Source organism: Nioella nitratireducens (assembly GCF_001879715.1).
Classification (GTDB): Bacteria; Pseudomonadota; Alphaproteobacteria; order Rhodobacterales; family Rhodobacteraceae; genus Nioella; species Nioella nitratireducens.
In genome coordinates, this window is the sequence record NZ_MNBW01000013.1 from 1 (window position 1) to 56,947 (window position 56,947).

Sequence of the window (56,947 nt, forward strand, 5' to 3'; positions counted from 1 at the left end):
GCGTCAATCCCGATGAGGTCACCGCTGAAATCGGTGATCACATCCGCGCCGCCATTGTAGATGAACGTGTCGACGCCGGACCCGCCGGTCAGAACATCGTCTCCGGCCCCTCCGTCCAATGTATCGTTCCCGGGGCCACCGTCCAAAGTGTCATTTCCACTTATGATGGAAAGGATGGGTTTGCCCGCGAATCCAGCCAGGCTGTCCTCGCCGAGGAGGACAAACAGGTGTTTTTCCATTTCCGTGCCTCCACTGAAACCAGGGGCCGCGCCGGGTGGGTATCGAGACGCAGTCATAGGACACAAACCCGTTGCTTCGAGAACCGATGTTTCGCAACCGGCGCTTCTGGCGGCATCAGAACGGTCGGAGCGGCATTTCGACAGCCTATGTCCCAACGCCTATCCGATCAGCGTTCCCATGGGTGTAGATGTCTCTTCTACCACCCCAATTATTGACAAATGGTTGTCGGCGTGTCCGGTGCCGGACAACACCACATCCGAAAGTAACTGTAGCGGTGGCTGCGTGCTGGCCCGTCAAGGGCCCGGCTCTGACCGCTGCCGGCGGCGAGGTTGATCAATCCGGCGACCGGTGATTCACGCGGCGCTGTCCGGGCGGGTGCCCGAGAGGGCCGCCTTAGAACCTGTCATTGGGGGAGGGGAATGCCCGATACACCCCGGGCAAGACAAACGATAATCAGGGACCTCTTTCGCAAAAGGGCCGGGGTAGTCTGACATTGTTTATTGGTAATCTGGAGCGGGCGATGAGATTCGAACTCACGACCCTAACCTTGGCAAGGTTATGCTCTACCCCTGAGCTACGCCCGCTCTCTAGGCGCAGTGTTTAGTCAGATGGCCGGGGGCCTGCAAGAGGAAAATTGCCCCCGAGCGGGCGCACCCTGTGGATTTCGGTATGAGGCGCGCAGGGGCGATCCTGCCGCGCTCGGACAAGGGCAGCCTGTTCGGGCGTTAGGCGACACGCTAGGCCGACGGGCTGGCCAATCGTCGCCGTCGGGCCGCGCGCCACAGGTTTAACCCCTCCACTGCGCCCGCGAAGACCATCGCCGCGTAGATGAAACCACGTTCAACATGGACGTGAAAACCGTCGGCGACCAGGGCCATGCCGACCATGACGAGGAAGGCCAGCGCCAGCATCTTGGTCGAAGGGTGCGCTTCGACGAAATGGGCGATCGGAGCGGCGGCGACCATCATGACAAGGATCGCAAGAACCACGGCGGCGATCATCACCTCCAAGTGGTCGGCGATGCCCACGGCGGTGATCACCGAGTCGAGCGAAAAGACGAGGTCCAGCACCATGATCTGGAAGATCACCGACAGGAAAGCCGCCTGAACGACCGTGGCCTCGGCGCTCTCGACGCCGCCCTCGACCTCTTCGAAAATCTCGGTGGAGGCTTTGTAGATCAGGAAGAGCCCGCCCGCGATCAACAGAATATCGCGCCAGCTGACATCGAAGCCGCGGATTTGAAGGATCGGCGCGGACAGGCCGATGATCCACGAAATCGACAAAAGCAACGCGATGCGCAATACGAGCGCCCCGGTCAGACCAAGCACGCGTGCCCGGCGCCGCTGTGCCTCGGGCAATCTGGCCGCCGCGATCGAGATGAAGATCACGTTGTCCACGCCCAGAACGATTTCGAGCACGGTCAGGGTCAGGAACGAGGCCCAGACAGCAGGGTCGGTCAGAAGGTCCATCATTTGGGTGCATCTCCTTTAGGCTCTCGCGGCAGATAGGCATCGGGGGCGGTCCTGCAAGGGGCTCAGAGCCCCAGCCATGACAGCAGCAGGGTGATCGTCACAAAGGAGGTTGCCGTCGTCACCAGCAGCACGGCCGATGTCAGCAACTCGCGCCCGTAGCGCATTCCGAAGATCGGGTAGATCGACAGCATCGGGCAAGCGGCGTTGATGGTCGCCGCAAGGCGCAGTTCCGGCGGAACACCGGGCACAAGGGCCAGCGCGGCCAGCATGAACAGGGGGTGCAGCACCAGCTTGCCGATCAGGATGCCGGTGGCGGGCGCCACCATCTCGCGCACATTGGTGGCCATGGCAACGGTGCCGCCCACGGCGAAAAGGGCGACTGGCGACGCGATGGGGCGCAGCATTTCGATCGGGCGCAGGATCGGCTCGGGCAGGGTGATACCACTCGCGGAATAGGCCAGGGCCGCGACAAGGGACAGGATGATCGGGTTCCTCGGCAGGTTGGCAAGACCTTGCAGAAAACCCTGCATCGGCGTCTCGGCGCTGCTCTCGCCAGCATCGGAGATCGCTAGGGCGACCGGGATCAGGACCGTCAGTTCCACCAGCATGGCCGTGGCCAGAACGGTGACCGCGCGGTCGGGCAAGAGGATCGACATCAGCGGGAACCCGACGAAGGCCGAATTAGAGACGGTCAAGCCCATTGCCGTCAACCCGAGCGCCCCGAACCGCATCTTGAAGACCAGCCGCCCGACCACGAGGCAGGCCACGAAGAGAGCCACGGACCCACCCAGATAGGCCAGGAAGAACGGACCCTGAAGCACCTCGGACGGGCTGGCGCTGCCGACCGCGACGAAGATCAGCGCCGGAAGGGCGAACTTGACCACGAAACTGCCAATGGCCCGCACATCCGGGCCAGCGAAATACCCCGAGCGGACCGCGAAAAAGCCGAGCGCGATCAACAGGTAGATCGGCAAGGTAATGGACAGGATCGGGGGCATGGCGGCTCTGACAGGTCAATGAACCTGTCCAGTCTGGCAGATCGGACAGGCGCCGGCCAGTGCTGGCGACCGGCCTCAGGCCAGCCCGTAGCCGATATTGGCGATGGCCAGCACCAGAAGCGAGAGCATTGTCAGGATCATGCCCGCGGCGCGCGCGCGGAATATCTGCGGGGTCGATCCCATACCGATTGCGTGCAGAATGCGCCCGCCCAACAGCACGATCCCCATCGCGTGCAGCAACCAGCCAGGGGCGCCCTGAAGGTCGGCCAAGGTCAGCAGGATCAGGGCAAACGGCACGTATTCGGTGAAATTTGCCTGCACCCGGATGGCACGGGACATCTGGTCGTCATTGCCGTCGCCATGGGACAGTTTGCGCGCTTTGCGGTGACGGATGACCTTGGCGCTGAGGCCAAGAAACAGAAGGGCCAGAAGCCCGGCATAGACGGCGGAAATCATGGATGGGCTCCGATCGGAACAGGTGCGCTGGCAGGCAGGATAGTGGCGTGTTTCTTGGGAACCAACTCTTCTGGTCGGTGACGTTACAGCCCCCTGCCACGGTCCTCGCCCATCATGCGCCGCCCGACACGACGTTCGGTGTTGGCGGATCAGAAGCCTGGACTGCCCGTCGCGGAGGCGTCGAAGTTGTCGAGGCCCCAGAATTCGTCGCCGATGCCTTGGTTCGCGCCTGACAAGAGTTCGAACTGAATCGGTTCGGTGGGCTGGTCGACTGTGATCGTGACCTCCGCAGCCGAGTCGTTCCAGCCGCCGTTCCCGCCAAGTGGTCGTTCCGCCACAGAGACGGTTGCCTCGACCGTGGTTCCATCCAGTTGTGGGATGTCGAACGTCATCGAATTGCCGCTTGCCAAGGCGACCGCCACGGGCACACCGTTGAGCATCACGGTCGCCGTATCGGTGCCCCATTGGGCGCTATTGTCCAGACTGTCGCCTGCAATCAGGTCAAAGCCGATAACCGCCTGATCGGTGCCTTCTGGAATATCGACGAGATAGCCCGTGCCTTCACCCGGTCCCAGAACCATCAGCTCGCCCAGCTCGCCGCCCATGTCCATCACGCGCCCGCCCAGCCAGCCAAGGGCGTTGCCGCCGCTGAAATCGAAAGACGCGACAGACGATCTGCCGTTGCCAAACATGTTCCAGCTGTTCGAAGACAGCTGCGTGTTGACGTCCCCCGACAGGTCTTGCAGCCCGGTTGACACCACCCCGGCCGTGGCCAGCCCCAGGCCAACAACCCCAGCCGTCAGGACCGTCCAATCGACGGTTACGGCGCCGCTCTCGTCGGTCCAGAAGGTGATTTGTCCGGTCATCGGTGTGTCCTCTAAAAATACCAATTCAAGGAAATAGGCGGGAAAAAAGGGAAAATTTTGGCAAAGGCGGGCATTAATCAAGACAAAAGAAGGGGCGCGGACCCTGCTGGTTCCGCGCCCCGGTGTTCATGTCTGCGTGTTTGCCGGCGCTTATTCCAGCTCTACCAACAGATCCTTGGCGTCGATCTGGCCGCCGGGCTGGACGTGGACGGCCTTGACCACCGCGTCGCGCTCGGCATGGATGCCGGTTTCCATCTTCATCGCTTCGATGGTCAGCAGCATGTCGCCATGTTTGACCTTCTGGCCCGGCTGCACCGCGACGCTGGCGACCACGCCCGGCATCGGTGCGCCGATGTGGTTGGGATTGCCAAGCTCGGCCTTGGGGCGTTTGGCAGTTGCCGCCTGCACCTTGCGGTTGGGCACCCGGATCACGCGGGGCTGGCCGTTCAGTTCGAAGAAGACCTTGACCTCGCCATCCTCGTTGGTCTCGCCCACAGCCTGAAGCTGCACCACCAGCGTCTTGCCCGGGTCGATCTCGGCCTCGATTTCTTCGCCCGGCTCCATCCCGTAAAAGAAGGTCCGCGTCGGCAGGGTCCGCACCGGGCCGTATTCCGCGTGGCGCGCCCGGTAGTCGGTAAAGACCTTGGGATACATCAGGTAGCCATTGAGGTCCTCGTCATCGACCGGCTCGCCGACCTTGTCGACCACCTCTTTTCGCACGGCCTCCAGATCCACAGGGGGCAGGTGCTTGCCGGGACGCTCAAGGTTGGGTTTCTCGGATTTCAGCACCTTCTTGACAATGGCTTTGGGGAAGCCGCCCGGCGGCTGGCCCAGATTGCCGCGCATCATGTCGATGACGGAGTCGGGGAAGGAGACCTCGGATTTCGGGTCTTCGACCTGCGCGCGGGTCAAGCCTTGGCTGACCATCATCAGCGCCATGTCACCGACCACCTTCGATGACGGCGTAACCTTGACGATGTCGCCGAACATCTGGTTCACGTCGGCATACATCTGCGCCACCTCGTGCCAGCGTTCTTCCAGCCCGAGGGACCGCGCCTGCGCCTTGAGGTTGGTGAACTGGCCACCCGGCATTTCGTGCAGGTAGACCTCGGACGCCGGGGCCTGAAGGCCACTTTCGAACGCTGCATACTGGCCCCGCACCGCCTCGAAATAGTCGCTGATCTCGCGGATTGCCTTGATATCCAGCCCTGTATCGCGGTCGGTATGCTTCAACGCCTCGACAACGGTGCCAAGCGTCGCCTGAGACGTGTTGCCGCTGAAGCTGTCCATCGCACAATCGACCGCATCCACGCCCGCGTCGGACGCGGCAAGGATGGTGGCCGACGCGATGCCCGCCGTGTCATGGGTGTGGAAGTGGATGGGCAGGCCAACCTCTTCCTTCAGCGCCTTGATCAGCACCCGCGCGGCGGCGGGTTTCAACAGGCCCGCCATGTCCTTGAGGCCAAGGATATGCGCGCCGGCGGCTTTCAGATCCTGCCCCATGGCGACGTAATATTTCAGGTCATACTTGGCCCGCTCGGGGTTCAGGATGTCGCCGGTATAGCAGATCGTGCCTTCGCAGACCTTGCCGCTTTCGACGACAGCATCCATCGCCACGCGCATGTTCTCGACCCAGTTGAGGCTGTCGAAGACGCGGAACACGTCAACGCCGGTCTCGGCCGCGCGATGCACGAAGGACTGCACCACGTTGTCGGGATAGTTCGTGTAACCCACCCCGTTCGAGCCGCGCAGCAGCATCTGTGTCATGATGTTGGGCAGCCGTTCGCGCAGGTCACGCAAGCGCTGCCACGGGCATTCCTGCAAGAAGCGATAGGCCACGTCGAAGGTCGCGCCGCCCCAGCATTCGACACTGAACAGTTGCGGCAGGTTCGCGGCATAGGCGGGCGCGGCCTTGATCATGTCGATGGACCGCATCCGTGTGGCCAGCAGCGACTGGTGCCCGTCGCGCATGGTGGTGTCGGTGATCAGCAGGGTCTTCTGCGCCGCCAGCCAATCGGCCACCGCTTGCGGGCCTTTTTCGTCCAGCAGGGTCTTGGTGCCTGCCGCAGGCTCGGCCTTGGGCACGGGCGGCTTGGCGGGCTTGAGGTCGGCCTTGGGTTTGACCCGGCCTTCGGTTTCCGGATGCCCGTTGACGGTGATGTCCGCGACATAGGTCAGGATGCGCGTGGCACGGTCGCGTTTGGCGCGGAAGTCGAACAATTCCGGCGTCTCGTCGATGAACTTGGTGGTGTATTGATAATTCAGGAAGGTCGGGTGCTTGAGCAGATTTTCGACGAAGGCGATGTTGGTGCTGACGCCGCGAATGCGGAACTCGCGCAGCGCCCGGTCCATCCGGGCAATCGCCGCCTCGGGTGTCGGCGCCCATGCCGTGACCTTTTCCAACAGCGAGTCATAATAGCGGGTGATCACCGCGCCCGAATAGGCGGTGCCGCCGTCCAGCCGGATGCCCATGCCGGTCGCGCCGCGATAGGCGGTGATGCGTCCGTAGTCGGGGATAAAGTTGTTGGTCGGATCTTCGGTCGTCACCCGGCACTGGATGGCGTGACCATCCAGTTTCACGTCATACTGGCTGGCGACGCCAGTGGCCTCGACCAAGCTCTTGCCCTCGGCAATCAGGATCTGCGCGCGCACGATGTCGATGCCAGTCACTTCCTCGGTGACGGTGTGTTCGACCTGCACGCGGGGGTTGACCTCGATGAAGTAGAACGCGCCAGAGTCCATATCCATCAGGAACTCGACCGTGCCCGCGCATTCGTAATTCACATGCTCGCAAATTTTCTTGCCGAGCAGGCAGATTTCCTCGCGCTGTGCCTGGCTGAGATACGGGGCAGGGGCCCGCTCCACCACTTTCTGGTTACGCCGCTGGACCGAGCAATCGCGTTCGTAGAGGTGATAGATATGCCCGTGCTGGTCGCCAAGGATCTGCACCTCGACATGGCGGGCGCGGGTGATCATCTTTTCGAGATAGCCCTCGCCATTGCCGAACGCGGCCTCGGCCTCGCGTCGGCCCTCGCGGACCTTTTCTTCCAGTTCGTCTGCGTTCAGGATCGGCCGCATCCCGCGCCCGCCGCCGCCCCAGGACGCTTTCAGCATCAGGGGATAGCCCACGGTTTCCGCCTCAGTGCGGATCGCGTCCATATCGTCGCCCAGAACCTCGGTCGCGGGAATAACCGGCACCCCCGCCTCGATTGCCACACGCCGCGCACTGGCCTTGTCGCCAAGCGCGCGCATGGTCTCGGCCTTTGGCCCGATGAAGGTGATGTCATTCGCGGCGCAGGCATCCACGAAGTCGGGGTTTTCAGACAACAATCCATAGCCCGGATGGATCGCGTCGGCGCCGCAGCTCTTGGCAACGCGGATGATCTCGTCGATCGAGAGATACGCCGCGACCGGCCCCAGCCCGTCCCCGATCTTGTACGCCTCGTCAGCCTTGAACCGATGCAAGGACAGTTTGTCCTCCTCGGCGTAGATGGCCACCGTGCGCTTGCCAAGCTCGTTGGCCGCCCGCATCACGCGAATGGCAATCTCACCCCGATTGGCAATCAGGATCTTCTTGAAGTCAGCCATGAACATTCCCCTTGTTCCGGATGGCGCGGACGTTAGGCAGTTTTTTCTGCGCTGCCAACAGCTCTGTCACAATAATATTGCAATTGCAGCGTTAGCGCTAACAGAAAATCCTTCTGCTCCGACTCCCCCTTGGTTCGCGCGCAGCCTAGCGCCGTTGCGGCGGCCCCCCTCACTGGAAACGACGGAATAGGGCTCAGTCCCGCAATAGCAGCCGGGACGAGAGGTCCGACAGGCGTCGCGCCCCGAGCTGCCCCATGTTCGAAGCCATATCCTTGACGAGGATATCCTGCAAATGCGCCGGACCCGCCGCGCCAAGCGCCCCAAGCGCATAATGCCACGCGCGGCCCAGCATCACGAAATCGGCCCCAAGCGCGAGCGCGCGGAGGATATCCAGCCCGCCCTCGATGCCGCTGTCGAACAGGATCGGCAGGTCGGTCGCGGCCCGGATCTTCGGCAGTGCGTCGATCGTGGCCTCGGCCCCGTCGAATTGGCGTCCCGCATGGTTTGAGACCCAGACCGCATCCACACCCGCCGCTTCCAGCCGGGGCAGGGGGGCGGGGTCCATGATGCCTTTGACGATCAGGGCGCCATCCCACCCGTCGCGCAGCCGTGCGAGGTAGTCCCAATCCGGTGCGGTGCGCAGCAAATACCCGATATGCGCGGTCGAGGGCAGGGCGCCACTGCCACTGACGGGCGAGTCATAGGCATCCAGCGTTCGCATGCGCGGCATGCCCCGCCGCAGCGTGCCAAGCGACCATGCCGGGCACCGGGCCGATTGCAGCGCCAGGCGCGGGGTCAGCTTGGGCGGGTTTGTCATCCCGCCCCGTGTCTGCCGTTCCCGGCGCGAGGCGACAGGTACGTCCACCGTCAGGATCAATGTCTCGAACCCGGCCTTGCGCCCGCGTTCCAGCATGTCCGCCAGAATATCGGGGTCACGCGGCGGATAGAGCTGGAACCAGCCCCGATCGCCCGCCAGCCGCCCGATCGTTTCGGGCGTTTCAGTCGCCACCGTGGACAAGCCATAGGGAATCCCTGCCTCGGCGGAAAACCGGGCCAGCATCCGTTCCGCACCGGGCCAAACCGCGCCCGACATGCCGACAGGCGCGATGCCGAAGGGCACCGGATACTCCCGCCCCAGCAGAGGGCAGCCCAGATCCGGCGTGAACTCGCCTTCCAGCACGCGCGGCGCAAACAGCACCCGGTTCAGCCCCTCACGGTTTCGGCGCTGCGTTGCCTCGCTGCCGGTGGCCGAGTCGAGATATTCCCATATGAAATGCGGAATCCGCCGCCGGGCGCGCGTCTTGAGGTCACTCAACGCGGGATATCTCTGGTGCAGGTCCATGCCGCCAAAGAACCGCGCCCGATGTCGCCTGTCCAGCCCCACCCCTTCTTCTGTGCAAAAATACCTCGGGTTTGGGGCTGGCCCCAAGCGTCTGGCGAGACCGCCCCTTGCGGGCGGACTTCGCGGCCGCCCCGATCACGACGCGGCACCGCGGCGCACCAAATATTCGGCGAACAGAGCATGAACAATACTTTAACTTGCCCGCCCCATCGGCTAGGTTTCCCGGCATGGATATTTTCGACGACGAAGAGGCCTTCGCGGCCGCCTCGCTATCGCAACGCGCCATGGCGGCGCGGCCGTCCCTCAATGCGGGGTATCTCGACGGTCTGAACCCGCCACAGCGTGAGGCGGTGGAAACGTTGGACGGCCCCGTGCTGATGCTGGCGGGCGCGGGTACCGGCAAGACTCGGGCGCTGACCGCGCGCATCGCGCATCTGCTCTCGACCGGCAAGGCGCGCCCGAACGAGATCCTGGCCGTCACCTTCACCAACAAGGCCGCGCGCGAGATGAAGGGCCGCGTGGCCAACCTGCTCGATCAGCCGCTCGAAGGGGTGCCTTGGCTCGGCACCTTCCACGCGATCTGCGTCAAGCTCTTGCGCCGCCATGCGGAACTGGCAGGGCTGAAGTCGAATTTCACCATTCTGGACACCGACGATCAGGTCCGGTTGATGAAGCAACTCATCATCGCCGAAGGCATAGATGAGAAACGCTGGCCCGCCCGCGGCCTTGCGGCGATCATCGACAAGTGGAAGAACCGTGCGTGGACGCCCACCAAGGTTCCGGCGGGCGAGGCCGGGGCCTTCAACAACAAGGCGGTGGATCTCTACGCCGCCTATCAGGACCGACTGAAAGCGCTCAACGCCTGCGATTTCGGCGACCTGCTGTTGCACATGGTCACGATCTTTCAGGCCTACCCAGACGTGCTGGGACAATACCAGCGGTGGTTCAAATACATCCTCGTCGATGAATACCAGGACACCAACGTCGCGCAATATCTGTGGTTGCGGCTTCTGGCGCAGTCTCACAAGAATATCTGCTGCGTGGGCGACGACGACCAGTCGATCTATGGCTGGCGCGGGGCGGAAGTGGGCAATATCCTGAAATTCGACAAGGATTTCCCCGGTGCCAAGGTGATCCGGCTGGAGCAGAACTACCGTTCCACGCCGCATATCCTTGCCGCCGCCTCGGGCGTCATTTCCGGCAACAAGGGTCGGCTGGGGAAAGAGCTTTGGACAGAGGCCGTGGAGGGCGAGAAAGTTCGCCTGATCGGCCATTGGGACGGTGATGAAGAGGCCCGTTGGGTCGGCGAGGAAATCGAGTCGATGGAACGTGGCACACGCGGGCAGGCACCGGTGTCGCCCGATGACATCGCGATTCTCGTGCGCGCCTCGCACCAGATGCGGGCCTTCGAGGACCGGTTCCTGACCATCGGCCTGCCCTACCGCGTGATCGGCGGGCCGCGGTTCTACGAGCGGTTGGAGATCCGCGACGCGATGGCCTATTTTCGGCTGGTGGTCTTGACCGAGGATGATCTGGCCTTCGAGCGGATCGTGAACACGCCCAAGCGTGGCCTTGGCGACAAGGCGCAGCAGAAAATCCAGATGGCGGCGCGCAGCAACGGCGTCTCGCTTCTGGAAGGGGCCAGGGTCTTGCTGGCGGCGAAGGGGCTGACCGGCAAGGGTGCCAGGGAATTACAGCGTTTCGTCGACGGGGTCGAACGCTGGCGCGGCCTGATGATGGGACCGATGCGATCGGCCACTCCGGTCGATGACCTGATCGAAGAGGACGTCCTGCAAGGCACGCTGTCGCATATAGAACTGGCCGAGATGATCCTCGATGAGTCCGGCTACACAGAGATGTGGCAGAACGACAAGACGCCCGAGGCGCCGGGACGGTTGGAAAACCTCAAGGAACTGGTCAAGGCGCTGGAAGGATTCGAGAACCTGCAAGGCTTCCTTGAGCATGTCAGCCTGATCATGGACAACGAAAGCGACGATCAGGAGCCGAAGGTCACGCTGATGACGTTGCACGCCGCCAAGGGGCTGGAATTTCCCGCCGTCTTCCTGCCGGGCTGGGAGGATGGCCTGTTTCCGTCGCAACGCTCGATGGATGAAAGCGGGCTGAAGGGCCTCGAAGAAGAACGGCGGCTGGCCTATGTCGGCATCACGCGGGCCGAACAGGTCTGCACGATTTCCTTTGCGGGCAACCGCCGCGTCTATGGCCAATGGCAAAGCCAGTTGCCGAGCCGCTTCATCGACGAACTTCCCGAAGAGCATGTGGAGGTTCTGACGCCACCGGGGCTCTATGGGCATCAAGGTGGCGGCGCAGCGCAGGAGTATGGCCGCTCGGGGTTGGAGGATCGCGCCGTCCGGGCCGATGTCTACAACTCGCCCGGCTGGAAACGCCTTCACGCCAACCAGGGCGCGCGCGGCACCAGCCAGCCGCGTGAGTCGCGCAACTTCACCATCGATGCGGCGGCGGACTCGGCCTTCACCATCGGCGCCCGCGTCTTCCACCAGAAATTCGGCTATGGCCGGGTCGAGGGCGTCGAGGGCGACAAGCTGGAGATTGCCTTCGACAAGGCCGGGATCAAGCGGGTCGTCGGTCGGTTTCTGGTCGCGGCGGATGAAGCGGGCGACGTGCCGTTCTGAGCCGAGGGTCAGTGCAGCAGGATCGGCACGAGCGTTCCCACCAAAAGCAGGGCCATGGCCCCGTTGAAGATGCGCAAGCGTCGTCCTTGTCCAAGAAACCGCTTCATCTGCACCCCCATCCACGCCCACAGGCTGACAGAGGGCAGGTTCACGCAGATGAAGGGAATCGCGACCATCGCGGCCCCCCACCAGCCCGATTCGGGCGGCGCATAGTAGGTCTGCGCCGTAATCGCCATATAGATCGCCTTGGGGTTCACCCACTGAAATGCAGCGGCCTGAAGGAAGGTCAGTGGGCGGCCTGCGGTGTCGGCCTCTTTCGGCGGGGCGGCGTTGGCGATTTTCCACGCCAGAAAGAGCAAATAGATCGTGCAAATCCCTGTCAGCGCGAATCGTACGCGCGGAAATTGCTCGAACACCCGCACCAGACCCAGCCCTAACAGAAACACCATCAGCCCGTGTCCAAGGCTCACCCCCAGCATATGCGGCAGGGTGCGGCGCAGGCCGAAATTGGCCCCCGACGCCATCAGCATCAGGTTGTTTGGCCCCGGTGTGATCGACGAGGCGAGGGCGAATCCCATCAGGGCAAGGAGAAGATCCTGTGTCATACGCGGCAAATTATTCGAGCAGGTCCGAAATGAAATTGCAAACTTGCGGAAATTCTAACAAAATACGCAAGAAATGACGAAGATTGATGAAAAAGATAAGCAAATATTGCGCATTTTGGTTCGTGATGGGCGGATCAGCAATCTCGATCTTGCGGCCACGGTCGCCCTTTCGCCCTCGGCCTGTCTGCGTCGGGTGCAGGCGCTGGAAGCGGCGGGGGTCATCTCTGGCTACCGGGCGGTGACAGATCCGGTCAAACTGGGGATAGGCTTTACAGCTTACCTGACCGTTGGCCTCAACGAGCATTCCAAGGCCGCGCAAGAGGCGTTCGAGGCGGCCATCGCCCGCGCCCCGGAAGTGCGCGAGTGCCACAACATCACCGGCAATGTGGAATACCTGCTGCGCGTCGAGGCCGCCGATCTGGTGGCCTACAAGCGGTTCCATACCGATGTGCTGGGGGACATCCCACAGGTGGCGACGATCACGACGCATGTGGTCATGGCTTCGCCCAAGGACGAGCGCGCCTGAAACTTTCCAGAACCTGAAAATGAAAAAGCGGTGGCTCCAAGGGAGGAGGAGGAGCCACCGCCAGATCTCAGCGTCCCAAATTGGGAGGAGGAGGACGCCGATGGATGGGACATGCCGGGGCGGGAATGGGAGGAAAGCCCCGGCAAGCCCTTCGTTGGTGATGCGGCGGCGCCAAGGGAGGAGGAGGCGCCGCCGCGTCCACACGGATCTCCAAGGGAGGAGGAGAGAGACCCGCGATCACGCTGCCCCGTCTGGGGGCGAATTTCGTGGCGGCAGCCCCAAGGGAGGAGGAGGGGCTGCCGCCGAAACACGGACCAAGGGAGGAGGAGAGGCCCGTATGTCTGGCCCGATCAGCGGGCCGGTATGGTTTTGCGGCAGCCCCAAGGGAGGAGGAGAGGCTGCCGCTTAAACACGAGCCCAAGGGAGGAGGAGGGTCGTATCTCTGCCCCGGAGGGCGGTGTATTTGGCGGCGACGCCAAGGGAGGAGGAAGGGCGTCGCCGCAGATCTGCCGGAATATGGGAGGAGGAACCGGCAGATATTCCGTTGGTCCGTTAGGCCGCTTTTCCGTAGGCCGCTTCCAGCGCGATCCCGCGGATTTCGCAACGGCCGATGCCGAGGTCTGCGAGGTCGCGGTTGCTGAGCTGGGCCAGCTCGTTCAGCGTGCGCCGATAAACGCGGCGGGCCTCCATGGCCTCTTGGAACTGTGCGCGGATTTCGGCAAAGCGGGCGCCGAGCGAGATGGAAGCGGCGCGGGTGTCGGTTGCAAAGGCCATGGCCTATATCCTTTCGTCGGTCGGGGTGGCGGCTCGGTCGCGCTATTTGTCGGCGTCGGCCAGCGTCAGCCCCGTGTTTGTTTCGATGGGTAAAAAATATCGCAATGCTGCGCGTGCACAATCCCCCAGAGGCTCAATGCTGCTATGCAGAAAGTGCATGACAGTCCTCAAAACGGTCAAAATTTTGGCTGCCCCAGCGTCACTTAGCCCGGATTGTGAAAGTCCCGTGGCGGTTTTCGGATGCGCAGCGGTCTTGCGCGGCCTATGTCTGATGGACCGACCAGCCACAGGGACGAGAAAGGACCGCCATGCCCCAAACTCGCGACTCAATCCTCGACGCGCTCAAGCGACTTTCCCTGCCCGATGGCGGCACACTGGTCGAGCGCGACATGGTGCGCGCCCTGCGGGTTGACGGTGCGCAGGTCTCTTTCGTGATCGAGGCGGGCTCGGAGGAAGAGGGGCGCCGCCTTGGCCCGGTGCGTCAGGCGGCCGAGGCGCTGGTCAAGGCCTTGCCGGGGGTCGATACGGTGACCGTGGCCCTGACGGCCCCCACCAAAGAGCGCCCGCAGCCAGCGCAGGGCGAGCCACCAAGCCTAAAGATCGGCGGGCATCCCAAGCCGCAGGCGGGCTCCATGAAACCTGCATCCGTGGCCCGCATCCTGACCGTCGGGTCTGGCAAGGGCGGGGTCGGTAAATCGACAGTCTCGTCGAACCTTGCTGTCGCGCTTGCGCGGGCGGGGCGCAAGGTCGGCCTGCTGGATGCAGATATTTACGGGCCCTCTCAGCCCCGCATGATGGGGGTGACCCAACGCCCGGCCTCGCCCGATGGCAAAACGATCCTGCCGCTGCACAACCACGGCGTGACGCTGATGTCGCTCGGGCTGATGTTGCCAGAGGATCAGGCGGTGGTCTGGCGCGGGCCGATGCTGATGGGGGCATTGCAGCAAATGCTGACCCAGGTCGCATGGGGTGAACTTGATGTCCTGATTGTCGATCTGCCGCCGGGCACCGGCGATGTGGCAATGACACTGTGCCAAAAAGCCGAGGTGACCGGGGCGATCGTCGTTTCGACGCCACAGGATGTGGCGCTGCTCGACGCCAAGAAGGCGATCAACATGTTCCAGTCGCTCAAGACGCCCATTCTGGGCCTGATCGAGAACATGTCTGTCTATCACTGCCCCAACTGTGGCCATGAAGAGCATATCTTCGGGCATGGCGGCGTGCGGGACGAGGCAGAGCGTCTCGGCATTCCATTTCTCGGGGCGCTGCCGATATCGCTCGACACCCGGTTGGCCGGCGATGGCGGCACGCCGATTGCGGCGGGCGAGGGCGCCATGGCCGAAGCCTATGCTACGCTGGCCGCGCAATTGGTCGAGGGTGGAATGGCCTGAGGCCGCCCGCCCCATCGCAGCCCGGTTCCCGTTTCATGGGAATTTCCCCCCGAAGTTCGGCCTTCGGGGGTTTTTCGTGGGAAAGTTGGAAAAAAATCCCACCCCCTGTGGCTTCATCGCAACGACTACATCTTGTGTTTCTGCTGGGCGGTCACCGCCCCATCTGCCCGATTTGTCCGTCTGACGCCCTCTAAATGCAGTATGTGAAAGGGGGTTTAGGCAAGATGTGGGGGAATTTCCCATAAAAAGGGATTGATTGGGAAAACATTCCGTGAGACAACAATTACACAGCAAACGAGATGCACCGGGATCAAGGCGCAAGACCAAGGACCGGAACGACAAAACGGCAGTTTCATACAGGCTATCTCATTCGCTGACATAAGAGATCCGGCGCGCGGGCAGTGCAGACATCCCCCCCCCAGGTAGCGCGCGCAGTCGGACATCCCAGAGATGGGACGAGGGCGGCGGATTGGGCAGTGGCAGCTTGCCCGATCCGCCGTTGTCCTTTCCGGGGCAGGCAGACCGAACAGAAAAGGGCCGGGGACAGTGGAGCGCAGGTTTCAGGGCGAAAGCCTGAACAAGGTGGATGGAAAGGGTCGGGTTTCGATTCCGGTCAAGTTCCGCCGTGTGCTTCAGAATTCCGACAAGGATTGCACCCCCGGAAACGCGCCGCGCCTCTATATCGCCTATGGCGACCCCAAGAAAAATTACCTCGAATGTCTCTCGGGCAATGCCTATGATGAGATCGACGAGATGATCCAGGGCGAGCGCCGCGGAACGCCGCTGCGCAAGGCGCTGGAATACCTCTATTATTCGAAATGCGACGAGACAACAGTGGATGATACCGGTCGTCTGGTGTTGCCGCCTGCCGCGCGCGACAAGATCGGGCTGGATGGCGAGGCGCTGTTTCAGGGCAAGGGCGACCAGTTCCACATCCTGCATCCCGATCAGGCCCGCGAAGCGGAGGACGACATCGAGAAACTTCTCGCCTCGCTCGGCGATGACGACGAATTCTTCGATCCCCTCAGTCTTGTCGGCAAACCAACACCGGGAGAGGCCTGATGGCCGGCCCGGCATCCGACACCCCGGCGGCCGAGCCTCATATCCCTGTCCTGCTGGAGGCGATCCTGAAGGCGGTCGCACCGGTGCAGGGGGTCTGGCTAGACGGCACGTTCGGCGCGGGTGGGTATTCCCGCGGCCTTCTGGCCGCAGGGGCCGCGCGGGTGATCGGCATCGACCGCGATCCGCTTGCCTTTGAAATGGCCACCCCTTGGGCGGGCGCGTTTGGCGACCGGCTGATCCTCGTCGAAGGCACGTTCTCGGACCTGGACCGTCACGCGGCGGAGGCGGGCTATCCGCAGCTTGATGGCGTGGTGCTGGACCTTGGTGTTTCCTCCATGCAACTCGATCTTTCCGAGCGCGGGTTTTCCTTCATGCGTGACGGGCCGCTCGACATGCGCATGGGGCGGGTGGGGCCGTCTGCCGAAGACCTTGTGAACGATGCCCCCGAGGGTGCCTTGGCCGATATACTCTTTCACTACGGCGAGGAACGCGCGTCCCGACGGATCGCCAAGGCCATCGTCAAGGCCCGGACGGAAGAGCGCATCTCCTCCACCCTGCACCTGGCCAAGATCGTTGAAAAATGCCTGCCGCGCCCGAAACCGGGCCAAAGCCACCCGGCGACCCGCAGCTTTCAGGCCATCCGCATCGCGGTGAACGATGAATTCGGGCAACTGGTCGAGGGGTTGATGGCCGCAGAACGCGCGCTGGCTCCCGGCGGGCAACTGGCCGTTGTGACCTTTCATTCACTGGAAGACCGCATCGCCAAGCGCTTCTTGCAGGACCGTGCCAGTTTCGGCGGTGGTGGGTCGCGCTACGCCCCGGCCGAGGCCGAGCGGGAACCGGGGTTCATCCTGACACCGCGCCGTGCCATCGCGCCCGATGCCGATGAAATCAAACGCAACCCGCGCGCGCGGTCGGCCAAGCTGCGGGTCGCCCGCCGCACCGATACGCCTGCCGCTGCCCCCCTGGCCGACGTGCTCGGCCTGCCACGCCTGTCGGAGATCCTGTAGCCATGCGCGGTTTCGTGACCATCCTCGCCGCCATTGCCGTGATTGCCCTTGGATACTGGGCCTATCACCAGAACATCCAGACCCAGCAAGCGCTCAGAGAGGTCGAGCGCTTGCAACGGGCGATCGGCGTTGAACGCGAGCGGCTCGTGGTTCTGCGCGCTGAATGGGCCTATCTCAATCGCCCCGACCGGCTGCGCGAACTGGTGGATCTGAATTTCGACCGGCTGAACCTGCTGCCGCTGCGCCCCGAACAATTCGCGGTGATGGACGAGGTCATCTGGCGTGAGGATATGCCCGCCGCCGCCGAAACCGAAGGCGAGGAAGACATCCTTTACAGCGCGTCCCAAGCGGAGGAGCGGCCATGACCCGTCGTATTGCCCTGCGGCCGCTGGCCCGCATTCTGGAAGCGCGTCGCACCGGCGAGAACCCGGACGAGATCGAACGCGAAAACCTGCGCCTGCGCCACGAACAGATGCGCGACAAGCTGCGGCTGCGCGCCGAAAGCCGCCTGTTGATGCTGGCCTGCTGTTTCTGCGCGGCGTTTCTGGCCGTGGGCGTCAAGATGACCGCGCTGGCCACATCGGTGCCGGAAGAGCCCAGCATCAACACCTCGCACAGCTCCATCACCTCGACCCGCGCCGATATCGTCGACCGCGAGGGGCGCGTGTTGGCAACAAACCTTGTGACCAACGCCCTTTACGTCCACCCGCACGAGTTGATCGACCCCGAGGCCGCCGCGGCGGGGCTGGCCGACATTTTCGACGATCTGGACGAAGAGACCCTGCTGCGCCGGTTTCGCTCCGGCTCTCGCTTCATGTGGGTTCGCGGTTCGATCTCGCCGGAACAACAGCAGCGCGTGCATGATCTTGGCGAGCCGGGCTTGCTGTTCGGCCCGCGCGAGATGCGGCTTTATCCCAACGGGGCGGTGGCGTCGCATGTTATGGGCGGCGCGCGCTTTGGCGAGCAGGCGGTGAACGCTGCGGAAATCCTGGGTGTTGCCGGTGTCGAGGCCGAATTCGACGAAGACTTGCGCGACCCGGCCCGCAATGGTGCCCCGCTGGAATTGTCGCTAGACCTGACCGTGCAGGCCGCGGTGGAAGAGGTGCTGGCGGGCGGAATGGGTCTGATGCAGGCCCAAGGTGCCTCGGCGGTGCTGATGGATGCTCATACCGGCGAAGTCATTTCGCTGGCCTCGCTGCCCGATTTCGATCCGAACGCCCGGCCTGCCGCGCTGACCGAGGGCGACCCGTCGCAAAGCCCGCTGTTCAACCGGGCGGTGCAAGGGGTCTATGAACTCGGCTCGACCTACAAGCTTTTTACCATCGCGCAGGCGCTGGAAGATGGGCTGGTGACGCCGACGACGATGATCGACACCCGCGGGCCGCTGCGTATGGCGGGGTTCGAGATCGGCGATTTTCACAACTATGGCAACAGCTTGTCCGTGCGTGACGTGATGGTGCGCTCGTCCAATATCGGCACCGCGCGGATTGCGCAGATGATCGGGCCCGAGCGTCAGCAGGAATTCCTTGGCGCGCTCGGATTGCTTGACCCGATTGACTTCGAAATGATCGAATCCCGGCAGGGACGGCCCATCGTGCCATCGAACTGGGGGCAGCTCTCGACCATGACCATCTCTTTCGGTCACGGAATTTCGGCCACGCAACTGCATTTGGCGTCGGCCTATGCCAGCCTGTTGAATGGCGGCACCCGGGTGCGCCCCACGCTGCTGCGCCGCGATGACCCGCAACAGGGCGAGCGGCTGATTTCCGAGGAAACATCGCGGATCTTGCGCGCGATGGTGCGCGACGTGGTGGCCGATCCTATCGGCACGGCCAACCTCGGCGAGGTTCCGGGGTACGAGGTCGGAGGCAAGACCGGATCGGCCGACAAGCCCAACCCACAGGGCGGTTACTACGATGACCGGGTGATTGCGACTTTTGCTTCAGTCTTCCCGGCGCATGACCCGCGCTACGTTCTGGTGGTCACGCTGGACGAGCCAAGCATTGATATCCTTGGCGAAACCCGGCGCACGGCAGGTTGGACGGCCGTGCCGGTGGCCGCCGAGGTGATCCGCCGGGTCGCGCCTCTTCTGGGTCTGCGTCCGCAAGACGTTGATCACGAGGCCACCTATCAGCTATCCAGCGCCTCACAATAGGTTGAGACTCGCGGGCGCGTGCGCCGCAGATGAGGGGGGCAGATGGCGTCCGACAAGAAACCGCTCTCGGCGCTTGGGCTGACCGCGACGCGTGGCGGCGATGTGGCGGTCACGGGCGTTTCGCTCGACAGCCGCGACGTAAAGCCGGGGCATCTGTTCGCGGCATTGCCCGGAACGCGGGTGCATGGCGGCGAATTCATTCAGTATGCCCTGCGGATGCGGGCGGGCGCCATCCTGACAGACCGCGTCGGCGCCGAGATCGCCGCACAGGAGTTGGCCGCCAGCGAGGCGGCCGTTGTCGTTGTCGAAGACCCCAAGGCCGCTTTCGCCCATGCCTGTGCGCTCTGGTTCGGCGCGCAACCCGAAACCGTCGTGGCCGTCACCGGCACCAATGGCAAGACCAGCGTGGCAAGCTTCACCCGCCAGATCTGGGCCGCCTTGGGCCATGAGGCCGCGAATATCGGCACCACCGGCGTCGAAGGAGCGTTTTCCGCCCCCGGCATCCACACCACCCCAGATCCGCTGACGCTGCACCGGTTGCTGTCGAACATGGCGGCGGCGGGGGTCAGCCATTGCGCGATGGAGGCGTCCTCCCACGGGCTGGATCAGCGGCGAATGGAGGCGGTGCACCTGGCCGCCGCCGCCTTCACCAATTTCACGCAGGATCACCTTGATTACCACGGCACCATGCAGGCCTATTTCGACGCCAAGGCGCGGCTCTTCACAGAATTGCTGCCCGAAGAGGCGGCCGCCGTCATCAACCTTGACGATCCCAAGGGCACAGAGTTGGTGCTGGTTTGCGAGCGGCGCGAGATCGAGGTTATCACCGTCGGCCAATATGCCGAAGACGCACGGCTCAAGATCACCGGGCGGCGGATGGATGAAGCCGGGCAGGATGTGCTCTTTCGCTGGCAGGGGCAAAGCTATCAGGCGCGGCTGGATCTGATCGGCGCGTTTCAGGCGATGAACGTGCTGACAGCGGCGGGGCTGGTCATTGGCGCGGGCGAGGATGCCGAAGCCGTGTTCTCGGTGCTGCCGCGCGTCACCGGCGTGCATGGGCGCATGGAACTGGCCGCGCGCCGCGAAAACGGCGCGCCGATCTACGTGGATTATTCGCACACGCCTGACAGTATCGAAACGGCGTTGAAGGCGCTGCGCCCGCATGTGCTCGGGCGTCTGATCATCGTTTTCGGGGCAGGGGGCGACCGCGACCGCGGCAAGCGGCCCCTGATGGGCAAGGCCGCGTTGGAACATGCCGATTTGCTGATCGTGACCGATGACAATCCCCGCAGTGAAGACCCTGCCGCCATTCGCAAGGAGGTGCTGGCCGGCTGTCCGGGGGCAATCGAAGTGGGGGATCGGGCCGAGGCGATCCTGCGCGCGGTGGATGCGCTTGCGCCCGGTGACGCGCTGCTGATCGCGGGCAAGGGGCACGAGACCGGGCAAACCGTGGGCGATGTCGTCTATCCTTTTGACGACGTTGAACAAGCGTCGGTCGCCGTCGCCGCACTGGAGGGCAAGATATGACCCCCCTCTGGACTGCTGCCGATGCCGCGGATGCCACTGGCGGACGGGTTCAGGGCGACTGGCAGGCGACCGGGGTTTCCATCGACACGCGGACGATCCAGCCGGGTGACCTGTTCGTGGCCCTCAGGGCCGCGCGGGACGGGCATGACTTCGTCGCGCAGGCGCTGGACAACGGCGCGGCGGCTGCACTTGTCAGCAATGTGCCCGATGGCGTGCCCCCGGACGCGCCCCTACTGATCGTGCCGGACGTGCTGCACGGGCTGGAGGCCCTTGGCCGGGCGGCGCGGTCCCGCACCGACGCCACCGTCATCGCCGTTACCGGCTCGGTCGGCAAGACCACCTCCAAGGACATGCTGCGCACGGCACTGTCGCAATTGGGCCGGACCCATGCCGCCGAGGCGAGCTATAACAACCATTGGGGCGTGCCGCTGACGCTGGCGCGGATGCCCGCCGAGACCGAGTTCGCGGTGATCGAGATCGGCATGAACCACCCCGGCGAAATCGCGCCGCTGTCGCGCCTTGCCCGCCCGCATGTCGCGGTGATCACCACCGTCGCCGCAGTCCATCTGGAGGCATTCGAGTCCGTTGATGGCATCGCCCGTGAAAAGGCGGCGATCTTCGACGGTTTGGAGCCGGGTGGTCTTGCCGTCATCAATGCCGATATCGACACCACGCCGATCCTGCGGGCCAAGGCCGAGGCCATGGGCGCGCGGATTCTTTCGGTGGGCGCGGCGCCCAAGGCCGATGCCCGGCTGGCGACCGTGACATTGAGCGATGAGGCAACCGTTGTTCAGGCCGACCTTGGCGGCGCCCCGCTGCTCTTCAAACTCGATGCGCCGGGGCGGCATCTGGCGCAGAACGCTCTGGCGGTGCTGGCGGTGGTCGATGCGCTCGGGCGCGATATGACCCGGCCCAAGATGGCGCTGGCCGCATGGCAACCAGTCGATGGGCGCGGCAAGCGCGAGCGGATCGTTCTGAACCCCACCGACGATCAGGCGGTGGACCTGATTGACGACGCCTTCAACGCCTCGCCTACCTCGGTCGCGGCCAGCCTTGACGTGCTCGCCGCAGCAACACCACCGGGCAAGGGGCGCCGGGTCGCTGTATTGGGCGATATGCTGGAACTTGGTCCGACGGCACCCGCCTTGCACGCCGGGCTGGCGAATCTGCCCGCGATGGCCGCGATTGACCTTGTCTGCACCTCTGGCCCGCTGATGGCGCATCTCGACGCGGCGCTGCCGTCCGCCATTCGGGGGCTGCACACGGACACGGCCGAGGACATGGCCAAACAGCTGCCCGCGCTGCTCTGGCCCGGCGATATCGTGCTGATCAAGAGCTCAAAAGGCTCAAAACTATCGCTAGTTGTTGACGGCTTGCGAAAATTGGGTCAAGCGGCCCGGCAAACCCAAGAGGATGCCCGCTAGATGCTATATTGGCTGAACGCGCTGTCGGATGGCGGCGACTTCTTCAATCTGTTTCGTTACATCACCTTTCGGGCTGGTGGCGCGTTCTTTACGTCACTGGTATTCGGTTTTGTCTTTGGCCGCCCCCTGATCAACCTGCTGCGCCGCAAATACAGCAACGGCCAGCCGATCCGGGAAGACGGCCCCGAGAGCCACCTCGCCACCAAGGCGGGGACGCCGACCATGGGGGGGCTGCTGATCCTGGCAGCGCTGACCCTGTCCACCCTTTTGTGGGCGCGGCTGGACAACGGATATGTCTGGCTGGTGCTGTTCGTGACCGTGGCCTTCGGGATCGTGGGCTTTCTCGACGATTACGCCAAGGTCAGCCGCAATTCGACGGCCGGGGTGCCGGGCAAGGTGCGGTTCGGGATCGGGTTGGCGATTGCCGCGATCGCGGGCGTAGCGGCGATGTATCTGCATCCTGACGAGTTGTCGGGGCAACTGGCTTTCCCTGTGTTCAAAGAGCTTTTGCTGAACATGAGCTGGCTGTTCGTGCCCTTTGCCATGATCGTCATCGTGGGCTCGGCCAACGCGGTGAACCTGACCGATGGGCTTGACGGGCTGGCGATCATGCCGGTGATGATTGCGGGCGGCACACTCGGGGTGATCGCCTATGCCGTGGGCCGGGTCGACTTTACCGATTATCTGGATGTTCACTACGTGCCGGGCACCGGAGAGCTGTTGATCTTCACCGCCGGGTTGATTGGCGGCGGGCTGGGGTTCTTGTGGTATAACGCGCCGCCCGCAGCGGTTTTCATGGGCGATACCGGCTCTCTCGCGCTTGGCGGCGCGCTTGGCGCGATTGCCGTCTGCACCAAGCACGAGATCGTGTTGGCGATCGTCGGCGGATTGTTCGTGGCCGAGGCGCTGAGCGTGATTATCCAGGTGCTCTACTTCAAACGCACTGGCAAACGCGTGTTCCTGATGGCGCCGATCCACCACCATTTCGAGAAACGGGGGTGGGCCGAGCCGCAGATCGTCATCCGCTTCTGGATCATCTCGCTGATCCTTGCCCTGATCGGTTTGGCGACGCTGAAATTGCGCTGAGCGGGCGCCTTGTCGCGCTCGGACCGCGTCGATCACGTCGCATTTTGCCCCGGTCGGTGCCCCCGTCCGGGGCTTTTCGCATCTGGCCTCTGGCGGGATGCCTCCGGCGGGAGTATTTCAGCCAAGAAGAAGATGAAGGAGGTCACATGATCCCGGTTCAGGGCGTCGAGGGAAAAACGGTTGCGGTTCTGGGCCTTGGGCGGTCGGGCCTGTCGGCTGCGCGGGCCTTGCGGGCCGGCGCGGCCAAGGTGCTGTGCTGGGACGATGGCATGGCCGGGCGCGAGGCGGCTGAGGCCGAAGGGTTCGACGTGCTGGACCTGGGCCGTGGCGGTGCGCTGGAGGGGGTGGACCTGCTGATCACCAGCCCCGGCATTCCGCATCTTTATCCGCAGCCGCACAAGGTATTGGCGGCGGCCTATGAGGCGGGGGTGCCGGTCGACAACGATATCGGGCTGTTTTTCCGCTCGCTCGGGCTGGATGGGTGGGAGGATCTGGACACGCCGCCGCGTGTCATCGCGGTGACGGGGTCGAACGGCAAATCGACCACCTCGGCGCTGATCGCGCATATTCTGGAGGAAAACGGCACTCCGGTGCAATTGGCGGGCAATATCGGGCGCGGGGTTCTGGATATCGAACCGCCCATGGATGGCGAAGTGATCGTGTTGGAACTGTCGAGTTACCAGACCGATCTGGCGCGGGCGCTGACCCCGGATGTGGCTGTTTTTACAAACCTTTCCCCGGATCATCTGGACCGGCATGGCGGTATTGGCGGCTATTTCGCGGCCAAGCGGCGGCTGTTTGCCGAAGGCGGGCCGGATCGGGCGGTGATCGGTGTGGATGAGCCGGAGGGGGCCTATCTGGCCGGGCAGATGAGCGAAAGCGCCGAGGATGGCCGGTTGATCCGGGTCTCTGCGACGCGAAAGCTGAGCGGACCGGGCTGGTATGTCTTTGCCCGCACAGGGTTTTTGACCGAGTGGCGTAAAGGGCGGCAGGTGGCGTCGATTGATCTGCGCGAGGTTGCGGGGCTGCCGGGGGCGCATAACCATCAGAACGCCTGCTGTGCCTATGCCGCCGTCCGGGCACTCGGGATCGCGCCGCGGGTGGTGGAGAAATCCTTTCATAGTTTCAAAGGCTTGCCACATCGCTCGCAGGTTGTCGGGGAAAAGGACGGGGTCCGCTTCGTCAATGATTCCAAGGCCACGAATGTCGATGCCGCCGCCAAGGCGCTGGCGGCCTTTCCCAAGGTCCGCTGGATCTGTGGCGGGCTGGAGAAAGACGGTGGGCTGGAGGGGCTGAAACCGGCCCTTGGATCAGTGGTGAAAGCCTATGTGATTGGCCGGGAAGCGAATGAATTTGCAATGAAAATCAATGACGTAGAGGCCGAGGTTTGCACCACCATGGCGCTGGCCGTGGAGCGCGCTGTCGCCGAGGCGCAGCCGGGGGAGGTGGTGCTTTTGGCGCCCGCTGCGGCGAGCTTCGATCAATATGACAACTTCGAAAAACGTGGCGAGGATTTCACCGCCGAGGTGCTGGCCCGGATCGGGTGATGTCGCCCGAAAAGAGGGTGTTGCCACGCGTACACCCCCTGTGCGCCCCCCGTACACCCCCTGTACACCGGTTTGGCAGTTTTGGGTGGGGCAGGTGGAAACCTTGCCCGTGCCAAATTCTCGACAAACTGCGGCGACAGGGTGGGGCGGTGACCGTTCAGGAGTGCCCATGCCCCGCGTCTCTGTCTTTGTCGATGGTGAGAATATCTCGTCGGTCCATGCGCTTGCGATTCTGGACGCGGCGCAGGGTCTTGGAGAGGTGGACTATCTGCGGGTCTATGGCGACGCGGGATTGGTTCAAGGGTGGGAAGACGTCCCCGGTTACCGGCTGATCCATTCCGGCCGGGGCAAGAACGCGGCTGACCTGTTGCTGACCGTCGATGCGATGGAGCGCGCCTTTTCCGGCCAATGCGACGGCGTCGTGATCGCAAGTTCCGACGGGGATTTCCGGCATCTCGCGGAACGGTTGCGGGAACGCGGCCTGAGCGTGCTTGGCATGGGGCAGGAGAAAGCCGGGCTGAGGTTCAAGGCGAGTTGCACCCGGTTCAAGGCGTTGCGCCCACCCACCAGCCAGCGTGCGGCGGTCGCTGTTGCAGACCCGTCGGTTGCAGCTTTGGTCAGCGAGGTACCGCAAACGCCGCCCAAGCCGGCGGGCAAGGTTGGCAAGCTGAACCAAAAGGTCGTTGCGGCGATCAACGACCATGGGTGCCCGGAGACGGGGATCGACCTTGCGACCCTGAACAGGGTGCTTTTGAAGGAGCATCGGGTCGCTATCGGGAGCTATCCCGAGAAGACGTGGCGCGGGTATTTGCAGGCGCGCGCGAACCTGTTCGATGTCGATCCGAAAGGTCCGAATGCGAAGGTGCGCCTGCGCAGGGTGGGCCCGGCTCTGGCGGCCGAGTAGTCCGCTGGTCAGTGCGCCATCGACATTCGAGTGCGGCTTTGCGGGATCCCCGCTTTCGCGGGGATGACACGGAAGGCAGGGACGACAGGACAGGTGGCGCGGGGGCTATCCGACTGCCACCAGCACCGAGCCAATAGCCACGAGGGCGACACCGCCCCAGCTGACGCCTGACATGCGCTCGCCCAGAAAGATCGCGGCGATGATGGCGACGAAGACGACCGAGAGCTTGTCGACCGGGGCGACGCGGCCCGCGTCGCCCAGTTGCAGGGCGCGGAAGTAGCACAGCCAAGATGCCCCGGTGGCCAGACCCGACAGCACAAGAAACAGCGCGGTGCGCGGGGTGATGTCGGTCAGGCCGTGGGTCTTGCCTGTGGCGAAGACCAATAGCCCGAGTGCGGCCACGACGACGATGGTGCGCAGAAAAGTGGCGAGGTCCGAGTCGATCCCCTCGACACCGATTTTGGCGAATATCGCGGTAAGGGCGGCGAAGATGGCAGCGAGCAGTGCCCAGATCTGCCAGCTTGTCGTCAAGTGTGCCATTGGCTTTTCCCTTGCTGCTGTGATGTGATGCGCGAAGCCTTGCACAGCGGGCGGTCTGACCCAAGCGGCAATCCGCGCAATCCCTGCGCAAGGGCCCGGCCCCGGCGTGGGCAATGGCTGATGCGGGCCGGTTATCAGAGGCGCCGCGCCGGGCCCTGTGCGGGGGCCTTGCAAGCACCGCGATGCCTTGGGCCACGCAGGGGCTGACCCGTGGGGGCCGTGAGAATCCCTAGCCCCAAGCGCCGTTTCGCGCTAGACTCGCCCACAGACCCGGAAAAACCGGGCGGGCAGAGGCAAAAATCAGGCGGTTCCCATGACGGAAATGGCGCATGGCACGGTACTCGTGCAGTCGGGCGAGGCGATTCTGCCCCGCTGGTGGCGGACGGTTGACCGGGGGACGCTGGCCGCGATTCTGGCCCTCTTCCTGATCGGGTTGCTACTGGGCTTCGCGGCCTCGCCGCCGCTGGCCGAACGCAACGGGCACGATCCCTTTTACTACGTTACGCGACAGGCGGTCTTTGGCAGCGTGGCGATGGTGGCGATGGTCCTGACCTCGATGCTGAGCCCGACGCAGGTGCGCCGACTTGGCGTGCTGGGGTTCTTCGGGGCCTTTGCTGCACTGGCGCTGCTGCCGGTTTTCGGCACCGATTTCGGGCAGGGCGCGTCGCGGTGGTTTTCGCTCGGCTTCGCCTCGGTGCAGCCGTCGGAGTTTCTGAAGCCTGTCTTCGTGATCTTCACCGCGTGGCTGGTGTCGGCCAGCCAGCAGATCAACGGCCCGCCGGGCAAGACGCTGTCGCTGGTGGTGACCATGATCATCATGGGGTTTCTGGTGATGCAGCCCGATTACGGGCAGGCGGCGCTGGTGCTGTTTGCGTGGGCGGTGATCTATTTCGTGGCGGGCGCGCCGATCTGGATTCTGGGGCTGGTGGCGGCCATGGTTTCGGGCGGCGGCATCCTGGCCTATTCCAGTTCCGAACATGTGGCGCGGCGGATCGACGGGTTCCTGTCGGCCGAGGTCGACCCCAACACGCAGCTGGCTTATGCGGCGAACGCGATCCGCGAGGGCGGGATTTTCGGCACCGGGCTTGGAGAGGGGTCGGTCAAGTGGACGCTGCCCGACGCGCATACCGATTTCATCATCGCGGTGGCGGCCGAGGAATACGGGGTTATCCTGGTCCTGCTGATCATCGCGCTGTTCAGCACCGTGGTGCTGCGCGGGCTGTTCCGGCTGATGAAGGAACGCGATCCGTTCACGCGGCTGGCGGGGACCGGTCTGGTCTCGCTGTTCGCGTTGCAGGCGATCATCAACATGGGCGTGGCCGTGCGGTTGTTGCCCGCGAAAGGGATGACGTTGCCCTTCGTGTCCTATGGCGGCTCGTCGCTGATTGCGACGGGGGTTGCAGTCGGGATGCTTCTGGCGTTTACGCGGTCGCGCCCGCAGGGCGAGATCGGCGACATCCTTCTTCATCGACACAGGTAAACGCATGGCGAAAGCCCCTCTCTTGATTATCGCGGCTGGCGGCACGGGTGGACATATGTTCCCGGCGCAGGCGCTGGCCGAGGCCATGATCCGCAAAGGCTGGCGGGTGCGCCTGTCGACGGATGCCCGCGGTGCGCGCTATGCGGGCGGTTTTCCGCATGTGGTCGAGATCCGGCAGGTTGCGTCGGCCACGTTTGCGCGTGGCGGGGTGCTGGCCAAGCTGGCCGCGCCGTTCCGCATTCTGGGCGGCATCGCGGCGGCCACTTGGGCGATGCTGCGCGACAAGCCCGACGTGGTCGTGGGCTTTGGCGGCTATCCCAGCATTCCGGCACTGGCGGCGGCGTGGATCACGCGGGTGCCGCGGATGATCCATGAGCAGAACGGGGTTCTGGGCCGGGTTAACAAGCTTTTTGCCAAGAAGGTCGACATCGTGGCCTGCGGCACCTGGCCGACCGCGCTGCCCGAGGGCGTGGCGCATGAGCATACCGGCAACCCGGTGCGCGGTGCGGTTCTGGATCGTGCGGGCGCGGCCTATATTCCGCCGGGCGACTACCCCATGAGCCTGCTGGTGATCGGCGGCAGCCAGGGCGCGCGCATCCTGTCGGATGTGGTGCCCGAGGCCGTGGGCCGCTTGCCCGAGCATCTGCGCCAACATTTGCGCGTGGCGCAGCAGGCGCGGCCCGAGGATCAGGACCGGGTGATCGCGGCCTATTACCAGATCGGGGTGAACAGCGAGGTCGAGCCATTTTTCCGCGACATTCCCCGGCGGCTGTCCGAGGCGCAACTGGTGATCAGCCGCTCGGGCGCGTCGTCGGTGGCCGATGTGTCGGTGATCGGGCGACCGTCGATCCTGATCCCCTATGCCGCCGCGACCGCCGACCACCAGACCGCCAATGCGCGCGGGCTGGTCGAGGTGGGGGGGGCGATCCGCATTCCCGAAAGCAAGTTCACGGCGCAGGCCTTGGCCGAGGCAATCGAGACCGTGCTGAGCCAGCCCGAGGCCGCCCTCCAGATGGCGCAGGCTGCGCTGTCGGTGGGGATGCCTGACGCGACCGGGCGGCTTGTTGCGCTGGTCGAAGGGCTGGCCGAGGGGGGCCGTAAATGAGCGCGCGGATCGGCCCCGACCTGAGCCGGGCCCTTGGCCCGGCCAGCGCCCGACCCGCCCCCCACGGGGCGAGCGCGTCACGCCCACCCCGGCAGGCCGGGCGCTGCCAGCTGGCACCCTGTCTCCGGGCTGAACTTACAAAGGACACCGCATGAACGCCGCCGTTACCAAGCTACCGACCCAACTTGGGGCCATCCATTTCATCGGCATCGGCGGCATCGGGATGTCGGGGATCGCCGAGGTTCTGCTGAACCATGGCTACACGGTGCAGGGATCTGACCTGAAGCCGTCGAAGATCACCGAGCGGCTGGATTCGTTGGGTGCGCGGATCTTTATCGGGCAAGCCGCCGAGAACCTTGAAGAGGCCGAGGTGGTGGTGATTTCATCCGCGATCAAACCCGGCAACCCCGAGCTTGACGCGGCGCGCGCCAAAGGCCTGCCGGTGGTGCGCCGGGCCGAGATGCTGGCGGAACTGATGCGCCTGCGGTCCAACATCGCCGTGGCGGGAACCCATGGCAAGACGACCACCACGACGATGGTGGCGACGCTGCTGGATGCGGGCGGGGTCGATCCGACCGTGATCAATGGCGGCATCATCCACGCCTATGGTTCGAACGCGCGGGTGGGGCAGGGGGAATGGATGGTGGTCGAGGCCGACGAGAGCGATGGCAGCTTCAATCGCCTTCCCGCGACCATCGCCATCATCACCAATATCGACCCCGAACATATGGAGCACTGGGGGAATTTCGACCAGTTGCGGCAGGGCTTTCTCGATTTCGCGTCGAACATTCCCTTTTATGGTCTGGCCGTGTGCTGCACCGATCACCCCGAGGTGCAAAGCCTTGTGGGCAAGATCACCGACCGCCGCGTGGTGACATATGGCTTTAACGCGCAGGCCGATGTGCGGGCGGTGAACCTGACCTACAAGGCGGGCGTGGCGCATTTCGACATCCGTCTTGGCACGGACGAGCCGGTGATCGAGGGCTGCACCCTGCCGATGCCGGGCGATCACAACGTGTCGAACGCGCTGGCGGCGGTTGCCGTGGCGCGGCACCTTGGCATGAAGGCCGCCGAGATTCGCGACGCGCTGGCCAATTTCAAGGGCGTGAACCGTCGCTTTACCAAGGTGGGCGAGGTGAACGGCATCACCATCATCGACGACTACGGCCACCATCCGGTGGAGATCACCGCCGTGCTGAAGGCCGCGCGGCAAGCCACGGAAGGCCGGGTTATCGCCGTGCATCAGCCGCATCGCTACAGCCGCCTGCATTCGCTGTTCGATGATTTCTGCACCTGTTTCAACGAGGCCGACGTGGTTGCCATCGCCGAGGTCTTTGCGGCAGGCGAAGAGCCGGTCGAGGGCGCGACGCGCGACGATCTGGTGGCTGGTCTGGTCGCCCACGGTCACCGTCACGCCCGCGCCATATTGAACGAGGATGATCTGGAACGACTGGTCCGCGAACAGGCGCGACCGGGCGACATGGTGGTCTGCCTCGGCGCTGGCACGATTTCAGCGTGGGCGCATGGGCTGCCTGCGCGGCTGGAGGGTTAGGGCGATGGCACAAGGGCTTGGAGGGTGTTTCAGACCGGGGCCTTTGTGCGCGATACGCCCGGTGTTCCGCATCCGACGCAAGATAGCCGCCCTGCACTTTGTGCCGCCATGCGCCCTGCACGAACCTGAGACCGCAGGCCGTCGCGCATCGCCGGGCCGTCGCCCGGCACGGCGATTTGGCCGCGCTTGGCGCGCCGCCCTGAGCATTTTCGGACAGGTCAGACGCAACGGGCTGCTGCACCAAGGTCGGATCGCGGCACCGCGGCCCGCCGATGCGTGGGCCCCATGCGTTGGGGGGGGAACTCATGGATACCCGGGGACAGAGGCCATGGCATGACCTTGTCCCTTACCCTCGCCTGCGTCTGGGTCGTCGTTGCCACCATCGTGGCCTTTCTGCCGATGCGCTACCAATATGCGCCGGGGCTGGCGCTGTTGATCGCGGCGGTGCCGCTGCTGGTCTTTATCGGCGTGCAGCATGGCGGCTGGATCGTGGTGCTGGCGCTCTTGGCCATCGTGTCGATGTTCCGCCGTCCGCTCTGGGCGCTGGCGCGTCATCTCACCCGGCGCACCGGAAAAGGAGACCCGTGATGCCCCTGTCCCTGACCCTTGCCAGCCTGTGGGGGCTGACCGCCTGTCTTCTCGGGCTTGCCCCCAGCCGCTATCACTGGCCCGCGGCCTTTGCCCTGATTGCGGCGGGCATCCCGTTACTGGGCTTCGTCACAATGCAGGTGGGGCCGTGGTGGGGGCTTGCGTTACTGGGCGCGGGCGTGTCTGTGCTGCGCTGGCCAGTCTACTACGCGGGGCGCTGGCTGCGGCAGAGGATTTTGCGGGGGTAACGAATGGATCCGGATGCGTTGACGATCATGCTTGGCGCGGGCGCGCTGGGCATTGCCATCGGATGGGGCTTTGGGCGCTTTGCCGGGGGCGGTTGGCTGCTGGTGGCCTGCTTGGTGGTGGCGGCGGTTGCGGCGGGGTTGATGAGCAACACCGTTCTGGCCGCGCTTGGCGTGTCCGGCGACCGGTGGGCCTATCTCGGCTATGCGGCGGTGGCGTTTGTGGGGCTTTTGCCGGGGCTGGCCGGAATGGTTCTGGGCGGTGGCTTTGGCCTGTGGTTCGCCAGCCGTGCCGCCCGGCGCACAGGGGAGGTCTGAAATGGGGATCGGACTCTGGGCGTTTGCGGGCGGCTGCGCGTTGTTCGGTCTGCTGGTCGGCTGGGCCATCGGGCGGTTCCTGTCGCGCACCCTGCTGCGGGCGGTCTGGCTGGGGTTGGCGATTACGTTGGTCTGGGGCCTGTTTCCGGCGGTCCAGAATTGGCTGGGCGTCGAGCATGACGGGTTCGATGGCGTGGCGCGGGTGGCGATGGCGGTGCTGTTCATCGGGCCGACATTCCTGGCCTCGCTGCTTGGCGGCTGGCTCGGATTGCGGCAAAAGATGCGCAAATTGGCGGAGTAGACGATGACGCTGACGCTTCCCGAGGTGCGCGGCACCCTGACCCAAGGCAAACCGCTGTCCGAACTGACCTGGCTGCGCGTCGGTGGTCCGGCGGATGCGGTGTTTCAACCGGCGGATCGGGATGATCTGGTGGCATTCCTGCGGGCGCTCGACCCGTCCGTCGCGGTGTTCCCCATTGGCGTTGGGTCGAACCTGATCGTGCGTGACGGCGGTTTGCGCGCCGTTGTGGTGCGCCTTGGCCGGGGCTTCAACGCGATTGAACCGGGCGACGGAACGGTGACGGCGGGGGCGGCGGCGCTGGATGCACATGTGGCGCGCAAGGCGGCGGCGGCGGGGCTGGACCTGACCTTTCTGCGCACCATCCCGGGCAGCATCGGCGGGGCGCTGCGGATGAACGCGGGATGCTATGGCAGCTATGTGGCCGACCATTTCCACAACGCCGAAGCGGTGCTGCGCGATGGCACGGTGGTGATGCTCGGGGCCGACGACATTCATTTCGAATACCGCCAGACCGATCTGCCGCCGGATGCCATCGTGACGCGGGTGACGTTCCGGGCCGAGCCGGGCGACCCGGAAGAGCTGGAGGCGCGGATGGCCGACCAACTGGCCAAGCGCGATGCCACCCAGCCCACCAAAGAACGCAGCGCTGGCAGCACCTTTCGCAACCCGGCCGGGTTTTCCAGCACGGGCCGGGCCAACGATGTGCATGACCTGAAGGCATGGAAGCTGATCGACGAGGCCGGGATGCGCGGTGCGCGGCGCGGTGGCGCGCAGATGTCGGAAAAACATAGCAATTTCCTGCTGAATGCCGGGGGGGCGACGGCGCAAGACCTCGAACAGCTTGGCGAGGAGGTCCGAAAAAGGGTTTTCCAAAACAGCGGAATAGAGCTAGTATGGGAAATCATGCGCGTCGGTGAACCGGCGGGTGACAAGCCGGAGTAACCGGCAAAAACGATAAGCCAGACGGGCGGAAAGCTCGCGGCAGGAATTGAGGCACAGGTGGCGGTGAGTTCGGGCAGAACATCCCCCACAGTTGCGGTTTTGATGGGCGGCCTTTCCTCGGAACGGGAAGTCAGCCTGTCGACGGGGCGTGAATGCGCAACCGCGCTGCGGGACGAAGGATTCCGGGTGATCGAGGTCGATGCGGGCCGCGATCTCGCCGAGCGTATTGTGCAGATCAATCCAGACATTGCTTTCAACGCGCTGCACGGTCGGTGGGGCGAAGATGGCTGCGTGCAGGGCATCCTTGAGTGGTTGAAAGTCCCCTATACGCATTCCGGCGTGCTGGCCTCGGCGTTGGCGATGGACAAGCAACGGTCGAAGGACGTGTTTCGCGCGGCGGGCATTCCCGTGGTCGAGAGCCTGATCCGCTGCAAACCCGAGATCATGGCAGGCCACGTGATGGAGCCGCCCTATGTGGTGAAGCCCAACAACGAAGGCTCTTCGGTCGGGGTCTATATCGTGCAAGAGGCCGCGAACGGCCCGCCACACCTGTCCGAAGACATGCCCGAGCACCTGATGGTCGAGACCTACGCGCCGGGGCGCGAGCTGACGACGACGGTGATGGGCGACCGGGCGTTGACGGTGACCGATATCATCACCGATGGCTGGTACGACTACCACGCAAAGTATTCCGTCGGCGGGTCGCGCCACGAGGTGCCCGCCGATGTGCCGAAAGAGATTTTCGACGCCTGCATGGACCTGTCGGTCGTCGCGCATCAGGCGCTTGGGTGTCGCGGGGTGAGCCGGGCTGATTTCCGGTGGGACGAGGCGAGGGGCCTCGATGGCCTGATCATGCTGGAGGTCAACACCCAGCCCGGCATGACGCCGACCTCGCTCAGCCCTGAACAGGGGCAGATATGCGGCATCGGCTTCGGCCAGATGTGCCGCTGGATGGTGGAGGACGCGTCATGCGACCGCTGATCATCCGCCGTGGCTCTGACATTCCGCGCGATCCGGCGCCGTCCCGGTGGGCGTATCGCGTGCAACGGCTGTGGCTGACGCCGGTCTTCCGCTCGCTTCTGCGGGTGGGACTGCCGGCCTTCGTGATCGTCGGGGCCCTCGGATTTTACGTCTCCGACCCCGCCAATATCCGGCATTTGCAGGACAGCGTGTCCGATCTGCGCCGCTCGATCGAGGACCGGCCCGAATTTCGTGTCAACCTGATGTCGGTCAACGGTGCTTCGCCGGTGCTGGCCGAAGAAATCCGCTCGACGCTGGCGATGGATTTCCCGGTCTCGTCTTTCGATATCGACATGCCTGCCCTGCGTCAGCGGATCGAAGACATCCGCGCCGTCGAGCGGGCCGAGGTGCGGGTGCGCTCGGGCGGGGAGTTGTCGATCAACATCACCGAACGCAGCCCGGCGATGATCTGGCAGGCGCGCGAGGGGCTGTGGGTGATCGACGCGGGTGGCGAGCGGGTGGCCCCGCTGATGGCGCGACCGCGCCTGACCTATCTGCCGGTGATTTCAGGCGACGGCGCGAATGAGGCCGCCGCCGAGGCGATGGCGCTGCTCGCCGTGGCCGAGCCGTTGGGCGAGCGGCTGCGCGGCCTTGTGCGCATGGGCGAACGCCGCTGGGACGTGGTGCTGGAAAACGGCCCGCGCATCCTGTTGCCCGCCGACAACCCGGTGCCCGCGCTGGAGCGGGTGCTGGCGCTGGATGATGCGCAGGAACTTCTGGAACGGGACGTGCTGCGCGTGGATATGCGCGACGGGGATCGCACGGTCCTGCAACTGTCCCCGCAAGCCTTGGCCGAACTGCGCCGGATGCGGGATCTCGATGCGACGATGGGAGAGCGGAACGGATGAGTATGCTGTATCACTCGCAGCGCGCCATGCGCGCCAAGCGCCAGGAGGCCATGCGCCGGGGCGTGATCGCCATTCTCGATATCGGCAGCTACAAGACCTCGTGCCTTGTGCTGCGCTTCGACAGCTCGGACGAGCTGCGCCCCACTGACGGGGTTGGCGCGATGGCGGGGCAGTCGAGTTTCCGCGTCGTGGGCGCGGCGACAACCCGGTCGCGCGGGGTGAAATTCGGCGAGATCGACACCGTTCAGGAAACCGAGCGCGCGATCCGAACCGCGGTGCAGGCGGCGCAGAAGATGGCCGACATGCGGGTCGATCATGTGATCGTCAGCTTCTCCGGTGCGCGGCCCCGGTCCTATGGGCTGGTGGGCGAGATCAGCTTGCAGACCGGCACCGTGACCGAGGCCGACGTGGCCCGTGCCATGGCGGCCTGCGACGTGCCCGATATCGGCGAGGGGCGGGAAGTGCTGCACGCGCAGCCGGTGAATTTCTCGCTCGACCACCGCACCGGGCTGAAAGATCCGCGCGGCCATGTGGGCAACCGGCTGACCGCCGACATGCACATGCTGACGATCGAGGCCCATGCCATCGAAACGCTGCTGCACTGCGTGAAGCGCTGCGATCTGGAACTGGCGGGCGTGGCCTCGTCGCCCTACGTGGCGGGCGTGTCCAGCCTGGTCGAGGACGAGCAGGAGCTTGGCGCGGCCTGCGTCGATATGGGCGGCGGCTCGACCGGGGTGTCGATCTTCATCAAGAAACACATGATCTATGCCGACACCGTGCGGATGGGTGGCGATCACGTCACTTCGGATATTTCGCAAGGATTGCAGATTCCTTTGCCCGATGCCGAGCGGATCAAGACGCGCTTTGGCGGGCTTGTGGCAACCGGCATGGATGACCGCGAGCGGATCGAGCTGGAGAGCGATACCGGCGATTGGGAACATGACCGGCGCTCGATCAGCCGGGCCGAACTGATTGGCGTGATGCGCCCGCGCGTCGAGGAAATCCTCGAAGAGGTGCGCGCCATTCTGGAGGATGCGGGCTTTGACCATCTGCCGTCGCAGCGGATCGTGCTGACCGGCGGCGCCAGCCAGGTGCCGGGGCTCGACCAACTGGCGTCGCGTATTCTGGGCAACCAGGTGCGCCTGGGGCGCCCGCTGCGGGTGCAGGGCCTGCCCCAATCGACCTGCGGCCCGGCCTTTTCGGCCTGCGTGGGGCTGGCTTTGTTCGCCGCCTATCCGCAAGACGAATGGTGGGATTTCGAAGTTCCCGCCGACAAGTATCCGGCCCGGTCCCTGCGCCGCGCGGTCAAGTGGTTCCGCGACAACTGGTAGTGCGCGGCACCGGTAGTTTGCACTGTCTGCGCCCTGCACGCTGGTGCGGGGCTACCTGTATGACCGCTATATGCGGGGGGAGTGGGCAAAATCCCGCCAAAAGGCGTGTGATCTGCCCCATATTTCGCGGTATTTGATGAATTTATGCGTGACGACAGCAAGCTAAGGCTGTAGCATTTATCCCAAATAAGGCAGAAACCGGCTATCCGACACCAAGAGCGGGGCCCTCACAAGAAACCACAGGCGGACGCAATCATGACCCTGAATCTGACCATGCCGGAGCAACCGGACCTGAAGCCGCGTATCACCGTGTTCGGTGTTGGCGGGGCCGGCGGCAATGCTGTGAACAACATGATCGACCAGGCGCTGGATGGCTGCGAATTCGTGGTGGCCAATACCGACGCGCAGGCGCTTCAGCAAGCCAAGGCCAATGCCCGCATCCAGATGGGCGCGAAAGTGACCGAGGGGCTTGGCGCAGGCGCTCGCCCGGCGGTTGGTGCCTCTGCCGCCGAGGAAAGCATCGAAACCATCGTCGACCATCTCGTGGGCGCGCATATGTGCTTTATCACCGCTGGAATGGGCGGCGGCACCGGCACCGGCGCGGCCCCGATCATCGCGCAGGCCGCGCGTGAGTTGGGGGTGCTGACCGTCGGCGTCGTGACCAAGCCCTTCCAGTTCGAAGGCGCCAAGCGGATGCGGCAGGCCGATGAGGGTATCGAGGCGCTGCAAAAGGTCGTCGACACGCTGATCATCATTCCCAACCAGAACCTGTTCCGGCTGGCCAATGAAAAGACCACCTTCACCGAGGCGTTCGCGCTGGCAGACGATGTTCTGTACCAGGGCGTCAAGGGTGTCACCGATCTGATGGTGCGTCCCGGCCTGATCAACCTCGACTTCGCTGACGTTCGCGCGGTGATGAACGAGATGGGCAAAGCCATGATGGGCACGGGCGAGGCCGAGGGCGAGGATCGCGCCGTGCAGGCCGCCGAGAAGGCAATTGCCAATCCGCTGCTCGACGAAATCAGCCTCAAGGGCGCGCGCGGCGTTCTGATCAACATCACCGGCGGCTACGACCTGACCCTGTTCGAACTGGATGAGGCCGCGAACCGCATCCGCGAAGAAGTGGACCCTGAGGCCAACATCATCGTCGGCTCGACGCTGGACACCGACATGGAAGGCAAGATGCGCGTGTCTGTCGTGGCGACCGGGATCGACGCCATCGACGTGCACCAGGACATTCCGGCCCCGATGCGCCGCCTGCACACCGACTCTGTCGCCTCGTCGCGGGGATCGGCTGCCGTTGCCGCCGCCCCGGTAATCGAGGAAGAGCCGGAATACGAAGAGCAGCCGGCCGCCGCTGCGGTACCCGAGCCGAGCCTGTTCACCCGTTTCGACGCCGAAACCGCCCATGAGCAGGCCGAAGATCTGTTCGAAGAAGACGTGCCGAGCCCGGCCTATCGCCCGCAGGTTGCCGAGGCTCCGGCCCCGCAGCAGCCGCAGGCCCGTCAGGCGACCGAGGAAGACTATGTCGCGCCGCGCGCCAATACCGGCCGCGCCTCGCCCGAGACGATGGATCGCCTGCGTGCCGCCATCGCCAAGGACAACCCCGGCGGGCGTGCGCCCGATCCGGAAACCGGCGATGCCACCCGCGGCGCGGGTCGCTTTGGCATCAATTCGCTGATCAACCGGATGACTGGTCATGGCGAGGAAGCCCCGGCGCAACAGCCCCGCCGCCAGCAGCCAAACCTTTCGAGCCACAGCTCGCACGAGGACGATCATGTTGATCCCGAGCAGGATCGGATTGAAATTCCGGCCTTCCTGCGGCGTCAGGCGAACTGATCCCCGTCACAATCAATCGGAAACGGCCAGCCAATCGCTGGCCGTTTTCTTTTTGGATGCAGGGGGTTAACGCCTGTCCGCCAAGCGGGTGGCGAGATTCTGCCGACCCGTCGCGGCTTTGTTGCAGGGAGTCACAATCGTTGAATTGTTAATGACGCGCGCGGAAGGTAAGCCCTTGGTCACACCATCAGGACGTGGTCCGCGACGGTGTTGGGGGACAAGATCAAGGCAGAGCCGGCGTCGCCGCGGCCATGATCGAACCGACAGCTTTGGAGCGCGATTTGCAAGCGACCATCAGATCGAACATACAGTTTACGGGGATCGGGCTACACTCTGGCCGCCCTGTCCGCATGACCATAAAGCCCGCGTCTGCCAATGTGGGCATCTGGTTCCGCCGGGTCGATGTCACCGACCGCGACAACCTGATCGCGGCACGCTACGACTCGGTTCCTCAAAGCCAGCTTTGTACCATCCTGCGCAATGAGGCGGGGGTCGAGGTCTCGACTGTCGAACACCTGATGGCGGCACTTGCGGGCTGCGGTGTGCATAATGCGCTGATCGAGATCGACGCTGGCGAAGTGCCGATCCTCGATGGCTCTGCCGCTCCGTTCGTTCGCGGTATTCTCTCACGCGGGGTGCAGGGGCAGGGAACGCCGATCACCGCGATCGAAGTTCTGAAGGAAATCACCGTCGAAAGTGGCGCCGCCCGTGCCACGTTGCGGCCTGCATCCGCGTTGAAGATGCGTTTCGATATCGACTTCGACGACGCCGCCATTGGCAAGCAATCCCGTGAAACGCTGCTGTGCAACGGCCATTTCGTGCGTGAGCTGTGCGACAGCCGCACCTTCTGCCGTCAGGCGGATGTCGAATTCATGCAAGCCAACGGCCTCGCGCTTGGCGGTGTGCCCGGCGAAAACGCGGTGGTGGTGGATGGCGAGTCCATCGTCAGCCCCGGCGGATTGCGCCACGCGGATGAACCTGTGCGTCACAAGATGCTGGACGCGCTTGGCGATCTGGCCCTTGCCGGGGCGCCGCTGTTTGCCGAGTACGAAGGGGTGCGCGCGGGTCACATGTTGACCAACCAGTTGTTGCGCACGCTGTTTGCCACGCCGGGGGCATGGCGCATGGTGGATTGCACGCCGCAACAGGCCGCAATGCTGCCCGGCGTCAATCTTCACCCCGAGGATCTGGCCGCCGTTGCGTGAAAGCGACCGGGGGTGAATTCAGGCGTTTTGCCCTCAGAATTAATGTGCTAGGACCAAGGTCAGTCAGGGCAGGCCAACGGGCCGCCGAAGGATGAGGCGTGAGGTTTCGAGCAATGGCACGGGGGCGGGGATTGCTGAGATCGGGATTAAAGGCGGGGCTGGCCGTTGTGCTGGTTCTTTCGCTGTCCGCCTGTGCGTCATGGCGCGAACGCAATCGTGAAGTTCCGCTGGAAGAACTTGACGCTCCGACGATCTTCCAGACGGCCGAAGCCCAGTTGGAACGCGACCGGCCCGACCGCGCCGCCGAGACCTTTTTGGAGGTCGAGCGCCTGCACCCCTATACGGATTGGGCACGCCGGGCGCTGATCATGGCCGCCTATTCCTATCATCAGGACCGCGATTACGAGAATGCCCGCGCTGCCGCGCAGCGGTTCCTCGATTTCTACCCGGCGGATGAGGATGCGGCCTACGCGCAGTATCTTCTGGCGCTGTCCTACTACGACCAGATTGACCAGGTCGGCCGCGACCAGGGCCTGACCTATCAGGCGTTGCAAGCGCTGCGTGTCGTCATCGAACGCTATCCGGACAGCGAATACGCGTCGTCCGCGATCCTGAAATTCGACCTTGCCTTCGACCACCTTGCCGCCAAGGAAATGGAAATCGGCCGCTATTACCTGCGGCGCGAGAACTACACCGCGGCGATCAACCGGTTCCGGGCGGTGGTCGAGCAATTCCAGACCACCAGCCACACGCCCGAGGCCCTGTTGCGCCTGACCGAAGCCTATCTTGCGCTCGGCCTACCGCAAGAGGCGCAGACGGCTGCCGCCATTCTCGGGCACAACTTCCAGTCTTCGCCGTTCTACGACGACGCCTTTCGCCTGCTGAACGATCAGGATCTGGCGCCGGAAGCGGCGGGGGAAAGCTGGCTGCGCGAGATCTGGCAACGGACCGTGCGCGGGCAGTGGCTCTGATCCCACGGGGCCATGAGGGCTGAGATGCTGCGCAGTCTCGACATTCGCGACATGTTGATCATCGACCGGCTGGATCTGAGTTTCCAGCCGGGTCTGAACGTGTTGACCGGCGAAACCGGCGCGGGCAAGTCGATCCTGCTCGATTCGCTCGGCTTTGTTCTGGGCTGGCGCGGGCGCGCAGATCTGGTGCGCTCGGGCGCTGAGCAGGGCGAGGTGGCGGCGGTCTTCGACCTGCCCGCGGGGCATGGCGCCCACGCGGTGTTGGAGGAGGCGGGCCTGCCCGCCGGAGACGAATTGATCCTGCGCCGTGTCAACACGGCGTCGGGGCGCAAGACGGCGTGGGTCAACGACCGGCGGGTGTCGGGCGAAGTGCTGCGGGCGTTGTCGGACACGCTGGTGGAATTGCACGGGCAACAGGATGACCGGGGCCTGCTGGACCCGCGCCGCCATCGTGACATGCTGGATGATTTCGGCGGGCTGGGGGAGGCGCGGGCCGAGGTGGCCAAGCTGTGGCGAGCCGTGTCCAGCGCGGGCAAAGCGTTGTCCAAGGCAGAAGGCGACCTGGCCGAATTGCAGGCCGAAGAGGATTTCCTGCGCCACGCGGTCGGTGAATTGGACGCGCTCGACCCGCAACCGGGTGAAGAAGAGACGCTCGATGCCCGCCGTCGCCTGATGCAAGGGGCGGAGAGGATGCGCACCGATGTCGCCCGCATTCTGGAAGTGTTGGGATCGCAGGGTGCCGATGGCGCGATGTCGGATGCCATGCGCTGGCTCGACAGCTTGACCGACAAGGCCGAGGGCGCGCTGGAGGCCCCGATGACGGCACTGGAACGCGCCATGGTCGATCTGGGTGAGGCGCAGGCGGGGGTTGAAAGCTTTGCCGATCAATTGAGCTTCAACCCCGCCGAACTGGACGAAACGGAAGAACGGCTGTTCGCGCTGCGCGGACTGGCGCGCAAGCACGGGGTGCTGCCCGATGACCTTGGCGATTTTGCCGAGACGCTGCGTACCCGGCTGGCGGCGCTGGACCGGTCAGAGGCGCATATGGGCGAACTGCGAGGCGCGTTGGACGCGGCCCGCGCGGCCTATGACCGGGCCGCCGAGGCCCTGAGCACGGCCCGCAAAGAGGCCGCGCACCGGCTGGATGCGCGGATCATGCAAGAGCTTGCACCGCTCAAGATGGAACGGGCGGTGTTCGAGACGCAGATCACCGAAGACTCGCCCGGTCCCACCGGCCGCGACGCGGTGGTTTTTGCCGCCCGCACCAATCCCGGAGCGCCGATCGGGGCGTTGAACAAGATCGCCTCGGGCGGGGAATTGTCGCGGTTCCTGTTGGCGATGAAGGTCTGCCTGAGCGAACGCGCCACCGGGCTGACAATGATCTTTGACGAGATCGACCGCGGTGTCGGCGGGGCCACGGCGGATGCCGTGGGGCGGCGGCTGTCGACGCTGGCGGATGGCGGGCAGGTGCTGGTCGTGACGCACTCGCCACAGGTGGCCGCGCTCGGGGCGCATCACTGGCGGGTCGAAAAGCAGGTCGAGAACGAGATCACGCTGAGCAGGGTCGTGCCGCTGGATGCGCAGGCACGGGTGGATGAAGTCGCGCGGATGTTGTCGGGCGATACGATCACGGAAGAGGCGCGCGCCGCAGCTCGGGCGCTGTTGCCGAACTGAGACGCCGGACGAAACGGTGTCCCCGTTCAGCGAGAGCAGATATAGGCGTAAACGCGGTTGGCCCGCCCCGGCGGCTGAAACTCGATATGGTCGAGCCTCGCACCGTAACTGATTAGATCTACGGGAAAAACGTCAATTCCGGGGGCGTTGAGAAGCACCCGCTGCTCTTCAATCGCGTAGTTGACGCGCAAGGCCAGATCGCTGCCGTCGAGCATCAGCAGGATGCCGTAGTCGAAGGTCACGGGATCGCTACAGGTCGATGGCACCGTGCCCGGCGTCAGGCGCAGCGGCTCTTCTCGCATGGTCCAGCGGCCCACGAGGAAATCGGGCGCGGCGGGATGAAACGTGTCATAGTCCTGCATGACCCGGTATTCATCGACATAGGCGGCGAAACTGCGGCTCTCGCGCAGTTGCGACAGGTAGAGGGCCGGGTCTTCTTCGCGCAGGGTTTCGAAATACGCTTCTGCACGCCCGTCCAGCACATTCAGCACCGTGAAATAGACCCCGATTGCAATGGCAATCGCCCCGTATGACAGCAGTTCGACGCGCGAGGGGCGGTACCGATGCCATTGTCTTGAGCTGCTCATTTCCGGGATCGTCCTTCGTGTCTTGCGTGGCTGTGCGGCGTTGGCCCCCACCCAAAGGTCTTTGCATTGTGCGCCGCAACGGCGTAGCTCAAAGCAATGATTCCCGAGAGGGGAGTCGGTCGGGCCGCGGGCAATCTATAGTCATGGCGGCTGCCAACTACAATTGCTGCAAGAGATCATGACCGAGAAGACTGCTTTTCCCGACCTCGCCAATCAACCCACCACCACCCGAAATGCGACGATCATCGCCCTGTCCTTGATCGCAGTCGCCATCGGAATCGTGACGGGGATCGGGGCCATCGTTCTGCGCTACCTGATCTCATTGATCCACAATTTCTTCTTTCTGGGCACGATTTCGCTGGATTACGACGCCAACGTGCCGACGCCGCCATCGCCCTACGGACCGCTGGTCATCCTTGCGCCGGTGGTGGGCGGGGCCATCGTGCTTTACCTCGTGCGCCGCTACGCGCCCGAGGCCAAAGGTCACGGCGTGCCCGAGGTGATGGATGCCATCTATTACCGCGACGGTCATATCCGGCCCGCGGTGGTTCTGATCAAGTCGCTCGCCTCGGCCCTGTCGATCGGGTCGGGTGCGTCGGTGGGTCGCGAAGGGCCGATCATCCAGATCGGGTCGGGCATCGGGTCGGTGCTGGGACGCGCGTTCAACCTGCGCAGCTGGCAGGTCATCACGCTGGTGGCCGCGGGCGCGGGCGCCGGGATCGCCGCCACCTTCAACACGCCGCTTGGTGCGGTGATGTTCGCGGTCGAACTGATGCTGCCGGAATTCAGCGCCCGCACCTTGCTGCCCGTCGTTCTGGCGACCGGCACCGCGACCTATGTAGGGCGGCTGGCCTTCGGGATGGAGCCAGCCTTCCTTGTCGCTGCACATAACCGGCCCGATGTGTTCGTGCCGCTGTCGGTTGATATGCTGCCGCTTTACGTGGTGTTTGGCCTTTTGGCCGGGGTCGCAGCGTGGTTGTTCGTCAAGGTGCTCTACAGGACGGAAGATTTCTTCGACGATTGGCAGGCAAACCCCTATCTCAAGAATGCCGCCGGGATGCTGTCGCTTGGCGTTCTGATGTATGTGCTGCTGCTGACCACGGGCCAGTATCATACCGAAAGCGTCGGCTACGCCACCATCGAGGCGGTGCTGACCGGGCAACTGGCCGCGCCCGCCTTTCTGATCCTGCTCTTCGTGCTCAAGATGATCGCAACCTCGGTCTCTCTCGGGGCAGGGGCGTCAGGCGGGGTGTTCTCGCCGTCGCTGTTTCTTGGTGCGACCCTTGGTGGCGCGTTCGGCGGTGTGCTCGACCTTATGTTCCCGCATCTGGGGTTCCACCCGGTGACCTTCGCCCTGATCGGCATGGCGGGGATCGTGGGGGCCTCGACCGGGGCGGCGCTGACGTCGATCATGATGCTGTTCGAGATGACCGGCGATTATACCATTACCGTGGCCGCGATTATCGCCGTGGTCTGTGCCGTGGGCATCCGCCGCAAGCTGTCGGATGATGACATCTACACCACCAAGCTCAGCCGCCGGGGCCACCACATCCCGCGCGAAAGCCGGTCGCACAGTTTCTCGATCCGTCGTATCGGAGAGTTGATGGCGCCAGCGGTGGCGGTGTTCGAACGGTCCGATCTGGGGTCGACCGGTGTGGTCGATACCGAGCTTGGCAAGGAAAGGGTCTACGCTGTCGTGATCGAAGGGCGGCATGTCGTCGGAATCGTGCGGGTGCATCCCGAAGACCCAACCAAGCGCCATGGGCCGCTGATCGCCCCGGTGGGCTACGCGGTCGAGTCGAACTTTCTGCAAGGGGCCATGACCCGCATGGCCGACCGGGATCACGCGGCGCTGCTGGTGGTGCCGGATGGCAAGATCGCCCGCCCTGAAAACGTCGTGGGTGTCCTGACCCGCGAGGCGATCGCCACCTCTGTCCTGCGCGACTATCGCAGCTGACCCGCCGCCCTTGAAACCGGTGGACAAGCCGGGGGGCCTTGGGTCTACTCGGGCGCGCCAGGGGGCGAAGTAACCGGGGGTAGCGGGGCGTGACGCAAGGCGGCAGGGCAGGAATGGAGCTTGGGATTTGGGGCCATTGGCCCCGGTCCCCGTCTGATGCGCGGGCCAAGCCATGAACCCGCCCAAATCCCCTTCATCCTCTGGCCCCGCCTTGGATGACCGTGCGGGCGCGCTGCGCGGTCTGTGGCGGGCGTTCAGGCAACACGGCCCCAAACAACTGCAACTCTGGCTGGTCGCGCTGTTCATCGGGACAGCGGCAGGCTTTGCGGCGCTGATCTTTCGCAAGGGGATCGACTGGCTGCAATCGGCGCTCTACCGCACCGAGGATGTGGCGCGGCTGCACAGCCATGCGCAGACGCTGCCGTGGTACTGGATTCTGGCCATCCCGGTGGCGGGAGGGCTGATCGTCGGGCTGATCCTGAACCGCTTTACCGAGGACGGGCGCGCGCATTCCGTGGCCGAGGTGATCGAGGGGGCCGCGCTCAATGGCGGGCGGGTCGAGGGGCGGGCCGGGATCGCCTCGGCCATCGCATCGTGGATCACGCTCAGCTCTGGCGGGTCATCGGGGCGGGAAGGGCCGGTGGTGCATATCGCGGGCGTGATTGCGACATGGGTGTCGGATCGCATCGGCAACGACGCCGTGACCGCGCGCGACCTGTTGGGGTGCGCGGTCGCGGCCGCAGTGTCGGCCAGCTTCAACGCGCCGATTGCCGGGGCGCTTTTTGCCATGGAGGTGATCCTGCGCCATTTCGCGGTGCATGCCTATGCCCCCATCGTCATTGCCTCGGTTGCGGGCACGGTGATCAACCGGCGGGCTTTTGGCGATGTGACCGAGTTCACCTTGCCCGATACCAGCGTGTTGGCATTCTACGAGGAATTGCCAGCCTACCTGATCCTTGGCCTCGTGTCGGGGTTGGTGGCGGCGGCGCTGATGTGGTCGATCTTCTGGGCCGATGGCTTTGGCACGCGCGTGCAGCGGCGGTTGAGGGTGCCGCGGGCCCTGCGCCCGGCGGTTGCGGGGCTGTTGCTGGGCGTTATCGCCATCGGCTTTCCGCATGTGATCGGGGTCGGCTATGAAACCATCTCGGCGGCGCTGACCGGCCAATTGCTGATGCACGAGGCGATGATCTTCGCCGTGCTCAAGGCCGTCGCGGTCACGATCACCCTTGCCGGGCGGATGGGGGGCGGCGTGTTTTCTCCGTCGCTGATGATGGGCGCGCTGTTGGGGCTGGCCTTCGGTTTCATCGCCACCGCGATCTTCCCCGAAGTGTCTGGGTCGGAAACGCTCTACGCGCTGGCGGGGATGGGGGCGGTCGCGGCGGCGGTGCTTGGCGCGCCGATTTCCACCACGCTGATCGTGTTCGAGCTGACCGGCGATTGGCAGACGGGGCTGGCGGTGATGATCTCGGTCTCGATCTCGACCGCGGTGGCCAGTCGGCTGGTGGACCGCTCGTTCTTCCTGACGCAACTGGAGCGGCGCAATATTCACCTTGCCGCCGGGCCACAGGCCTATCTGCTGTCGATGTTCCGGGTGGGCCGCGTGATGCGTCCGTTGACAGACCGGCCAGACGAGGCAGAGGCCCTGTTGACCCTGATCGAGCAGGGCATTTACCTCGACCGCAACGCGACGCTGGAACGGGCCCTGCCAACCTTCGAGCGGTCGGGGCTGGATATGGTCCCGGTCGTTACCCTGTCCCCCGGCGACGCACCGCCGGCGCTGGAGGGCGTGCTGTACCATGTGGATGCGCTCAAGGCCTATAACCGGGCCCTCGCCGCGACGGCGGCAGAGGAGCATAGCTGACGCCGGGGCCGGTTTCCGCTATGCTGACGGCTTTCAATGCGGTTCATTTTGCGGAGAGCACCATGTTCAGGAGACTTGTTTCACTGGCCCTTTTCCTCTTGTCCACTGGTCCGGCGGCAGCGCAGGACCGTGCCGAAGCCATCCTCGATTTCCTGTCACATCTGCCCATGGGGGCCGGGGAAGATACGATCGAAATCTGGTACGGCACGCCCATTCCTGTGCAACCTGTGGTCCTGTTGGCGGAATTGCGCGGGGCCGAGATCCAAGGCGACATGGACCCATTCCTGCGGACGTTTCCCCGCACTTTGGGCGAAGGCGCGGCGTCCCGGCTGGATGAAATCGCGGCCACGCACGGGTTCGATTTTCTGGCGGCCCGGTCCTACGCCACGATGGACCAACGACCTGCCCGCGCCGCCGTGATCGACTTGCCCCCTGACATGGCCGCCGGGGTGGCCCCGGCCCTGACAGCCAATCTGGGATATGCAGAAGAGCTGCGAGCCGGGCGTCCGATCCTGGCCCGGGGTGAGGATTTCGAGACAAATTTCCGTCAGCGCGATGATGTGTTTGCCTATCGCATCGGCTATGCGTCGCGCGTCTGGATCGACGGCGGGCTGCTGGTGCAGGCCGGGGATTGGGGGACGATGGATCGCGCCTTGGCCGCTCCCGCAGGGTCCGTTGGCATGGCCCCGGATGCGCGCGCGATGATCAATATCCTTGATGCAGATCTCGACGCGCCGGGCAACGTCGCAGCTATTCGGCTCTACCTCAACCTTTCGCAACAGGGATTGGGCCGCGCCATCATGGTTGCCGATATGGTTAATGGCATGGACGAAAGCGGCGTCTTCGCGATGATCGTCGAGGATGCCGCGACGGCGCAGTCCATGGTTGCCGCCGCCGAGGCCGCATGGACCACGGAACCCAACCCGGCGACACGTCGCCCCATGGCCGAGATGATGCACGGTGAGATGACCGCCCGCACGATGGAGATCGAGGGGCGGTCGATGGTCGTGTTAACGGTCTACGGCCCGCATCCGTTAGAAGATGTGCCGATCTGGCAAAACCGGCTGTCAGACCGGTTCGACATCTATCTGATGCAAGGCGTGCTGGCGTGGTTGTTCGACTAGGTCGCGCTCAGAGCTTCTCGACCGCCACGAGATTGGGATAGAACGCGAGGTAGCCTGCGATTGCGGCCACCTCTTCGTTCGGAGCGTCGTAGCTCCATGCCGCGTTCTTGATCACGGTGCTTTTGGTCACGATCGAATAATAGGTGGCATCGCCCTTGAAGGGGCAGTGGCTGGTCGTCTCCGAGGTGTCGAGGAAGGCCATGCCGATATCTTCGCGGGGAAAATAAATGACAGGGGGATAGTTTCCCTCGGTCAGTTCCAGCGCGTTCTGCGACTCGCCCAGAACCGCGCCGCCAGCGCGCACAACCCAAGTGCCCTTGGCCTTGTGAATCTTGATATGCCTGTCCATTCCTGTCCCTCTCCCTCATCCGTGTTCCTGCTGGCCGAAAGACATGCCGCCCCGCTGTAACAGGATGATGTCACAGGGGGGCCGTGGCGCGGGCCAGCCACTCTGCCGTGTCCGGGGGCAGGTGCGGGCGCAACTTGTCGGCGATAGTGGCATGATAGTCGTTGAGCCAGCCGATTTCGTCCCTGTTCATTGCTTCTGCGTCAATCAGACGCCGGTCGACCGGGGCCCATGTCAGGGTGTCGAACGACAGCATGTCGCGGTCGTCACCGCCGGGCAGCGACGGGGCCTCGGTCACCACCAACAGGTTCTCGATCCTTATTCCGAAGGCGCCCTCGCGGTAGTAACCGGGTTCGTTGGAAAGGATCATGCCGGGCCTGAGCGGCAGGGTCGAGGCGCGGCTGATGCGCTGTGGCCCTTCATGGACCGACAGGTAGACACCGACCCCGTGTCCGGTGCCATGGTCGAAATCGCGCCCGGCGGACCAGAGCGGCGCGCGCGCCAGCGAATCCAGATCCCGCCCCGCGATCCCCTTGGGAAACCGTGCCCGGCTGACCGCGATCATGCCGCGCAGCACCTGGGTAAAGGCTGTCTTTTCCTCGTCGCCTGGTTCGCCCACCGGCAGGGTGCGGGTGATGTCGGTGGTGCCATCTTCGTATTGCGCGCCCGAGTCGATCAGAAAAAGCTGGCCGGGCGTGAGCGTGGCGTTGGTCTGCTCCGTCACCCGGTAATGGACAATGGCGCCGTTGGCCCCGGCACCCGCGATCGTATCGAAGGAAATGTCTCGCAGCACCCCGGTCTCGGCGCGGAATCCTTCCAGCGCGCGGGCGCAGTCGATCTCGGTCAGGCCGCCCTTGGGCGCGGTTTCGTCGAACCAGTGCAGAAAGCGGGCAAAGGCCGCGCCATCGCGGATATGCGCCGTTGTCGTGGCGGCGATCTCGGCGGGTGTTTTGCAGGCCTTGGGCAGAATGCAGGGGTCTTCTCCCGGCGCGACCTCGATCCCGGCGGCGTCCAGCACCATGCGCACCTTGTGCGGCGCGGTGGCGGGATCGACACGCACCGGCCCGCTCAGCCCGGCAAGGACGGTTTCGAAGTCGTCCCAGGGTTTGAGGGTGATATCGGGGTCCGGTCCCAGACCGTCGAACTTGGCCGGGTCCGAGAACAGTGTGACATGACCCTCGCGGTCGAGGATCGCGAAAGTCTGCACCACTGGAAGATGCGGCAGGTCGCTGCCCCGGATGTTGAGCAGCCAGCAAATCGAGTCGGGCAGCGTCAGGACCGCCGCCGTGTGCCCTGCCTTGGCCAGGGCCTGGGCGATGTCGGCCCGCTTCTGTCCCGAAGTCATGCCCGCCAGCTTGGCCGGATAGGTCATTGCTGGCGCATCGGGGCGGTCGGGCTGTTCGGGCCAGATCGCGTCGATCTGGTTGGCAACGGGGCGCAACGTGATCTGGGCCGGGGTCAGGGCGGTTTCCAGCCTGTCCACCTCTTGCGAGGTATGCAGCCACGGGTCGAATCCGACAACGCCGCCTGGCGGCATCTGTTCCGCCAGCCAGTCCTCCAGCTTGGTTTCTGGCCACGGCACCGGCGTGAACTGGTCCAACGCCACTTGCGCCTTGACCTGCACCCGGTAGCGCCCGTCGATGAAGACGCCCGCCACCTTTGGCAACACCGCGCAGAACCCTGCCGATCCGGTAAACCCGGTCAGCCAAGCCAGCCGCTCGTCGCGCGGGGCGACATATTCCCCCTGATGCACATCGGCACGAGGAACCAGAAACCCGCTCAGCCCGCTGCGGGCAAGCGCCGCACGCAAGGAAGCCAGCCGGGGCGGTCCTTGATCGGGACTGGACGTTGCGGAATAGGTCTGAAACATGGAAATGGCCTTCATCGGGGGTATCTTTGCGCAGACTGTACTGCCGTCAGCGGTGCTGACAAGTTGGTGCGGGCAAACAGGTCATAACGTGGAATTGATTGATCCACGTCCATTCGGATTGACAGTTTAGGGAAGGCATAGTTTTAGTCGCAATATGAAAAAGTTGTTGACCACAGCCCTTCTGGCCACCGCCGCCCCGACCGCCCTTTTGGCGGACGAAGTGGTTGTGGGTGGCTTTTATGACATTGAAAACGACAGCCGGTCGCTGTCGTTGGCCTACCATTCCGACCCGGTATGGACCCTCTGGAACCGCACCCAGATAGGATGGGCGGTTGGAACCCGGTTCGACGATGACCAAGATTTCTTCGTCGGCGCGGGAATTTCCACCCAGACCGCGCTGTCCGACCGGATCTATTTCTCGTTCCGGTTCATGCCCGGCTATTACGAGGCGGGCCGCAATGGCAATCCGCTCGGGGGGCCGCTGTCCTTCTGGAGCGAGGTTGGTTTTGGCTATCGGCTGACGGACAGCTCTGCGCTGCTGCTCACCTACGACCATTTCTCCAACGCCTTCATCTACGATCGCAATCAGGGCGTTGACGCGTTCGGGTTGGCCTACGCCTATTCCTTCTGATCGTGTGGCGACCCGATTCCAGGGCGCCGAAGGCGGGGGTTATCCCGCCTTCCTTATTCCCAGAAACCGGGCGCGGGCACGCGGGTCGCTGTCGAACAGCGAGGCCAGTTGCTCGGTCATCGCGCCGGCCAGTTGCTCGGCATCGGTGATCGTGACGGCCCGTTCGTAGTAGCGCGTGACGTCATGGCCGATGCCGATGGCCAGCAATTCCACCGCGCGGCGTTTTTCGACCATGGCGATCACGTCGCGCAGGTGCTTTTCGAGATAGTTCGACGGGTTCACCGACAGGGTGGAATCGTCCACCGGCGCGCCATCGGAAATCACCATCAGGATTTTGCGTTGTTCGCGGCGGGCCAGCATCCGGCGATGCGCCCATTCCAGCGCCTCGCCGTCGATGTTTTCCTTCAGAAGACCTTCTTTCATCATCAGGCCCAGATTATCCCGTGTGCGGCGCATCGGGGCATCGGCGCCCTTGTAGATGATGTGACGCAGGTCGTTCAGGCGTCCGGGTTGCTGTTCCCGTCCGGCCCCCAACCATTCCTCGCGCGAACGGCCCCCCTTCCACGCGCGGGTGGTAAAGCCGAGGATTTCGACCTTTACGTCGCAGCGTTCCAGCGTGCGCGCCAGCACATCGGCACAGATCGCGGCGATGGAAATCGGGCGGCCCCGCATGGAGCCGGAATTGTCCAACAGCAGCGTCACGACCGTGTCGCGGAAGTCCATGTCCTTTTCGACCTTGAAGGACAGCGGCGTCGTCGGGTTGGCCACCACGCGCGCCAAACGGCCCGCATCCAGCACGCCTTCTTCCTTGTCGAATTCCCATGACCGGTTCTGTTGTGCCTGAAGACGGCGCTGCAGCTTGTTGGCCAGGCGGCTGACGGCCCCCTTCAGCGGTTCAAGCTGCTGGTCGAGATAGGCGCGCAGGCGTTCCAGCTCTTGCGGCTCGGCCAACTCTTCGGCGGAGATTTCCTCGTCATGTTCGGTGGTGAAGACCTTGTAATCGGGGTCGGCCTCGGAATGCGGGGCAGGGGGCGGCGGCTCCAGCGGGGCCTCGCCTTCGGGCAGTTCGGTTTCCTCGGCCTCTTCCATGTCGCCCTGGTCATCCATCTCGACCGAGGCCTGGCTGGCGTCCTGCTGTTCTTCCTGGCTCTGTTCGGGGCTGGCGTCGGCCTGATCGTCCTGGTCTTCGTCGGCATCGCCGGTCGAATCGGGATTGTCGTCGTCGTCCGCCTCGGCTTCCTCCTCGTTGTCTTCATCGAGGTCGTCGGGGTCATCCCCCAACTGGTCGCCATAGCCGAGGTCTTCGATCAACTGCCGTGTCAGCTTGGCGAAAGCGGTCTGGTCGTTCAGAACCTCGTCGAGATTGTCGAGGGTCTCGCCGCAGCGGTCTTCGATGAAGCCGCGCCACAGGTCCATGACATTCGCCGCCTCGGGCGGCAGATCGCGGCCGGTCGCAAGATGGCGGATCAGGTAGCCCGCCGCCGTAGCCAGCGGCGCGTCCGAGGCCTCGCGGATGTCGCCATAGCCCTTGCGCCGGGCTTCGTTCCCGATCTTGGCGTCGATGTTTCCGGCGGTGCCCGGCATGTGCCGGGCGCCCATGGCTTCGCAGCGGGCGGTTTCCATTGCGTCCATCAGGTCGCGCGCCATTTGCCCTTGCGGGGCATAGCGCGTGGCGGTGCCTGTGTCGTGATACTTGTGCTTCAACGCATAGGCATCGGCGGTGCCACGGGCCAGCAGCACCTCTTCGCGGGTCATCCGGCGGCTGATCTGCGGCAGGCGCACGGAATCGGCCGTCAGCCCCGGCGGATCGACCGAGTAGCTGATCCCCAGTTCAGGATCGTCGGCCATCACGCGGGTGGTTTCTGCCAGCGCCTTCTTGAAGGGATCGGCGGGGTTATCCGTAGGCTTCTTCATGACTCTCTATATGCACCTGCGCCGGGGCCGCGAAAAGAGGGGAATTCACCATGCCGCCGCGGCGGCGTGGTCAGCTTTCATCCCGTCGCGCGTGCGTGCTGGGCCGGGATCTGCCACTACGTGTTCACGGCGTGGCCTACTCGGCGGGTGGAGGGGCCAGAACCGACACGCAATCTTCGTTGTCAGCCATATAGAGTGGGTCTTCGGCAAAGGCCGGGTGATCGGCGGCCTGATTTGCGGCGAAGCGCGTGTGATAGGCGGCGGTCAACTCGGCCACCTCCCGGCTCGCTGCGTCAACCGCGGCGTCGTGCGTCATGCCATCGGCCTGCATCGCGTTGACGCCCGTGCTCATCAACAGCCCCACGATCATCTCGACCTGCGATTGCATGTCGGGATCGACCTGTTCGCCCAGATGCGCGGCGCTGGCGGCGAAAAAGGCGCTGCATCGAGTGGCGATGTAGGACAGGGGCGCACCGCCCGCAATCTCGTCACGAAGCGGCTGCATCTCTTGCGCGGCGACAGGCGTTGCCAGCCCAAGGGCCACCAGGGCGGCCAAGACGCGCATCACCCGAGGCTCATGCTTGCCGCGCTTTCCGGCAGCTCTTCGTCAAAGCAGCGCTGGTAGAACTCGGCCACGGTCTGGCGCTCCAGCTCGTCGCATTTGTTGAGGAACGACAGCCGGAAGGCATAGCCGACCGAGCGGAAGATCTCGGCGTTCTGCGCCCAGTTGATCACGGTGCGCGGGCTCATCACGGTGGAAAGCTCGCCATTCATGAACGCTGTCCGGGTCAGGTCGGCCACGGTCACCATCTGGCTGATCGTCTGGCGCCCGGCGGCGGTGTTGTAATGCGGGTTCTTTGACAGGACGATATTGGTTTCGGCATCATGCGACAGGTAGTTCAGCGTCGCCACAAGGCTCCACCGGTCCATCTGCGCCTGGTTGATTTGCTGGGTGCCGTGGTAAAGCCCCGTCGTGTCGCCCAGACCCACGGTGTTGGCGGTGGCGAACAGGCGAAAACAGGGATGCGGCGTGATGATCTCGTTCTGGTCCAGCAGCGTCAGCTTGCCGTCATGCTCCAGCACCCGCTGGATCACGAACATCACATCGGCGCGGCCCGCGTCGTATTCGTCGAACACGATGGCCACGGGGTTGCGCAGCGCCCAAGGCAGGATACCTTCGTGAAACTCTGTCACCTGCTTGCCGTCGCGCAGTTTGATTGCATCCTTGCCGATCAGGTCGATCCGGCTGATATGGCTGTCGAGGTTCACCCGCACGGCAGGCCAGTTCAGACGCGCAGCGACCTGTTCGATATGGGTCGACTTGCCGGTGCCGTGGTAGCCCTGGATCATCACGCGCCGATTGTGGCTGAAGCCTGCAAGGATCGCCAGGGTCGTATCGGGATCGAATTTGTAGGTCTCATCGCGTGCCGGAACCCGATCGGTGGCCTCGGCAAAGCCCTTGACCTTCATGTCGCTGTCGATGCCAAACACATCGCGGACTGAGATATCTTCGGTCGGCTTCACGGTCATATCCATTTCGAACCCGCTTTCTCGCTTGTTTTCGGCATATCGGGGACGTGTTGCACCATATTCCGGTGCGCCGCAAGAGGGCCTGCAACAGGTCGCAGCGGCATGACTTTTTTGCATTGCCTTGCCGCAGAGATCAGCTAGCTTCTTGGGGATGACCGCGCGAACCGACCTTGAAACCCTCATGGCCCGCCTTGTGTTGAAGGACCGCGAGGCGTTTCGTGCGCTTTTCTCTGCCACGTCTGCGAAACTTTTTGGGGTCTGCCTTCGTGTCTTGAAGGACAGGGGCGAAGCCGAAGATGCGTTGCAGGAGGTATATGTCAAAATCTGGAACCGCGCGGACCGCTATTCCAGTACTGGCCACAGCCCGATGACATGGCTGATCACGGTTGCCCGCAACCACGCGATCGACCGGCTCCGGGCCCGCCGCGCCGACAGCGATATCGGCGACCCGGACCTTGTCCTGTCCGACCCCGCCCCCGGCCCCGAGGCGCGCGCCATCGCCGCCGCTGAGGCCCGTCGGATTTCCGAGTGTTTCGGAGAGCTGGAACAAGCCCGTGCGGATGCCGTGCGGGGTGCCTATTTCGAGGGCGCGAGCTATGCTGCGCTCGCCGAGCGGTTCGACGTGCCGCTGAATACAATGAAAACCTGGTTGCGCCGCAGCCTGATGACCCTGAAGGATTGCCTCAGCCGATGAGCGACCGGCCCGACATCCCCCCTGACGACAGCGCCCGAGCCGCGGAATACGTGCTCGGCCTGCTGCCTGTGCAGGAGGCGCGCGAGATGCGGGCCGAACTTGGGCAGAATGCCGCTCTCCGGGCCGAGGTGCTGGCATGGGAACGCCGGTTCGCGGATATCGCGGAAAACGAGGTCGAGCCGGTAACCCCGCCCGCCGGAGTCGAGGCGCAGATCATGGCGCACCTCTTCCGCGAGGAACGGCGCCCATGGTGGCAGCGGTTCGGTTTGGGGCAGGTTGTCGGCGTGGCCGGTCTGGCCGCGATCGTGGCCCTTGGCGTCCTCTTCTACAGCAACCTGACGCAGCCGCTTCTGGTGCCCGAATACACCGCCCAGATCGTCGGCGAAGGCGACAGCCTTATCCTGTCCGCCGCGCTCGACGCCGACACGGGCGAGCTGTTGATCACCCGCGACATCGGCACCGTGACCACGGGCCGCGCGCAAGAGCTCTGGCTGATCGCGGGCGAAGCCGCCCCGGTCTCGCTTGGCCTGCTGGCGGAGGATACCGAGACCGTGCTGAACGTGCCGCAAGATCTGGCCGCGCGCTTCGAGGGCGGTGTTCTGGCGGTCAGCGACGAGCCGCCGGGCGGCTCGCCCACCGGTGCACCAACCGGCGCTGTCCTCGCCGTTGGTGAAGTAAATACCATTTAAAATCAGTACTTTAACCCGGGCCGGAAAACTTTTTTCACGGCCCGGTGAAACTTCTCTCGCGGTTGGCCCGTGGTTTCTAGCGAAGGTCCACAACGGGCCCTTCTGACAGAGAGGAGACTACGCTATGAAACTGAATATCCTGACCGCCGGTGTGACCGCACTCAGCCTTGCCCTTGGGGGCGCTGCCTTTGCCGCCTCGCATTCGGCAACTGGCAACCCGATGGTGGGCGGCGCGGCCATGTTCCCTGACCGCAACATCGTCGAAAACGCGGTGAACTCGGCCGACCACACCACGCTGGTCAGCGCTGTGCAGGCCGCGGGCCTCGTCGATACGTTGCAGGGCGAAGGCCCGTTCACCGTGTTCGCACCGACCAACGAGGCTTTCGCGGCGCTGCCGCAGGATCAGGTTGCCGCCCTGATGGAGCCGGAAAACCGGGGTCGTCTGCGGGAAATCCTGACCTGCCACGTGGTCGCCGCCAACGCGATGTCCGACGCGATTGCAGGCATGATCGCCGACGATGGCGGGGCGCATACTGTTCCGACCGTGGGCGGCTGCATGCTGACCGCGCGGATGGATAACGGCATGATCACCCTGACCGACGAACAGGGCCGGACCGCGACCGTGACCACCGCTGACGTGGTGCAGTCGAACGGCGTGATCCACGTGATCGACACCGTGCTGCTGCCCGGCATGTAAGACCACACCGGTCATCCGGCCCTTGCGCCCCCACACAGCAAGGGCCGGCCAATGCCGGGGGGTGGCCCGCGCGGGTTCTGTTATTTTTGCCCCTCCCTAGGGGGTCTTGCTCCGACAGGACCGCGTGAAACACAACAACCTGTCCCTGGTGGCGCTGCCCCCCGGTTACGGTCCCCGGCGTTTTCGCCGGGGGCTTTTTCTGTCACCCCCGGCCCGCGATGGCCCGACCGGCGGCCACGGCAGAGGACCACGCCCATTGAAAGTTGTACCCGCCAAGCCAGCCGGTCACGTCCATCACTTCGCCAATCAGGTAAAGCCCCGGCAGGTGCTGCGATTCCATGGTCTTGGACGACACCCCATCGGTCGCCACGCCGCCAAGCGTAACCTCTGCCGTGCGATATCCCTCGGACGAGGTGGGGGTCAGGCCCCAGTCTTCCAGCCGGTCGGACAAGGCCCGAAGCGCCCTGTCCGACTGGTCGCCCAGATTGCCGGACAGGCCCCACAGCGCGGCCAGATGCAGCACCAGGGCGCGTGGCAGATGGTCGGCCAATACAGTGGTCAACGCCTTGGCGCCGTCCCCCTGCCGCCGCGCGCGCAACGTGTCGTAGAAGGACAGATCGGGGCAAAGATGCACCGACAGCCGGTCGCCCTCTCGCCAGAACGACGAGATTTGCAGGATCGCAGGGCCGGAAAGCCCCCGGTGGGTGAACAGCATCGCCTCGTCGAAACTGGCGCCATTGCAGGCGATCCGCGTTGGCACTGCATTGCCCGCAAGCGGTTGGAAGGCGGTCTTCTGCTCTTCGTTGAAGGTCAGCGGCACAAGGGCGGGGCGGGTCTCGGTCAGCGAATGTCCGAACTGTTCCGCGATGCGATAGCCGATGCCGGTCGCCCCCATCTTGGGAATCGACTTGCCTCCGGTGGCCACCACCAGATTGGCGGCCCGCACCTGCATGGCGCGCCCCTCTTTCGCAAGCGCAACGTGAAAGGCGCTGCCGTCATGGCGGATTTCGCCCACCTCGGTGCGCAGCCACAGCTCCGCCGGGGTAATCTCGGCCAGCAGCATGGCGATGATCTCTTTCGCCGAGCCGTCGCAGAACAACTGCCCCAGCGTCTTTTCATGCCACGCGATGCCATGGCGCTGCACCAGATCGAGGAAATCCCACTGGCTATATCGGTTGAGCGCGGATTTGGCGAAATGCGGGTTCTGCGACAGGAAATTATCCGCCCCCGCATACATATTGGTAAAGTTGCACCGCCCGCCGCCGGAAATGCGGATCTTCTCGCCCGGCGCCTTGGCGTGATCCACCACCACAACATCCGGCCCCGCATGGGCCGCGCACATCAGCCCGGCCGCGCCGGCGCCAAGGATCAGGGTCTGGACAGCATGTTCAGTCATGGCCGCCTTGTGCGCAGCATGGGGCCCAAAGGCAAGGGCTTGCAGGCGGGCCGGGGCCGCGCCACCCT

At 64.4% G+C, this 56,947-nt stretch carries 50 protein-coding genes, 1 tRNA gene and 1 pseudogene; 34 read left to right on the forward strand and 18 right to left on the reverse strand.

Annotated elements, in window-relative coordinates; all coding sequences use genetic code 11:
* The 8 genes and pseudogenes from BKY27_RS13640 to BKY27_RS13675 form a co-directional block, all read right to left on the reverse strand.
* Window positions 1-239: pseudogene (locus BKY27_RS13640) on the reverse strand (hypothetical protein); the annotation flags it as partial.
* A 510-nt stretch (window positions 240-749) separates the two neighbouring features.
* Window positions 750-824: transfer RNA gene (locus BKY27_RS13645), tRNA-Gly, on the reverse strand.
* 153 nt (window positions 825-977) lie between these two features.
* Entirely contained in the window at window positions 978-1,712 is a 735-nt protein-coding gene (locus BKY27_RS13650) for a TerC family protein (protein ID WP_071675056.1), read from the reverse strand.
* Between the two features lie 62 nt (window positions 1,713-1,774).
* Window positions 1,775-2,710 (reverse strand): AEC family transporter, encoded by a 936-nt coding sequence (locus BKY27_RS13655; protein ID WP_071675057.1) that lies wholly within the window; start codon window positions 2,708-2,710, stop codon window positions 1,775-1,777.
* A 75-nt stretch (window positions 2,711-2,785) separates the two neighbouring features.
* Entirely contained in the window at window positions 2,786-3,166 is a 381-nt protein-coding gene (locus BKY27_RS13660; protein WP_071675058.1) for an MAPEG family protein, read from the reverse strand.
* 149 nt (window positions 3,167-3,315) lie between these two features.
* A complete protein-coding gene (locus tag BKY27_RS20595; RefSeq protein ID WP_071675059.1) occupies window positions 3,316-4,032 on the reverse strand; it encodes a hypothetical protein in 717 nt (238 codons plus the stop codon).
* 150 nt (window positions 4,033-4,182) lie between these two features.
* On the reverse strand, window positions 4,183-7,620 hold the full coding sequence (locus BKY27_RS13670) for a pyruvate carboxylase (protein WP_071675172.1): 3,438 nt from the start codon (window positions 7,618-7,620) through the stop codon (window positions 4,183-4,185).
* Window positions 7,621-7,813: 193 nt separating this feature from the next.
* Entirely contained in the window at window positions 7,814-8,962 is a 1,149-nt protein-coding gene (locus BKY27_RS13675; protein ID WP_071675060.1) for an alpha-hydroxy acid oxidase, read from the reverse strand.
* A 227-nt stretch (window positions 8,963-9,189) separates the two neighbouring features.
* Between BKY27_RS13675 and BKY27_RS13680 the strand changes: the two genes are divergently transcribed.
* Window positions 9,190-11,613 (forward strand): ATP-dependent helicase, encoded by a 2,424-nt coding sequence (locus tag BKY27_RS13680; RefSeq protein ID WP_071675061.1) that lies wholly within the window; start codon window positions 9,190-9,192, stop codon window positions 11,611-11,613.
* 8 nt (window positions 11,614-11,621) lie between these two features.
* Here the strand turns inward: BKY27_RS13680 and BKY27_RS13685 are convergent, their stop codons facing one another.
* Window positions 11,622-12,218, reverse strand: a complete 597-nt coding sequence (locus tag BKY27_RS13685) for a LysE family translocator (RefSeq protein ID WP_071675062.1) — start codon at window positions 12,216-12,218, stop codon at window positions 11,622-11,624.
* A 73-nt stretch (window positions 12,219-12,291) separates the two neighbouring features.
* Between BKY27_RS13685 and BKY27_RS13690 the strand changes: the two genes are divergently transcribed.
* A complete protein-coding gene (locus tag BKY27_RS13690; RefSeq protein WP_071675063.1) occupies window positions 12,292-12,744 on the forward strand; it encodes an Lrp/AsnC family transcriptional regulator in 453 nt (150 codons plus the stop codon).
* A gap of 552 nt (window positions 12,745-13,296) precedes the next feature.
* Here the strand turns inward: BKY27_RS13690 and BKY27_RS13695 are convergent.
* Window positions 13,297-13,518 (reverse strand): DUF1127 domain-containing protein, encoded by a 222-nt coding sequence (locus BKY27_RS13695; RefSeq protein WP_071675064.1) that lies wholly within the window; start codon window positions 13,516-13,518, stop codon window positions 13,297-13,299.
* Window positions 13,519-13,826: 308 nt separating this feature from the next.
* On the opposite strand from BKY27_RS13695, the gene BKY27_RS13700 reads away from it, so the two are divergent.
* The 10 genes from BKY27_RS13700 to BKY27_RS13745 all read left to right on the forward strand — a co-directional run bounded on the left by BKY27_RS13700 (window position 13,827) and on the right by BKY27_RS13745 (window position 25,624).
* A complete protein-coding gene (locus BKY27_RS13700; protein WP_071675065.1) occupies window positions 13,827-14,909 on the forward strand; it encodes an Mrp/NBP35 family ATP-binding protein in 1,083 nt (360 codons plus the stop codon).
* 546 nt (window positions 14,910-15,455) lie between these two features.
* Window positions 15,456-15,971 (forward strand): division/cell wall cluster transcriptional repressor MraZ, encoded by a 516-nt coding sequence (locus BKY27_RS13705; protein WP_071675066.1) that lies wholly within the window; start codon window positions 15,456-15,458, stop codon window positions 15,969-15,971.
* Complete coding sequence (rsmH, locus tag BKY27_RS13710; RefSeq protein WP_071675067.1) at window positions 15,971-16,981, forward strand: 16S rRNA (cytosine(1402)-N(4))-methyltransferase RsmH; 1,011 nt, start codon at window positions 15,971-15,973, stop codon at window positions 16,979-16,981. The genes BKY27_RS13705 and rsmH overlap by 1 nt, the downstream gene beginning before the upstream one ends.
* Before the next feature lie 2 nt (window positions 16,982-16,983).
* A complete protein-coding gene (gene ftsL / locus BKY27_RS13715) occupies window positions 16,984-17,346 on the forward strand; it encodes a cell division protein FtsL (RefSeq protein ID WP_071675068.1) in 363 nt (120 codons plus the stop codon).
* Window positions 17,343-19,136, forward strand: coding sequence for a peptidoglycan D,D-transpeptidase FtsI family protein (locus BKY27_RS13720; RefSeq protein WP_071675069.1), 1,794 nt, complete (start codon window positions 17,343-17,345; stop codon window positions 19,134-19,136). The genes ftsL and BKY27_RS13720 overlap by 4 nt, the downstream gene beginning before the upstream one ends.
* 42 nt (window positions 19,137-19,178) lie before the next feature.
* Complete coding sequence (locus tag BKY27_RS13725) at window positions 19,179-20,663, forward strand: UDP-N-acetylmuramoyl-L-alanyl-D-glutamate--2,6-diaminopimelate ligase (protein WP_071675070.1); 1,485 nt, start codon at window positions 19,179-19,181, stop codon at window positions 20,661-20,663.
* On the forward strand, window positions 20,660-22,087 hold the full coding sequence (locus tag BKY27_RS13730) for a UDP-N-acetylmuramoyl-tripeptide--D-alanyl-D-alanine ligase (protein ID WP_071675071.1): 1,428 nt from the start codon (window positions 20,660-20,662) through the stop codon (window positions 22,085-22,087). The genes BKY27_RS13725 and BKY27_RS13730 overlap by 4 nt, the downstream gene beginning before the upstream one ends.
* Window positions 22,088-23,173: a phospho-N-acetylmuramoyl-pentapeptide-transferase gene (mraY, locus tag BKY27_RS13735; protein ID WP_071675072.1), complete on the forward strand. Its 1,086-nt coding sequence runs from the start codon at window positions 22,088-22,090 to the stop codon at window positions 23,171-23,173.
* 146 nt (window positions 23,174-23,319) lie between these two features.
* A complete protein-coding gene (murD, locus tag BKY27_RS13740) occupies window positions 23,320-24,720 on the forward strand; it encodes a UDP-N-acetylmuramoyl-L-alanine--D-glutamate ligase (RefSeq protein ID WP_071675073.1) in 1,401 nt (466 codons plus the stop codon).
* A 169-nt stretch (window positions 24,721-24,889) separates the two neighbouring features.
* The gene (locus BKY27_RS13745; protein ID WP_071675074.1) at window positions 24,890-25,624 is read left to right on the forward strand and encodes an NYN domain-containing protein; all 735 of its coding nucleotides are present in this window, start codon (window positions 24,890-24,892) and stop codon (window positions 25,622-25,624) included.
* Between the two features lie 105 nt (window positions 25,625-25,729).
* Here BKY27_RS13745 and BKY27_RS13750 read toward each other — a convergent pair whose 3' ends face one another.
* The gene (locus BKY27_RS13750; protein ID WP_071675075.1) at window positions 25,730-26,164 is read right to left on the reverse strand and encodes an EamA family transporter; all 435 of its coding nucleotides are present in this window, start codon (window positions 26,162-26,164) and stop codon (window positions 25,730-25,732) included.
* 313 nt (window positions 26,165-26,477) lie between these two features.
* Between BKY27_RS13750 and ftsW the strand changes: the two genes are divergently transcribed.
* The 15 genes from ftsW to recN all read left to right on the forward strand — a co-directional run bounded on the left by ftsW (window position 26,478) and on the right by recN (window position 41,583).
* Window positions 26,478-27,644 (forward strand): putative lipid II flippase FtsW, encoded by a 1,167-nt coding sequence (gene ftsW, locus BKY27_RS13755; protein WP_071675076.1) that lies wholly within the window; start codon window positions 26,478-26,480, stop codon window positions 27,642-27,644.
* 4 nt (window positions 27,645-27,648) lie between these two features.
* Window positions 27,649-28,749 (forward strand): UDP-N-acetylglucosamine--N-acetylmuramyl-(pentapeptide) pyrophosphoryl-undecaprenol N-acetylglucosamine transferase, encoded by a 1,101-nt coding sequence (locus tag BKY27_RS13760; protein WP_071675077.1) that lies wholly within the window; start codon window positions 27,649-27,651, stop codon window positions 28,747-28,749.
* Window positions 28,750-28,900: 151 nt separating this feature from the next.
* Window positions 28,901-30,301, forward strand: coding sequence for a UDP-N-acetylmuramate--L-alanine ligase (gene murC, locus BKY27_RS13765; RefSeq protein ID WP_071675078.1), 1,401 nt, complete (start codon window positions 28,901-28,903; stop codon window positions 30,299-30,301).
* Between the two features lie 333 nt (window positions 30,302-30,634).
* The gene (locus BKY27_RS13770) at window positions 30,635-30,889 is read left to right on the forward strand and encodes a DUF2484 family protein (protein ID WP_071675079.1); all 255 of its coding nucleotides are present in this window, start codon (window positions 30,635-30,637) and stop codon (window positions 30,887-30,889) included.
* Window positions 30,889-31,137: a DUF2484 family protein gene (locus tag BKY27_RS13775; protein WP_071675080.1), complete on the forward strand. Its 249-nt coding sequence runs from the start codon at window positions 30,889-30,891 to the stop codon at window positions 31,135-31,137. The genes BKY27_RS13770 and BKY27_RS13775 overlap by 1 nt, the downstream gene beginning before the upstream one ends.
* 3 nt (window positions 31,138-31,140) lie before the next feature.
* Window positions 31,141-31,452 (forward strand): hypothetical protein, encoded by a 312-nt coding sequence (locus BKY27_RS13780; RefSeq protein ID WP_071675081.1) that lies wholly within the window; start codon window positions 31,141-31,143, stop codon window positions 31,450-31,452.
* A gap of 1 nt (window position 31,453) precedes the next feature.
* Window positions 31,454-31,753, forward strand: a complete 300-nt coding sequence (locus BKY27_RS13785; protein WP_071675082.1) for a hypothetical protein — start codon at window positions 31,454-31,456, stop codon at window positions 31,751-31,753.
* 3 nt (window positions 31,754-31,756) lie between these two features.
* The gene (gene murB / locus BKY27_RS13790) at window positions 31,757-32,695 is read left to right on the forward strand and encodes a UDP-N-acetylmuramate dehydrogenase (RefSeq protein WP_071675083.1); all 939 of its coding nucleotides are present in this window, start codon (window positions 31,757-31,759) and stop codon (window positions 32,693-32,695) included.
* Window positions 32,696-32,797: 102 nt separating this feature from the next.
* Window positions 32,798-33,676 (forward strand): D-alanine--D-alanine ligase, encoded by an 879-nt coding sequence (locus BKY27_RS13795; protein ID WP_233491844.1) that lies wholly within the window; start codon window positions 32,798-32,800, stop codon window positions 33,674-33,676.
* Window positions 33,664-34,563, forward strand: coding sequence for a cell division protein FtsQ/DivIB (locus tag BKY27_RS13800; RefSeq protein WP_071675085.1), 900 nt, complete (start codon window positions 33,664-33,666; stop codon window positions 34,561-34,563). The genes BKY27_RS13795 and BKY27_RS13800 overlap by 13 nt, the downstream gene beginning before the upstream one ends.
* Entirely contained in the window at window positions 34,560-35,894 is a 1,335-nt protein-coding gene (gene ftsA / locus BKY27_RS13805; RefSeq protein WP_071675086.1) for a cell division protein FtsA, read from the forward strand. The genes BKY27_RS13800 and ftsA overlap by 4 nt, the downstream gene beginning before the upstream one ends.
* A 255-nt stretch (window positions 35,895-36,149) precedes the next feature.
* The gene (gene ftsZ / locus BKY27_RS13810) at window positions 36,150-37,733 is read left to right on the forward strand and encodes a cell division protein FtsZ (RefSeq protein ID WP_071675087.1); all 1,584 of its coding nucleotides are present in this window, start codon (window positions 36,150-36,152) and stop codon (window positions 37,731-37,733) included.
* Window positions 37,734-38,014: 281 nt separating this feature from the next.
* Complete coding sequence (gene lpxC, locus BKY27_RS13815) at window positions 38,015-38,938, forward strand: UDP-3-O-acyl-N-acetylglucosamine deacetylase (protein WP_071675173.1); 924 nt, start codon at window positions 38,015-38,017, stop codon at window positions 38,936-38,938.
* Window positions 38,939-39,069: 131 nt separating this feature from the next.
* Window positions 39,070-39,909 (forward strand): outer membrane protein assembly factor BamD, encoded by an 840-nt coding sequence (locus BKY27_RS13820; RefSeq protein WP_407668420.1) that lies wholly within the window; start codon window positions 39,070-39,072, stop codon window positions 39,907-39,909.
* A gap of 24 nt (window positions 39,910-39,933) precedes the next feature.
* Window positions 39,934-41,583, forward strand: coding sequence for a DNA repair protein RecN (recN, locus tag BKY27_RS13825; RefSeq protein ID WP_071675089.1), 1,650 nt, complete (start codon window positions 39,934-39,936; stop codon window positions 41,581-41,583).
* 26 nt (window positions 41,584-41,609) lie between these two features.
* Here recN and BKY27_RS13830 read toward each other — a convergent pair whose 3' ends face one another.
* Complete coding sequence (locus tag BKY27_RS13830; protein WP_071675090.1) at window positions 41,610-42,170, reverse strand: hypothetical protein; 561 nt, start codon at window positions 42,168-42,170, stop codon at window positions 41,610-41,612.
* Window positions 42,171-42,348: 178 nt separating this feature from the next.
* Between BKY27_RS13830 and BKY27_RS13835 the strand changes: the two genes are divergently transcribed.
* From BKY27_RS13835 to BKY27_RS13845, 3 genes are all read left to right on the forward strand, one after another.
* Window positions 42,349-44,127, forward strand: a complete 1,779-nt coding sequence (locus BKY27_RS13835; RefSeq protein ID WP_084667976.1) for a chloride channel protein — start codon at window positions 42,349-42,351, stop codon at window positions 44,125-44,127.
* A gap of 172 nt (window positions 44,128-44,299) precedes the next feature.
* Window positions 44,300-45,988: a chloride channel protein gene (locus tag BKY27_RS13840; protein WP_071675091.1), complete on the forward strand. Its 1,689-nt coding sequence runs from the start codon at window positions 44,300-44,302 to the stop codon at window positions 45,986-45,988.
* 62 nt (window positions 45,989-46,050) lie between these two features.
* The gene (locus BKY27_RS13845) at window positions 46,051-47,112 is read left to right on the forward strand and encodes a hypothetical protein (RefSeq protein ID WP_146636252.1); all 1,062 of its coding nucleotides are present in this window, start codon (window positions 46,051-46,053) and stop codon (window positions 47,110-47,112) included.
* Between the two features lie 7 nt (window positions 47,113-47,119).
* Here BKY27_RS13845 and BKY27_RS13850 read toward each other — a convergent pair whose 3' ends face one another.
* Together BKY27_RS13850 and BKY27_RS13855 are read right to left on the reverse strand one after the other, a co-directional pair.
* Window positions 47,120-47,461: a DUF427 domain-containing protein gene (locus BKY27_RS13850; RefSeq protein ID WP_071675093.1), complete on the reverse strand. Its 342-nt coding sequence runs from the start codon at window positions 47,459-47,461 to the stop codon at window positions 47,120-47,122.
* 70 nt (window positions 47,462-47,531) lie between these two features.
* A complete protein-coding gene (locus BKY27_RS13855; protein ID WP_071675175.1) occupies window positions 47,532-49,328 on the reverse strand; it encodes an aminopeptidase P family protein in 1,797 nt (598 codons plus the stop codon).
* Window positions 49,329-49,482: 154 nt separating this feature from the next.
* On the opposite strand from BKY27_RS13855, the gene BKY27_RS13860 reads away from it, so the two are divergent.
* Complete coding sequence (locus BKY27_RS13860; protein WP_071675094.1) at window positions 49,483-49,959, forward strand: acyloxyacyl hydrolase; 477 nt, start codon at window positions 49,483-49,485, stop codon at window positions 49,957-49,959.
* Window positions 49,960-49,998: 39 nt separating this feature from the next.
* Here BKY27_RS13860 and cobT read toward each other — a convergent pair whose 3' ends face one another.
* The 3 genes from cobT to cobS all read right to left on the reverse strand — a co-directional run bounded on the left by cobT (window position 49,999) and on the right by cobS (window position 53,409).
* Window positions 49,999-51,873 carry a cobaltochelatase subunit CobT gene (gene cobT / locus BKY27_RS13865; protein WP_071675095.1) on the reverse strand — a complete coding sequence of 625 codons (1,875 nt, stop codon included), beginning with the start codon at window positions 51,871-51,873 and terminating at the stop codon, window positions 49,999-50,001.
* A 136-nt stretch (window positions 51,874-52,009) separates the two neighbouring features.
* Window positions 52,010-52,438, reverse strand: a complete 429-nt coding sequence (locus BKY27_RS13870) for a hypothetical protein (RefSeq protein ID WP_071675096.1) — start codon at window positions 52,436-52,438, stop codon at window positions 52,010-52,012.
* Window positions 52,438-53,409, reverse strand: a complete 972-nt coding sequence (cobS, locus tag BKY27_RS13875; protein ID WP_071675097.1) for a cobaltochelatase subunit CobS — start codon at window positions 53,407-53,409, stop codon at window positions 52,438-52,440. Before cobS ends, BKY27_RS13870 begins: the two co-directional genes overlap by 1 nt.
* A 145-nt stretch (window positions 53,410-53,554) precedes the next feature.
* On the opposite strand from cobS, the gene BKY27_RS13880 reads away from it, so the two are divergent.
* The 3 genes from BKY27_RS13880 (at window position 53,555) to BKY27_RS13890 (ending at window position 55,483) form a co-directional block, all read left to right on the forward strand.
* The gene (locus BKY27_RS13880) at window positions 53,555-54,097 is read left to right on the forward strand and encodes a sigma-70 family RNA polymerase sigma factor (RefSeq protein ID WP_071675098.1); all 543 of its coding nucleotides are present in this window, start codon (window positions 53,555-53,557) and stop codon (window positions 54,095-54,097) included.
* Window positions 54,094-54,786, forward strand: a complete 693-nt coding sequence (locus tag BKY27_RS13885; protein ID WP_071675099.1) for an anti-sigma factor — start codon at window positions 54,094-54,096, stop codon at window positions 54,784-54,786. Before BKY27_RS13880 ends, BKY27_RS13885 begins: the two co-directional genes overlap by 4 nt.
* Before the next feature lie 124 nt (window positions 54,787-54,910).
* On the forward strand, window positions 54,911-55,483 hold the full coding sequence (locus tag BKY27_RS13890) for a fasciclin domain-containing protein (protein WP_071675100.1): 573 nt from the start codon (window positions 54,911-54,913) through the stop codon (window positions 55,481-55,483).
* A gap of 202 nt (window positions 55,484-55,685) precedes the next feature.
* Here the strand turns inward: BKY27_RS13890 and BKY27_RS13895 are convergent, their stop codons facing one another.
* Entirely contained in the window at window positions 55,686-56,879 is a 1,194-nt protein-coding gene (locus BKY27_RS13895; protein ID WP_071675101.1) for a BaiN/RdsA family NAD(P)/FAD-dependent oxidoreductase, read from the reverse strand.
* Between the last annotated feature and the right edge of the window lie 68 nt (window positions 56,880-56,947).

Coding starts and splice junctions, on each gene's coding strand:
- BKY27_RS13650 (WP_071675056.1), bottom strand. CDS start 1,712: ATGATGGACCTTCTGACCGACCCTGCTGTCTGGGCCTCGTTCCTGACC.
- BKY27_RS13655 (WP_071675057.1), bottom strand. CDS start 2,710: ATGCCCCCGATCCTGTCCATTACCTTGCCGATCTACCTGTTGATCGCG.
- BKY27_RS13660 (WP_071675058.1), bottom strand. CDS start 3,166: ATGATTTCCGCCGTCTATGCCGGGCTTCTGGCCCTTCTGTTTCTTGGC.
- BKY27_RS20595 (WP_071675059.1), bottom strand. CDS start 4,032: ATGACCGGACAAATCACCTTCTGGACCGACGAGAGCGGCGCCGTAACC.
- BKY27_RS13670 (WP_071675172.1), bottom strand. CDS start 7,620: ATGGCTGACTTCAAGAAGATCCTGATTGCCAATCGGGGTGAGATTGCC.
- BKY27_RS13675 (WP_071675060.1), bottom strand. CDS start 8,962: ATGGACCTGCACCAGAGATATCCCGCGTTGAGTGACCTCAAGACGCGC.
- BKY27_RS13680 (WP_071675061.1), top strand. CDS start 9,190: ATGGATATTTTCGACGACGAAGAGGCCTTCGCGGCCGCCTCGCTATCG.
- BKY27_RS13685 (WP_071675062.1), bottom strand. CDS start 12,218: ATGACACAGGATCTTCTCCTTGCCCTGATGGGATTCGCCCTCGCCTCG.
- BKY27_RS13690 (WP_071675063.1), top strand. CDS start 12,292: ATGACGAAGATTGATGAAAAAGATAAGCAAATATTGCGCATTTTGGTT.
- BKY27_RS13695 (WP_071675064.1), bottom strand. CDS start 13,518: ATGGCCTTTGCAACCGACACCCGCGCCGCTTCCATCTCGCTCGGCGCC.
- BKY27_RS13700 (WP_071675065.1), top strand. CDS start 13,827: ATGCCCCAAACTCGCGACTCAATCCTCGACGCGCTCAAGCGACTTTCC.
- rsmH (WP_071675067.1), top strand. CDS start 15,971: ATGGCCGGCCCGGCATCCGACACCCCGGCGGCCGAGCCTCATATCCCT.
- ftsL (WP_071675068.1), top strand. CDS start 16,984: ATGCGCGGTTTCGTGACCATCCTCGCCGCCATTGCCGTGATTGCCCTT.
- BKY27_RS13720 (WP_071675069.1), top strand. CDS start 17,343: ATGACCCGTCGTATTGCCCTGCGGCCGCTGGCCCGCATTCTGGAAGCG.
- BKY27_RS13725 (WP_071675070.1), top strand. CDS start 19,179: ATGGCGTCCGACAAGAAACCGCTCTCGGCGCTTGGGCTGACCGCGACG.
- BKY27_RS13730 (WP_071675071.1), top strand. CDS start 20,660: ATGACCCCCCTCTGGACTGCTGCCGATGCCGCGGATGCCACTGGCGGA.
- mraY (WP_071675072.1), top strand. CDS start 22,088: ATGCTATATTGGCTGAACGCGCTGTCGGATGGCGGCGACTTCTTCAAT.
- murD (WP_071675073.1), top strand. CDS start 23,320: ATGATCCCGGTTCAGGGCGTCGAGGGAAAAACGGTTGCGGTTCTGGGC.
- BKY27_RS13745 (WP_071675074.1), top strand. CDS start 24,890: ATGCCCCGCGTCTCTGTCTTTGTCGATGGTGAGAATATCTCGTCGGTC.
- BKY27_RS13750 (WP_071675075.1), bottom strand. CDS start 26,164: ATGGCACACTTGACGACAAGCTGGCAGATCTGGGCACTGCTCGCTGCC.
- ftsW (WP_071675076.1), top strand. CDS start 26,478: ATGACGGAAATGGCGCATGGCACGGTACTCGTGCAGTCGGGCGAGGCG.
- BKY27_RS13760 (WP_071675077.1), top strand. CDS start 27,649: ATGGCGAAAGCCCCTCTCTTGATTATCGCGGCTGGCGGCACGGGTGGA.
- murC (WP_071675078.1), top strand. CDS start 28,901: ATGAACGCCGCCGTTACCAAGCTACCGACCCAACTTGGGGCCATCCAT.
- BKY27_RS13770 (WP_071675079.1), top strand. CDS start 30,635: ATGACCTTGTCCCTTACCCTCGCCTGCGTCTGGGTCGTCGTTGCCACC.
- BKY27_RS13775 (WP_071675080.1), top strand. CDS start 30,889: ATGCCCCTGTCCCTGACCCTTGCCAGCCTGTGGGGGCTGACCGCCTGT.
- BKY27_RS13780 (WP_071675081.1), top strand. CDS start 31,141: ATGGATCCGGATGCGTTGACGATCATGCTTGGCGCGGGCGCGCTGGGC.
- BKY27_RS13785 (WP_071675082.1), top strand. CDS start 31,454: ATGGGGATCGGACTCTGGGCGTTTGCGGGCGGCTGCGCGTTGTTCGGT.
- murB (WP_071675083.1), top strand. CDS start 31,757: ATGACGCTGACGCTTCCCGAGGTGCGCGGCACCCTGACCCAAGGCAAA.
- BKY27_RS13795 (WP_233491844.1), top strand. CDS start 32,798: ATGGGCGGCCTTTCCTCGGAACGGGAAGTCAGCCTGTCGACGGGGCGT.
- BKY27_RS13800 (WP_071675085.1), top strand. CDS start 33,664: ATGCGACCGCTGATCATCCGCCGTGGCTCTGACATTCCGCGCGATCCG.
- ftsA (WP_071675086.1), top strand. CDS start 34,560: ATGAGTATGCTGTATCACTCGCAGCGCGCCATGCGCGCCAAGCGCCAG.
- ftsZ (WP_071675087.1), top strand. CDS start 36,150: ATGACCCTGAATCTGACCATGCCGGAGCAACCGGACCTGAAGCCGCGT.
- recN (WP_071675089.1), top strand. CDS start 39,934: ATGCTGCGCAGTCTCGACATTCGCGACATGTTGATCATCGACCGGCTG.
- BKY27_RS13830 (WP_071675090.1), bottom strand. CDS start 42,170: ATGAGCAGCTCAAGACAATGGCATCGGTACCGCCCCTCGCGCGTCGAA.
- BKY27_RS13835 (WP_084667976.1), top strand. CDS start 42,349: ATGACCGAGAAGACTGCTTTTCCCGACCTCGCCAATCAACCCACCACC.
- BKY27_RS13840 (WP_071675091.1), top strand. CDS start 44,300: ATGAACCCGCCCAAATCCCCTTCATCCTCTGGCCCCGCCTTGGATGAC.
- BKY27_RS13845 (WP_146636252.1), top strand. CDS start 46,051: ATGTTCAGGAGACTTGTTTCACTGGCCCTTTTCCTCTTGTCCACTGGT.
- BKY27_RS13850 (WP_071675093.1), bottom strand. CDS start 47,461: ATGGACAGGCATATCAAGATTCACAAGGCCAAGGGCACTTGGGTTGTG.
- BKY27_RS13855 (WP_071675175.1), bottom strand. CDS start 49,328: ATGTTTCAGACCTATTCCGCAACGTCCAGTCCCGATCAAGGACCGCCC.
- BKY27_RS13860 (WP_071675094.1), top strand. CDS start 49,483: ATGAAAAAGTTGTTGACCACAGCCCTTCTGGCCACCGCCGCCCCGACC.
- cobT (WP_071675095.1), bottom strand. CDS start 51,873: ATGAAGAAGCCTACGGATAACCCCGCCGATCCCTTCAAGAAGGCGCTG.
- BKY27_RS13870 (WP_071675096.1), bottom strand. CDS start 52,438: ATGCGCGTCTTGGCCGCCCTGGTGGCCCTTGGGCTGGCAACGCCTGTC.
- cobS (WP_071675097.1), bottom strand. CDS start 53,409: ATGGATATGACCGTGAAGCCGACCGAAGATATCTCAGTCCGCGATGTG.
- BKY27_RS13880 (WP_071675098.1), top strand. CDS start 53,555: ATGACCGCGCGAACCGACCTTGAAACCCTCATGGCCCGCCTTGTGTTG.
- BKY27_RS13885 (WP_071675099.1), top strand. CDS start 54,094: ATGAGCGACCGGCCCGACATCCCCCCTGACGACAGCGCCCGAGCCGCG.
- BKY27_RS13890 (WP_071675100.1), top strand. CDS start 54,911: ATGAAACTGAATATCCTGACCGCCGGTGTGACCGCACTCAGCCTTGCC.
- BKY27_RS13895 (WP_071675101.1), bottom strand. CDS start 56,879: ATGACTGAACATGCTGTCCAGACCCTGATCCTTGGCGCCGGCGCGGCC.